We start from the raw sequence: 52,504 nt of genomic DNA on the forward strand, positions 1-52,504 counted from the left end.
CTGGTCATCGCCTTGCAGTCGGTTATTTCGCGTAATATTGATCCAAATGAAACAGCGGTAGTGACCATAGGCTCATTACATTCAGGCCATGCGGCGAATGTCATCCCGGAAACAGCGCGCCTTGAAATGAGCGTTCGCTCCTTCGATCCTCAAGTGCGCAAAATCCTTGAAAAACGTATCCGCACTCTGGTGGAAAATCATGCTGCCGGTTACGGCGCCCGCGCTGAAATTGAATATGTTTCCGGATATCCGGTGCTGGTAAATCATGACCAGGAAACGGCATTCGCTATGGAAGTGGCGAAAGAATTGCTGGGTGAAGAAAACGTGATCGATAATCTTCCGCCAATCTCTGGCAGTGAAGACTTTGCGTATTTCCTGCAACAGAAGCCCGGCTGCTTCCTGCGCCTGGGCAATGGAGACAGTGCGGTACTACACAATCCGGCCTACAACTTTAATGATGACAGCCTGAGCTTTGGTGCAGCCTACTGGACGCGCCTGGTCGAACGCTATTTAGCGGATTAACGGCAAAAACCGAACCAGCGCATGCCGAGGTGAAAGTGATTGGCATGCGCTGCATTGTATTCCGGCCCGATGGAATTGCCAAAATACGGGCAACTCTCTGAAAATAATGTCCGCACATACTCCCCTTCTGCACCAGACTGAGGCCATTGTTTCAGAACTGTCATACGGTGTCCGTCAGCCAGCGAGAAACCGGCAACGTCCAGCGCTTGCGCCGTGGCATGTTCGCTAAGTCTGGCATCGGGCTTGTTATAGACGTTCCGGCAGGCATAACTGCCCAAATGATGGATACGTACCAGCGGCGAACCGAGTTTCTGAATGGCCAGCGGTTTCGCCACCTGTACAACAAACATTGCGCTGCTTAGTGCAAGACGACAGCTCGCCAGATAGCTTGAACTCAATGAAACATCCCCAAATCCGCGAACCCGTACTGCATCAGTCAGCGGGCATTTCCCGCCCGTATTTCCGGCGTGGGTAAAATTAATCGCTCCCTCTTGCCGGGCACGTTCAAGCACAGCCAGACATTGCTGAGGATCGTTATCCAGCTTCCTTAATTTGTAGCGGGTGATGAAGTTTGGCGGGTCATTAATTGTCACCGGTGAGAAAGGATTATATTCCGACGGAACGTGACGGCTTATCCACGGGCCACTGCACCAGGCAACAATGATAATCACAATAACGCTTACCCAATATCGCATAGTGTTCCTTTAGCACCACCAGGCTTTAGCAGCACATTGATTTTTCACATGTAATATTTGAGTATAGCGGGTAAGTAAACAGTGTTCTGAAGGGGTTACAAGTCGGGAAATAAACTTACTTAGTTTTGACATAAATAGACATTGGGTTTGTTACTTTTATATCCGAAGACGATGTTTCTTCTCCTGTGTCCACTGTGAACTGTCCTTCATAGTGTGTAAGACCCTCGCATTACCCCTTTCAGCCCGCCCCGAGCGGGCTTTTTTTTGTGCCGTCTCAAGATCAAGCCATGTGTGACGCAGCAAAAGACATTAAGCTGCGTCACCCGATACGCTGAAAAGCTTACTTATGGGTAAAGTCGATCACCATCCGGCCTTTAATTTTGCCTTGTTCCATTTCATGGAATATCGCATTGATATCGCCCAGCGGACGCTTGGTGACTTTCGGCACCACTTTACCTTCAGCGGCAAACTGGAACGCTTCGGCAAGATCTTCACGGGTACCGACCAGTGAACCCACGACCTGAATGCCGTCAAGCACCAAACGAGGAATATTCAGGCTCATTGATTCCGGCGGTAAACCCACCGCAACAATACGCCCACCCGCTCGCATCGCATCAACTGCTGAGTTAAAAGCGGATTTCGCCGTTGCCGTTACCACCGCAGCATGAGCGCCACCGACTTTCTCCTGAATAATTTTTGCTGCATCGTCTTTTAGCATATTAATGGTCAGGTCTGCGCCCATATCGGCGGCAAACTCTAATTGCTGATCATTAACATCAATAGCAATCACTTTGGCATTGAAGACATTTTTCGCATATTGCAAAGCCAGATTACCTAAACCGCCCAGGCCATAAATAGCAATCCATTTACCCGGCTGAATGCCTGATACTTTTACGGCTTTATAAGTGGTCACGCCTGCGCAGGTCACGCTACTTGCAGCGGCAGACTCCAGACCGTCGGGAACTTTCACCGCATAATCGGCCGAGACAATACATTCTTCAGCCATGCCACCATCAATGGTATACCCTGCATTAATGACCTGTCGGCATAACGTTTCGTTACCGGTTGTACAATATTCGCAATGCCCGCAGCCTTTATAGAACCACGCGACGCTGGCACGATCGCCCACTTTCAGCGCAGTGACTCCAGGGCCAATTTTCTTTACAATGCCAATCCCTTCATGGCCGAGGATGACCCCGGTCTTGTCACCAAAATCACCGTTTTTGACATGCAAATCCGTATGACATACACCACAGCACTCCATCTCTAAAAGTGCCTCACCATGTTCAAGGTCGCGCAGAGTCTTCTCGACGACGCCCACTGAATGGTCTTGATTAACAACAGCAGCTTTCATTTTCCTTTCCTTAACGTTGTGGCGGAGCCTCAACGTTACAACGCTATTTGTCCGGCTGCAAATGAGAATCAAATGCTTTAACTGCAGAGTTCAGCATGAGAGCGGAAAGTTTTATTTCCATTGTGGATAGGCAAGAGGTTAGAAGCTATGAAGCAGCACAGGATAATGGGTTCAAGACAACATTAAGGCTACAGCAATCAGACTCGTTCTCCTCTGTTGCAAGAATAAGAAATAATCATGCCTTAAACCCGGTGAAATCAGAGGATTTTTTTCATTGAAGGAGAAGCGTGGAAGATGAAATCATTCCTTTCATAGAATGGAATTGCCTCTTTCCTTGCATCAAGAAAAACAAAATTCATCTCCCTGCTTTGAGCCTCACTAACAGCGAAATCAAGAAGCAATCTGCCTGTCCCTGATTGGCGTTCATTCTCATCAACAACCAGATCATCAATGTGCAGGTGAGAACCTCGTGCCAGCGTGTGTACAGGTCTTATACCCATCACACCAATAATCCTTTCTTCGAGGACAGCAGCAACAAGCTCATATCCGTTCAGAGTTTGAATTCTTACGCTTTTTAAAAATTCGCCTTTGGTGATGTTTCTTAGTTGAGCAATGATCGGGAATGCGCTTTCCCACTCTGAAGGAAGTAACTTTTTAATCTGAACAGTCATAAAATATCCAATTCAATAAGCCCAGCTATCATTTATAGGATTATTATTATTACATTGCAACAGGTGTTCAGTTGCACCCTGATAAGCACAGCCAGTAGTCACTTCAAATCCACTGAACCTAAGATTGCCCGAAAAATGTTCTAATTAGCCGGGGGTATATTTTAATTGAGATGTGATGGGGGTAAAACTGGAAAAAACTTCTTAGATGAAAGGTTAAAAAACACGCCCAGAAAGGAATATGCACTTATTGTTAAACCGGCTCTTTTTAAAAAAAGGGTGCACAACGCACCCTTTTAGCCACTCAAATTTGATTCTCGATACTACATCATTCTAAAAGATGCAGTTATTACCACGAACGGCAAATACCAGAACCACAATAGCAATGCTATAAATAAGAGCCCGCAAGCTGACGGTTTTCCGGCTTCGTTACTTTTAGATTTATGTTTTTTGATAAATAAACCTAACAGCAGTAAATCGATAACAACCAGTATTGCCAGCGGTACGTACGGAGCAAGGCTAAGAAAGCTACTGCTAAAGTGAAGCAGGAATCTTAATGACAGGAAAATTTTGTAAGCCAAAACAACTATCAGCAACAAGGACGTCCATTTGGCGTAGATAAAACCTTTGAAAAGTTTATCTAATGCGCCTGGTGTACCAGAATTTCTCCCGCCGGTATGCCCGTATGAGGATTTGTAATCTTGCTGGAGATTGTTAGGGGGAGGCGTATAGGATTGACTTTTATCATATGCTCCCATGTTGTCATGGCGATGAAAATCTCGTTCTTTTTCTTCACAGAACGGACAGTGATGGTTATCGATTTCCCGATAACAGGTTGGACAAGCACCCATGATTTTTCCTTGTTAGAAAAAACATCTCCCCACATTGTGGGGTCGTTCTCTCCCTTAACATCAGGGAGATATTATTTATTATTGTTATTCTTAATCTACAGATTTTGTCATTAGTTGTTCTGTAAGGCAACTGCAAAGTTGTTGGCTAACAAAATTAAATATCAATTTTATTTAAGTTCGCTTCCTGTGGCGCTCCTCTCCTGCTACTCATATCAAATAATTAAATCAAACATTTGCACTGTATTTACATACAGCTAAATTCACATCCTCAGAAAGGAAGATGTGATGAGTGTAAATAAGCTGTCTGCCGGCAAATGGTCGTGCGAATACGACCCGAGCGGGCGCGAGGGTAAGCAGTTTGTCTCCAGGTATGTATCAGTACGGGGCCGTCTGCCCGCACACAAGAAATGCAGTCCCCGGCGCGCCCTATGTTAAGGCTAACGCCTGATGATTTTAAAATCATTGAAAAGGTGCATTTGAATATATTGAGCGAGAGTTTTAAATAGATTCAACCAGTCAACACACTCGCTTTAAATATTTCCAACCATGAAACTGATGAAAGTATTTCATGGTTACACCTTAATATACAACATCATTTCTTTGTCGCTTTGCAATATAGAGATTTGCATCCGCTTTAGAAATCACCTCTTGTAATGAGGCATTGTCTTTATCATATTGAGATATGCCGATACTCACTGACAAAAATAGCCCCTCCAGCTTTATGCTCTTAACTGCCTCACGAATTCTGTTTGCGATTAAAAACGCATCAGATGCCCCGGTATTTTTAAGTGCAACGATAAATTCATCTCCCCCTACCCTGCCGGCAAAATCATTGCTGCGCAGGCATTTGAGTATTTTTTCTGCGCAAAGAGAAATTGCCAAATCACCTTTTTCGTGACCGAAAGAGTTATTTACTTCTCTTAAGTGATCAAGGTCTATGACTAATACGCTAAAAGGTAAGTTATTTTTTTTACATTTCGCCAGTTCGTAGGTAGCTTTCGCGTAAAATGCCTCTCTTCGCAGGCAACCTGTCAGCCCATCAGTAGAAGCAAATACATTCAGAACCCTGAGATATCCGCCTGCTATTAATGACAGCAAGTAACTAATGAGCATAGATAAAAAAATTATAATTAGCGCAGGCCAGGCATTTGATGAATTCAGTACAGATTTTAAAAAAGTAGGCTTTTCAATAATCGTTGATTTCCATATTTTAACACCTGCCAAGTTGTAGCTTTTATCATGCATAGGTAAAACTGAAATTAATGTGTTATCATCTGCAAATCTTCCAATGGCGAAACCACGATTAATACATACTCTCGTTAATACAACGGATATGTTGCGAGGCTGTATATTTTTGAGGGAATTTAAAAAGTCGCGAACCTTTGCATTACATTCCTGCGGGCTACCTGTATTAGAGAACAATAACGTTTTAACTTGCACCTCGGTGTAAGGTGAGGGGTGATGAGTATAGTTCTCAGTTGCAATGACTCCTCCTGAGTTATCAGGATCATAAAAACTCCCCATATTATGGATATTATTAACATTCCCTTTCCACTCCTGAACTTCCTGACTGTATAGCAAAGGGAAAATGATAAATGACGATATTACGCCACCAAAAAAAACAAACGAAACCGGTTTTGTAAGCAATGGAAGTAAGACCACCCACCTCCAACTTGAATAAATCATCATGTCCTCACTGGTGATCAAGATTTCGTTTCATAGCATGAAAATAATTATTTTTGACCTTAGAACTGTCAAAATAACATCACTGATGGTTCTGACAAAGATCTTTTAAGGCAAATTTTTGACGATCCGTTAACTAAGCTTACCACATGAATTTATTGATATTTTTTCGATCAACTTCAAGGGCGTTGTGCCTTTGACAGACAATCTGACTAAAGTTGTATGCCTGCCCGGACGGCAGTGGATTTGTAACTGCGCCGAATCAGGGGTGTTGCTGTCTGATGTGAGTTATGAGGCAATGGAAAATCACTAAAATAAGCCAAATACATCAGAAAAATTCCATTTCATCGTACGGGCTTTCTTTGCAGGAACGGAGCCGGCTTTCAAGATCACCACAATGAACCTCTAACTGATAGCCATCGGGATCGAGAAAGTAAATTGACTCCCCTTCACTCTTATTGCTTTTCCACTCTGTGACACCGGCATGCTGTATTTTCTCGCGAAATGAAGCCATGTCGCCTGTGGTGTAAAACCAAGAACATCCACATAGAAACGAAAACTGCGGGGCAAATGACTGACAGCAAGAGTAAGGTGATTCAATCCAAATACAAAAAAACTGAATACGATTCCCGTAGTGGAAATAAATGCTACTCATACCTATTTATCAATGGATTAATTAAAAACTCTTTAAAGTAAAGCCTTCCGTCACTTGTTTATACCTTCATTAAATATCAATCCGTTAGCGCCCTTTTCGAAATAGATTCGGGGAATTTTAGAGATCTTCCTTTCAAGTTGTGACCCTCAGTCATCAATACTAAACCTCTGAAAATCCTTTTTCCCCAACACATCTTATTGTTTGCCAAACCATACGGGCATAACGTATTGCCTCACTTTTTAAAATGGAATTTTTGAAAATGGCTATACCAGCTTATTTATGGCTTAAAGACGACGGCGGCGCACTGATTAAAGGCGGTGTGGATGTTATCGGGCGGGAATACAGCATTGAGGTTAAGGGCTTTCATCACAACCTGATGACGCCAACCGATGACCGTACAGGGAAAATTACGGGTACACGTATTCATTCCCCTATGATGCTGATAAAAGATTTTGACTGTTCAAGTCCATACATCTACAAAGCAGTGGCAACGGGTCAATGCCTTGCTTCGGCTGAAATCAAATGGTATCGGATCAATGATGCAGGTCAGGAAGTTGAGTATTTCAACATGCTGTTAGAAGGTGTGCGGATTGTCTCTATTTCCCCAGTAATGGGTCATTCAACCGATCCTAATGAAAACCATATGGAAACAGTAGAGCTGCGCTACGAGAAGATTACGTGGAAGCACAACGATGGCAATATCATCTATGCTGATTCATGGGATGACCGCCAGACTGCATAAGAAAAGGGGCTGAGGCCCCTTAGTCATATAGCCAGCGACCTGCTTTTGCTGATTCGATAATCATACCCAGCGTCAGCGTTTTAAATTGACGGTCTTGCCATTCCTTTTTGAGCTTAAACTGCCACCAATAAAACTCCGGCATGAAATAGTCATCTATGTTGAAATTGCTATGCTCAATGCCGTATCGCGTGAACAAATCAAACAACATTTCTTCCAGCTCTTCCTGAAAGAAATTGAAGTGCTCCTCAAATGTCCAATCCTTTTGTGCCGGCTTATCACGTTGGCCATATGTATTGGTGACGTAATCTAAGAGCTCTTGCTCGTCCGGTTTTAGCATTAGAAATATGCCCATTCTATACGATGCTCGGGCCTTGATATCAGGTTGTATTTTTCCCTGGTATCTTTCGCGACTAGGCTTACGATAATTATCGCCTGCGCGTAGCCAATAAAAGGCACCGCTCTACCCACTACTGCCCCTATTTTGCTTGTAACGCGAGTACGCCCCTTCACAATAGTTGAAAATTGGATCCCATATGGAAAGTGTGCGTTTTTAAATATTCTGCGAGCTAATTTTGACGCAATACTCGTGCGAGAAACCTTTGATCCCAGCACAACTCGTTTCTTAAGTATTGGTTGCCCAGCAAGAATCGTCGCCGCTGTTTCTACTGAAACACCAAGGTGGTCCGCCAAACTCTCAGCGAATATTAACCAAAATAGTTCTTCTTTAGATACGTTAGCATTTCCATGGTAGAAGTAAGTCCCGCCCAACTCTTCAGTAGTATCCACTCTCAATATCCTTTTGATTAGAAGGGTTTTAGAATAACCTCAGTTTCTTCAGCAGGCAATGAAATCAAATACACGGAATGTATGGGTAAAAGGCTTAAATCAGAGTGACGGTATATGCCTCAGATGCTACTAAACGCTCAGCTACTCCGATACCCGACCACTCGTAGGATTCGCCATTCTTCGTCAATAGCCACATCCCAGCGTAGGCGTCTCCATCGGCACGGGATGCATGCATGGTTATAGTTGCTGATACCCCCTGCTTTAAAACAGTTAGCGACGCGCTATGAATCGACACAAAGCCCGCCGGCGCTGATGTAATCCCGGAGTCCGACTCGAAAATATACGTTCCGGGCGCGGCAGTTAAACAATCGAGCGTGTTTCCCACTGACACAGTCGTTGGACCGGCCGGAGCACCCAATTTGAACCATGAGGATGGCTCTGAAACGCTTCGATCAGGAATGCATCTGTAGGCCGTTTTGCCAGAGGCGGTAATGTAATTTTGAATTAAACCATTTTCGTTGTAAGGCCAGCAGATAAGAATCCCAACTTCTTCGAAAGGGTACTGCTTCTCTTCAGTAGCTTCTGCAGGATCAGGCTGACAATACATCTCCATGCCGCCGTTGAATTGATCAATAGTTGACGTAGAAATGTCCCAAGACACAAGTGTTGAATCAGCAAACCCCATGCCGCGCGTCATTATTAGGTCTGAACTTAAAAACGCACCCTCTGAAAAACTGTCAATGAAGAAAACTCCATTTGCCGGATAATTTGCGTTTAACGCAAGCTTTCCGTGTTGCGAAATTGGGGTGCCTGTTGCTACATTTTGATCGTTTGTAATAAATGCCTGATTTTTTCCAATAGAAGGAAGAGAGTCGCCACTGTAAGTATCCCGCTTAACCGGCACGGTGAACTGTGAGCATGCTTTTCTGCGGGCGGTGTTCAATGAACTGAAACGACTGGGGGAATGGTCGCTGCCTAACCCTCTCGAGAATATCCGCGAGTTTGATCAGCCAGAACGTGAAATGGCATGGCTGACTCAGGAACAAATCCTGAGACTCATGTCGGCATGTGAACAGCATGGAAATGACGAATTAACGCTTATTGTTAAAGTCTGCCTTTCGACCGGCGCACGCTGGAACGAGGCGGCCAAAATCAAAAGCTCGCAAATCTCCCCGTATAAACTCACCTTCATCAATACCAAAGGGAAAAAGAACCGTACCGTTCCCCTCGCCCGCCCCCTCTATGACGAACTGATCGCCCGTAAAGGCGCGCCCTTCTCGCCCTGCTATAAACAGTTCTATCGGGTGATCAGGCTGGCCGGCATCGAGCTGCCAGAAGGACAGATGACGCACGTTCTGCGGCATACGTTTGCCAGTCATTTCATGATGGCCGGTGGCAACATCATCGTGCTGCAACGCATCCTCGGGCACTCAGATATTCGGGTCACGATGCGCTACGCGCACTTCGCTCCGGATCACCTGGAAGACGCTATTTACCTGAATCCACTGGCTCAAATGGATGGCGACAAAGTGGCGGCAGAAAGTCCAAATGAGTAGCATTGAAGGTAACAGAAAGTGGCATAAGTGATTGTTTTAACGATAAGTTATTGATTTAAGAAATGTTCAAAAAAAAGACCGAATACGATTCCTTTATCCGCAAAATTTAAATTTATTCTTTTAAAGTCAAATAGATAAACTCTTTCTTAAGCTAAAAACATCTTTAAATACCTTTCTATACCTCCTTTATTTTTCAGATAGTTAGCACCGTTTTCGTTTTAATTCGTGGGAATTACGTTTTCATCTACTTTCCAAAGTTGAAATATATCCCGACCAGCAAGTGATGATCCGCCTCAGCGAAGCCAAGACCCTCATCATTGATCTGAAAAAAAGAGTCCAGTACATCGAGGCCGGTATTGAAGGCGCTGATTCCACTTTTATCGACTGAGGTGATTTATGTTTGTTGAACTGATTTACATCAAAAGAAATATGGACGGTGTACCGAACGCAAATGCGCTGATCCTGGCTGAACTGAAGGTTAACGCTCAGCAGCATCAATACAGACGCCAGCAAGGCGCAGAAGGCGGTTCTGGCCGGAATAGTGAGGAGATGTTTGAGGATGCCAGTAACTGGCAGTCCTTCTGAAGACATAGATAATTCTCCGGCAAATGTGGAGTTTTTAATTGACCATTAGCACCATTGGGGCTATGGTTTATTTCATGAGGTAGCGGATAAGCCGCAGCCCAGCCCCGAAAGGATGAGCGAGATGACAAACGATATGACCACCGCAGAGCTTGAAAAAATCCACGCCGAAATCGCCAAATTAATGGCAGAGACGGCGAAGATTAACCGGGAAACAATGTGGTATCCGGTAGCTCTCGCAACAGGCTTGATTGGTGCGGTCGCGACGGTAACTACCATCATCGTGAAATTCATTTAACAAGGGCTCCGAAAGGGGCTTTTTAGCAGGTGCGCAATGAGACTGATAAACGAGTACACCCCACCAACCCCGGACGATCTGGAGAAGCTTAAAACTGATCTGGGCTATACTGGCGCGCAAATGGCTGACTTGGCTGGCGTTGCCAGTAACAGCCAGTGGCGGAAGTACACTGGCGGGGCTGAACCGCGCGCCATGTCTCCGCATATTCTTTTTTTTATGGCTGCGCAACTAACATTAACCGATGCAGAAACGCAGCGAGTGATAGAAAAAATGAAAGATATTGGAGCTAATATATTGTGAATAACCCCATTAAAAACAGTTAATAATGGTATCGGTTAAATGATAAAAAACGTAAATTTAGATATTCAGGCCTTACGCGCAGTTGCTGTATTTATGGTTATTGGTCAGCATTATAGGAATAGGCTCCCTACACCATTATGGTATCAGGAAATACTTAACCATGTGTCCTTCCTTGGAGGAGTGGACATTTTCTTTGCTATCTCTGGCTATCTAATGTGTGCCACATTATTCCGTGACGTATCTAATAACGGTAAAAAAATCACTACATTTTTATCATTTTTTAAAAGAAGATTTTTCCGTCTAATGCCAGCAGCCATATTCTGGGTCTTATTCACTATTTTTATCGCAACATTTTTTACAATTATAAAAACAAATATTTCAGATGTTGTATCTAGTGGTATAGCTGCACTGTTTGGATATGCAAACATATTTTGGTATGGATGTTTTTCTGGCGTATATGAATGTGGTAGCTACGATTTAAATGTTGTTAACTGGTCTTTATCTCTAGAATGGCAAATGTATTTAGTTCTTGCTGCGGCCGTTTTTTTACTTAATGCTAGGTATTTGGTTGCTTTTTTATTGCTTGCATTTCTTTCGCATTCTTTTATATCAGCTCATGATAATGTTTTGACAGGTGTGGCTTGGTGGTTCAGGCCGCAAGCATTTTCCCTTGGAGCTTTAACATTTGTTCTTGGAATTAAATGCAAACTACCCATTCCATTAAGATTGTTATCTCTAACCATGGCACTATTACTCCTAATTGTATCTCTGAACTTTAGCAATGAATACAAATACATCTCAATAGGCGTTTTCGGATGGCTTTGCTTCTTCACGACTATTTCAGAAAGAAAAATAATAACATCGAATAATAACATATTAGTCTTGATTGGAGAAAGATCGTACTCAATTTACCTTTGCCATATGCCAGCAATATATACAGTAAAACAAGTTGCTTACTCTATTGGGGCTCACTTGAATTTCACCATTGGCACTGCTACCACTCTAATACTAATGATTTTTATTACTTTTTTTTACTCTGAGGCTTCATATCGATTCATAGAACTAAAGTTCATTAAAAAGCGATATCTAGCAGATGGTAATCAACTTCGTTGAACATATGGGTTGCATGTAGCAACCCACCGAGCCGCGTATAGCTTCGTTACCCTAACTGACCTTTGAAGTTATGTAGCAGCCGCATGAGAGTTACTCATCTATAACGCTCTATGAAATAGTGAAAGCATCATCGTAATAAAAAAACCCATCACCTTTATTATAATACATTCCAGTTTGGCAGAGTATTCCATCTAATATTTCCATCAAATAATAACCTTCAATTTGAAATGTTTCATCAGCAACAATAGTGTTTACGACTAATATTGTTTCATTTGCTATAAGAGCATAACTCTTAATCATTATGCGTACTCCTCGATTATTATGCAGCCGTTAGCCCCTTTACCCGCACCGTATGAAGACTGACCAGCTGTACTTCCCGCACCTCCCCCGCCTGGGAAACCGCCAGCATCGCCACTTGATGAAGAGTGAGACAGCCCCCCGTACGATGAGAATGCAGCTCCTCCGGTGCCTCCAAATAGAACCCCGCTATACACCCCTTGCCCCGATTGCCCATTTGACGACAGAATTGTAGAAGATGGGGCTGTTGCGCCGGCGCCGCCACCCGATGGCGCACCGCCGATGCCACCAGGGCAAGTGAGATATGTACCAAATGATGACGCACCGCCTGATCCGCCTGCCGTGGATGAATTAGCACCGCCTGCAGTTCCGCCGCTTCCAACTGTGACAGGAATAGTTGTACCTGCTGGGATGCTTATCCATGACTCAGCATACGCCCCTGCACCGCCTGCGGCCCCCCCAGTCGCCGATGAACCTAAAACCCCTGCGCCACCCCCGCCGGCGCCCCAAACTTTAACTCTGACCTTGGTTGTCCCTGGTGTAGGTGTATATAGCGCACTTGAGAGAAAAGATTTTGGTGCTGAAAGCAAACGCCCAGGTGAAGAGGATAATAAACCAACCTTCAGGTTAGACAAGATCTGAGCAGGGTTACCATTATCAAGTACATCCACCAATGCGCTGTCAGAAATATACTGCGCCAATACATATGCCATTACTGTTGCTTGTCTAATTGCTTTGTTAATTTGCGCAGAGGAGGCTTTCCCAGAACTAAATCCTGAGGTTAATGCAGCCAATGCTTCATAATCAGATTGGGCAGTAACATTTGCACCGCCACCAATTGCAAAAGGCTTAAAGTTATTCGTAGACATTATAAATAAATCCCCCATGCGCCGTCATCAAATCCGGCGATATAGTCATTTTCCAGATCGAAACCAAAGAACTGAGCCCCAACCGATGGAGTAAGAATTTCGCCGGAATAAACTCCAGCGGCTTTTACTGTTAAATACCCTTGCCTTATTGCAGCAAGTAATTCTAATGAAACAGACTCTATTCCATCTGGAGCAAATACCCAGATGGAAACAGTCATGTCCTGGTTGTCGATGATTTGCATCTCTAAACCAGAACCTTTTAATGCGGTATCAAGAATAGCAGGCAATGTTTCATTCGTTCCGTCCCAATGGTTAATTGCTATTTTCGCTTTGAGAATGATTCGATAGGTATCATCGCTCAAGTTCGTAAATCCAGCGTCAGGATCGTATGGCCCCTGCCATACCCCCTGATCGAATCCCAAACCATCCGTGTCAAAGGAAAAGTAAATGCCCGATATCGGTTGGCTAACTATCCGCGTTCTGCCAATCCACTTACCGAGGATGTCCAACTGGACACCAATCGCCTCATCAATATCAAATCCCGTGATAAGGGCATTCATTGCGTTAGCAATATCGGTCAGGGGTCGGGTAATCAGGTCTATGTGATCAACAAAAAGTGGCTTTTGACTGTGGTAGTTAGTGATGAGGTCGGTATATTTACTCATGGCGTCACCGTAATGCTGATGTTATTTACATCACACGTCGCCGACTCGCTGTAACCAATAATTATATTTGCAGCAGCAACCGAACCGGTACTTTTGCCAATCTGCAAGCTGGTGATGTCGTAATATCGGCTTTCCCCGCCGCTCACTACCCCTAGATTTGCAGGTGAATAAACCCGGCTCAAAAGAACGTCATCGCCGATGGTCAGCGCATTTATATACGCGGCGATGGCTGTTTTGATATCAGCTCCGATTTGCGAGGTGTACCCCGTAAATGCCTGAAGAGAAATAGCGATATAAACGGGTACTGGTACCGGGCGGTTAAACCCAATTACGTGAGGATTCCCGTATTTATCAGCGACGGTTATTTGCGTGGTGCCATTCGGAGTAACACCCTGCCCTTTTTTCAGCTGTATGGTTGTCGCAATTTCTGTCGCATCACCGCCGTCAATCACGGCTGTAATCGAATGTGGAGGCAAACCGTTGGCATCCACTGCGCCCGTGTCGTTCTCGTAAAGTTTATGGCGGGTAACCCCTGAGATATTGGCAATCGCACCATCCAGAGCATCGAACGGCGTCACCGACGACAGCGCCACACTTTGCGCCTGACGGATACGCAGCGCCGCGTCAGTTTCAGCAGCTGAGCCAACGGTGGCCGCATTGGGGTTCGTGACCGAGACCCATCCGCGTGTCGGTGTGTTAATGAACGTGACAGTGCCCGCCAGTGCGGCAACAGCGCCAGCAGTGGCACAGGTTGCTGTCACCAGTACAGTCCCGTCAGTACCGATCACCACCGAAGCAGGCAGCGTCCAGATAATGCTGTTCGCGTCTCTGGCTGAACCGTTCGTAATTTCCAAACCGATGGTGCCGGTGATCAGCAGGTCTACCGTTGAGTTGTTCGCCGGGTCGCGATAAATCCCATTAATTTTCACGTTGCTGGACAGCCCGTTACCGATCCCGGTAGCCGGAGATTGACCGTTATAGACGGCAATGGCCGTGTTGTTCGCATCGTGAATGCCCAGTGCATAGAGAGCGATCATCTGCCCATCTTTACTGTCCGGATCTAAATAGGCGTCGGTGCCGTAAATCTGCTGAAAGTAGCCGGTTAATGTGGTGAGAATGGTCTGGTAATCAGGCGCGCTGATCCCCTGAGCTGTTACCGTTGCCGATAACCCCAGTGTGTCAAGATTGAGAGCCATTATGCCTCGCTTGTTACTGTGGCAGTCCCGTAGATGGTGTCGATGGTCGCCGTAAAGGTAACGCGCCGCGTGGTGCTGTTTACGGACGTATCAAAGGAAATAATTGAGCTGACACCCTGCGTCTGCAGAATGTGCTGGCGGATAGCCAGGTTATAAACCTCGGGGCTTTGCTTTCCGAGAACGGACTGGATATAAGGCGTTCCGGCGGTCACATCGAGGAACCACTGACCGCGCCAGAGATTGAACTTCGTTCTAACTGCCTGCGCCACCGCCTCCGGAGAATTTATTAGAAAGGTGTTATCACCTTGCCCGAATGTGTAATCACCGTCAGTGCCTTCGCGTCGATATCTCATACCGGTTTTCCTGTTTGCCCGCTCCCCGTCTGCACACCGCTGTGAACATGATTCTGCAAGCTCTTACCGCCAGCGGTCACATCATTGGTTACGGTGATTGGCCCCAGCATCGTTGCGCTGCCGCCGCTTTCACCCATGCCTTGGCTGAGTGTTCCGTTTATCGTTACCGCACCATTGAGGACGATTGTCGGTGAAGTGATTACTGTACCCCCCTGCGCGTTGGCGGTCAGTTTGCCCGGAGTGTTAACAGTAATGTCGTGCCCGGCGGCAACCTCGATAAATGCAGCCCCATCATCGGTACGCAACTGTGCGCCGCTGGTGCTGATGCCACTGATTTTTTTAACCTGTGACTGCGGACCGATGATAACAAAGGCGTCAGAGGTATCATGCTGGCGCTCATCTACCGCGTCACCGGTGCCGCCGCTCTGGTACCAGAAATCTATGCAGCGGTCAGAAAAAATCACCAGGCATTCATCTCCGGCCTTAACCGGAAACGTCAGTGTGACACCGCCGCCGCGAGGGAACACAACCGGCAGGTCAACCAGCAACGTGATGCCCTCTGCGAATTCAGCACCAGTTTCATCCGGTACCGATCCGTTAACTGCAGGCTGCACAGTACAGGTCACCGTATCAGGGTCGAACGATTGGATGATGCCCGGAACGGCTACGCGCAAAGAGCTGCTGAGCTGTTCGCTCATGGCTTTCAAAGCTTGTGAAAGGTCACCACTTAAATCATGGGAAGGAATTGGCATGAAAAAACTCCATAAAAAAACCCGCACGCGGCGGGTTATATTGGTCTTTAATGCAAAAAACCCGCACGCGGCGGGTTTTTAAAGCTCTGAAAACTTCCTAGCGTAACCAGCCAGCTCTCTCATCTTCGGATACTCTCTTGCTGTTTCGTGTGCATAAGGAGTAAAAACAGCAATCAATGTGTAGTGATTTTCATCAAGAAGATTTCTTGCGTAGACTAATGCGGTATTATTGGTTCTTTCCCACTGGATCGCTCGTTTATCAGTTAGATCAACCCATCTTGGCAACGGGCCAAAAACGTGGGTGCCGATTTCGAAGTGGATATGCCTTAGCTCTGCATCTCGGATATCTTCGGGATCGTCATAAAGAGTATCGCGGCCAAAATAATCTGGTAACTCGCCAGTGGATTTGTATCGGATAAAATCCGCCAACAGCCGCGATTCTAAATCTGGGTATTTTTGGAAAACAGCTTTAAGATAAAGGTTGTAGCTATCTTTATTGTAATCAGCATTAACACCCAAACCTAAATCCTCAATGAATATCGCCAGAATAAAACGCTTTGGTACCGTGCTCAGCTAATTCTCTTAAAGCTTCTCTATTGATATCACTAACAAAAATATCCACAGGTACCGTCATTTGAGATATCAGATGGTTTAGATCATAAATGGCAGATTTAGCTTTAGCAACAGTAAACATTATTGGCTTCACTTCAACCTTACGAGCATCAGAAACGCGCTGGTAAACCGATTTTACAGTTCCATCAATTGCTTTCAGCTGCTGCTCAATCAGATCGATATGACCTTCCTCTTTCAAAGAATGAATTATAACCAAAGCTTCTTTTCGCTCAGCCGTAGCTAAGGAACGGTAAGATGTTCTGAATGCTGATGTCAGCTCTGTAAGAAAGCCGAGAGCATCCTCAATCGTCTCGATTGTTAGTTTTTTAGTGTAGCCGCCAGCCACCGAGCAGTACTCAGGTGCACATGGCAATTTGCTTGCGTCAACGGCAGGAATAGCGACAACTTGCTGCATTAGCAGCCCTATCACTCCTGCGGTTGTGAAAGTATCAATGATTGGCATTTTTCCACTAGATTTAATTTTTTGCATAATGTCCTCCGTGTACTTCTGGAGTACTTCTGACAAAAAGGCCGAGGTTAACTCCCCGACATATCCGCATGATGTGCGATACACGATGCATGATGTGCGATACACGTTGTACGGCACAATATAGGAGGCACAAGATGTTATTAAGTTCGCCTTTGGCGTCCTCAATACACGGTCATGACCTCGTCACAAGTACTAGTCTATTACCTATATGGTAACGCTGCAACTTTCCGGTTGCATTTGGATGATGTAAAACACATCTAAAACTCTCTCATAAACGAGCAAACTTGCCGCGTACCACCACACCTTTCTGAAATGCGCCTCGCTACGTGCTTTCTGTTGCGCTTAAAGGGCATTTAAAAACGCTTCATTTTTGCATGAGACGCAAAATTAATCGAAAAGTGCACGGAATGAGCACAAGAAGCTCACGCTTTCCTTGCTAAGACAGCATGACAGAATCAATGGTGAGGGTAAGTTAATCCAGAAGTGGGGCGGCTAACACAACAGTAAAGTTCACTTCACCTTCACGCAGTCAAACGTGCCATAAGTTCGCGGTGCATCCATACTGGCTTGTAGTATCTGCGCATTCAGGAATGCTTTCCCGTTGCGCTTGATGTACTCCAGCCCATACAACTGACCGTCTTTCGAGGACTCAACGACCCATTCCATTTTAATGTTGTTGTAGTCGTCCTTCTGCTTGAGGAAAGTAACTTTCTGGGTTTTAGGCTTATCGCCATTGATGCGTGACCATCCGTCGTTCGCCGGGCTGGTTCCTAAATAAAATGGTCCACACTGAGAATCTGCATAAGCCAAACCAGGCAGCAGAAAAATCAGCGAGGCCAAAATATTTTTGTTCATCGGTCAGTACGTCCTGTTCAGCGCAGAATTGGTTTGAAGGTCAGCAGAACCTCGCGCCACGCACATCATATCCATGTACCAGGCCTGCCCTCTCGTATCACCAGTATAAGATATCGACTGAACAATATACACACCATCTGTGGCAATACTGGTCGGAGGGATACTGGCAACGCCGGTCACTACCAGATTACCGTTATCGTTGATTTCCGTGATCCGACCGCCGGACATCTGAATATCATTCGATGACAGAGAGGCGCGGTAAACCGATGTTTGATCCAACTCAATCAGGCCATGAACCCGGATATTCGGGTTTATCAGGCAACGCACGTTCACGCCGCCGCCCATAGTCTGCTGTGGCATCCCGATCAGACCGGTTTGGCTGTTCAGCACGATAGCCTCATGGATGTATTTATCGTTGGCGACCATCTGCACCTGACCATCGACGATCTGCCAGGTGGCTTTGCACTGGTTCGCAATGTTGTCCATGACGTTGTGGGCCATGGTAAACATCGAACGCCCGCGCGGGTAAACCGTTGTCGGGAATTCCGGCGTTAGCCCAGACGTGACGCCGAACGGCGCAAAATGCGACATAGTGAGGTCATACAGGTCTTTCACCGTGTAACCTTTCGCCAGCGTCGTATTCATCACGGCGCCCATCAGCGCGCGGTGCCCGTCGATGGCCTGAATGATGATAAACGTGTCCGTTGGATTATCGCGGCCAGTCAGTGAAAACCGGATTTCACCGTTGTAGATTTCGCCAAAGTTCTGGCCGTTGGTCTGGCCTACCTGCGAAGAATCGACGGTTGTTGGCTTGCCTACCTGGCTGGCATCTACTGCCGAGGCAATGCCGTCATAACCGGCGATGATTTTTATCTTTGAAAATTCAGCGCCAAGGATCCGGCTGTTTGTGTTCTGCGAGAGGTTGTAAATTTTGACGGTGGCCACGCGGGAAAACTTGATGTTAAACCACTCAATGTCGAACGTGACTTTGAAGTCCGACAAGCTGATCCCCTTGCCGTTATCGTCGAGCAACTGTATTTCAAAGTGACGCTGCCAGTTCTGGCTCATGATTATCCCTTAACTTTGTACGATATAAAGATGGCTGCCGTTCCCAAGGTCGATTTTTGTCGGGTATTCCTGCGTGGAGTCGTCGCACCCGACGTAAAGAGAGAAGCCAAACCCCATAAAGGAATATTGCGCCAGCAGGTCAACGCCGGTTACCAGAGGAATGCCGGCGATCATCGGGTTGCCGCCGCTATCCTGCATATCCATGACCCAGCCAGCTGCATCACGCCATAGCAGACGTATTTTGTAGGTGGTGTCTACCAGGCTGATATTGAATTGCTGGTTGTCCGGCGACAGGGGAATTTCACTGATGGTGATCGTCATAATCCGAACGCTCCCTTCGCGCCGTCAAACAAGGTCAGCAATAGCGACGTGTTGGCCGTCTTCACTGATTTCGTGCCAGTGTTCTGCACGGAAGACGTACTGACGCCATCCTGCATGTCAGCCTTATCAGCCACGCTGATACTTTGCGTCTGCGAGATAATGACCTCACGGAGCGTGAGCACGCACATCAGCACGTTCTCGCTGGCTCGGTCAGTTGTTACATCGATGGCGCGGATCAGCATATTGCTGTACTGCCGTTTACCGGTTGTCACATCGAACGGCACGCGGCTGGCCTGCAGGTCGAGAATTTGCTGATAAATCTCTTTCGGACTGGTGTCCAGAGAGATACCGATTGCGGAAGTGTCTGCAAAATCCAGCAGCGAACCACCGCCAGAGAAGCCCATTTCCATGGTGACTTCCGCCGGGCGTTTGTAAGAATGGTCAGACACCGGCGCGCCGATTTCTACCGGGTGCTCTGTAATTTCCAGAGCGTCCTGATGCTTCTCGGAAACCACCACGTCAGGGATGATCAGGCCAATTTTCCGCGACCGTTGGTTGAATAATACGGATAGGACGTCCATTAACGCGGCCCTCTCGATACCTGCTGCGCAAGGCGTGAATTAACACCGGTTTGCCGGTCAGCCACTTCCATACCGGCGCGGGTTGGATCACTAACGCCATGAATATAGATGTTGGTTTCCTGACTGACCGTCTGGTTGCCTGGCATATTGCTGAGCACTTTCGGCACGTACTCCCGGGTTTCCTTTGGCAATAGAGCCATACCGTACTTTTGCACGTTGCCGATCCCATAGTTGTAGGAGGCAAGCGTTTTCTCCAAATCACCGCCGTTCATCTTCATCAGCTGTGCGAGGTATTTTGCCGCAGCCTGTGCAGACTTGACCGGGTCAAAAGCTTCGTTTTCCCGCAACCCCAAATCTTTGGACGTGCCCGGCATCAGTTGAAATAACCCCTGAGCTTGCCCGTACTTAGTTTTTGGTCCGAGAGCGTTGGGATCACCACTGGACTCGGTGATGGCCACACTTTTCAGTAAACCATCTGGCAGGTGATAAAGAGATTCCAGCTTATCCAGTGTGGGGCTTAACCACCCCAACAACGCCGAGCCACTGGCCGATGCTTGTGGCCGCTTCACCGATTGAGCGAACTGAGCAGGGTCACTGTCACCAGGCGTACCGCTGAAGAAGTTCTGCATGTCCTCTGTATCTTTGTCGGACATGATGTGAGCTTTTCGAAGGAGTCGCCAGAACGGGCTGTTTGCCAGCTTGCGGCCGAAGTCCTCAAAGAATCCGTTGAACTTGAGGTTCACATAGTTAATGGCGTCATTAATGGCTTTCGACCAGTCACCTTTCATGAAATCAGAAAGGCCCTTCAGCGTTCCTTTCCAGGTGAGAGTACCGGTATTGAGGTCATTCAGTTTATCGGTAAACCAGTCGAGCGCTTTTTTGGCTGACTCTATGCCGGGCTGCCATTGCTCCCAGTCAATCAGGCTTTTACTGCCTTCCTTCCATGACTTGTAATCGTCATAGAGAAGACCCAGAGAGATAATCAGCGTGGTAATAATGCCGATCGGTGAAGTCATGAAGGCGGTATTTAGAAGACGCCACGCCAACATCAGCGCGCCGAACGTGCCGATAAGCTGCTGAGTCCCCTTATCGAGTTTGTTCCACCACTCCCGGATATCCCCCGCGGCCTGAATCAGCCGGAATACAACGCGCCCGATAGTGTCCGCCAGCCATAACAGCCCGCGCACGCCGCGCGTAATGGTGTCTTCAATTTTCGGAAAATTATCGAGGATTTGTTTTCTCAGGCTATCGATCGATCCAGCCAGTCCATTAGCGAGATTGGACCCGATTTTATCCCGCGCCATGCCTGCCATCGCGCTGAAATCACGCAGTGATGTCATGAAACGGTTAGAGCCGACAGCGGCCTGATCGGCGTTATACCCAATGGTTTTCGCCATTGCCGAATATTCAGCGCTGAACGTACCCATACCGCGACGCATCGCCATCAGCGTGTTTTCATCAATGCCCAACATCTGAGCATACTGATTGGCGCGGTAATACGGCATTTTGCTAAGTTGCTGGCCAACGCCGGTAAACACGGCTGACATGTCTCGCATGTTGCCGCTGGCGTCCCGCGTCTGCACGCCCAGGCGGTTCAGGAATCCTTCCGCACCCGGATTATTACGCATAAAACGCGCCAGGCTTTCCAGCGAACCGCGCGCGGCTTCTGCGTTGGAACCTGTCTGTGATGCCGCATAACCCAGCGCTCTTATCCCTGCGACGCTGGCGCCGGTTCGCTGTGATGCCCAGTAAAGGTCATCCAGACCGGCGGCAATTTTGGTGGTAAACAGCAACACGGTCCCGGCAGCTGCTTCAACGACCGTACCCAATTTCAGCACGTTCGCCGTCACGCCAGCGACCACAGTTTCAAACTTTCTCGCCCCGACATCATCGACATCAAATCCCAGGGAGATCAGGAAATCTTTCAACGTTTCAGCGTTCATTATCCGCTCTCCACCTGGCTATCCGCGCCTCGTTATCGTTTTCCATTTTCAGGAAATCATTCATCATTGCGATATCGTACAGATCAATCGCGCCCGATTTCAGGTCCTTCATGTCGAGATGAAAAACCTTAACCGGGCGCAGAATGTAATCCATATCTTCAGGCAATGAGTTGAGTGCTACCCCTCCACCGCCTCCTCTGGCGTCGGCGTCGTAGGGAGTTCTCGCAAAAAATTTCCCAGCGAGTCGCCCACCACACGACCAACGATTTGCAGCATATCGACCATGTCCATATCATCGAACGCCAGTTGATCACCCTGCATCACCGGCACCCAGCCTTTCATGTGCTTGCGCGCCGCCACAGCCAGGCAGGGGAAGATCACCGCGTTGGCGTCTTCATCGCTCAAATCAGAAAGAGACTGAGCAATTTTCGGCAGCACCCTTTCCATGATGCTGGCCGAATCCTTTTTTTCCGCCAGCGCTTTAATGGTCTGAAAATCTGAGAGCATCCCGGAGAGCACCGGCAGTAATTTGCGTGAGACTTTGAACTGGTCAAACACGCTCAGTTTGGCAATGCGGTAGGCATTGCCTTTGATTTCAAATTCCATCGGTTAAAACTCCCCGAGAAGTTCATCGATTTTACCGCAGTCAAACACCCAGGTGACGGTACCAGCTACTTTCGGGTTTGCGTGATCGGGCTGCTTCTGGAACGCCACTGAACGCGCAGTAACCAGATCGCCGGATGCTTTGTTGCGAACAACAATCACATTATTCCCCCATGCGGCAGAAGACAGGCTCTGTGCGTTGTACATCAACGACAGTTTTTTATTCACCGGTGATGTTTTCAACAAAACCACGCTGATCGTGCCGCTTTTACCTGCATGCAGGCTGTGCATCACTTCGCCATCAGCACCCGTTGTCATGGTGTTTTTGGCTTCAGCCATCGTTACGGTGATACCTTCATCGGCATTCGCCGAGCCGTAGCCCAGATCAACAATGCCGGTCACGCCAGACAAGGACGCCGAAACGTCCAAAAAGCTATAGGTTGACATGCTCTCTCCTTAGCGGTTTACGGTGATTGCAACAGAGGCGTAATGAACTGCGCCAGCCAACTTACCAGCCACCTGAATCGGCATGGCCTGGCGTTTTTCACGGTCCTCCTGCAACTGGTTATCAACGCTGTCGGCGTACATGTAATAGCCTTTGGTCAGATAGTCGTTGGTGCTGAGCTGGCCGATCGGACCGCCAGTCCATTTGCCGGGCGCAAACAGGCCATTATCCACCGCCTGAGACAATGCCAGTTCGATGGCCGCCATACGGGTGGTGGTACCGGCATCAGTCTGCGGGATTTTGGTCGGGGAGGTATACAGTGTGTTGTAGTCCGTCGTCTGCACCGTATTTTGCAGCCAGTCAAGGCCGTGGCGCTCGTCAAAGAAGTCGCCGTTTGCCATCACGCCCTGCTCAAGAATTGCCGTATCGTTGTCATACAGGACGTAAACGTTACAGTTTTTCGCCTCCAGCGCAGTAGCCTGAGACGCGGTAAGCGTTTCGTACGTGATGCCCGGCTCCTGTTTGAATTTCAGAGTAATGGTTGTGTTGCTGCCGTTGAAATCTACGGTGAAAGCACGACCGAACGCAGACAGCGCCGCGTAACGACTGGATGATGAATACTGGGTAAAGGTGCGCCCGAAACCGCCGGTCTTCAGCAGATAGGCGATATCCGTCGTGGATGTCGCATCCATTACTTCTGCATCTTGCGTGGTGTTGGCAAGGATGCGGGAAACCGTGGCGGCCTGAAGCGCTGACGCTACGCTGACCATATCCGTATTCGATAGGTCAACGGTATCGGCAAGATGTAACCCATACCAGGAGTTATAATCCAGCATTGCGTTGACGGCCTGCAGTACTGTTTCAACCGTACCCACTTCGCCGCTTTCAAGGGTTTTCACCCAGCGCCCGACATACACCTGAGTAGGTTGCGGAGATTGCGAGAACCAAACAACAGCGGCTTTGTATTCTTCGCTGGTAACACCAAAATCAGTGCCGATATCAGCAGGATCCTCATACAAACGAATGCGCTCTGAGATTGGAATGACAGTGGATGTGCCGAGGATCAGCATGGAGCCAAAATTGCGCCCCTGCGCTGCCTTGGCGGATAAAGTCACGGTCACATTAGCGATGCGACTGACGGATAATCCAGGCATGAGAGTTAATCTCCGGTGGTGATTGGGTTGTCTGTTTCGATTACAGTTTTGATGTCGTACGTGCGGATAACTTTTCGGCGTAGCTGCACGCTGAGGTCATATCGGCGCACCCACTGGTTATTAATGAGTTCGGGAAGATTCAACACGCGGCCACACTGCATAAAGCTCATGCCAGCCCGGTTCAGTTCGTCGTTATTCTGAGAAACGAAAATGCCAGTTCTAAACTGCTTTGCGGTTGCCATACCCTGAGGGCCATAAAAACACGTCAGGATTTCTACGGTTTCATGTGACCACTGTTCCGCGCCGGCATCAGTTTGAACATAAGCGGGATTTTCATCATCAGGGATAGTGGTGATACCGAAAGCACACCAGGTGATACCGTTCTTCGGTATCTGGGTTTGCGGGTCCGTCCAGCGCGGGTAAACCAGATTTTTATTCAGGCCGGTCAGCCCCCGGATCCAACGACTGATTTCCCGTTCAAGCTCCTGGTCATATGCTGGCGCATCGCCAATCGGCGTCAGGTATCCGGCAGTTGTAGAGTCGTTACTCAATTGGCGTCCCTCCGTCAAAGTCCATCAGCTCACAGTGCGCCTGAACAAATCCGGCACCGTACGCCGTGTAGGGATCAACGAAGGTCACCCGATATTCACGCCCGCGATAAGTCACGCTATCCGCATCAAGACCGGGCTGCCCCTGCGTCAGCCTGAACTGAGTAATGATGAGAATGGCACCGTTGATATTCTGTCCGGCAGCCATGCGTTTGGCTTCCAGAGAGCGATCAACGGTAACAACGCCGATGAATGGCATGTCAGTGGGTGTGTTTACCGGGAAATTATCTTCGTCGGTCGTCTGGGTATTGCGATGGCACACCAGCGTGTCATCTGCAAAATCCGGATCCATGAGCAATTCAGATACATCAAGAAGAGGCATTTTTATCCCTCACAATATAAGTGATGGAGCGGAGCAATTCCCCGGTGTCGTAAAGCGGTTTTTCTCCCACGCGCCCGCGCGCCCACCGATTCCTTTTGGTGGACTCCGCCAGCGGGGTGAGTTTATCGCCAGCCTGAATAATGCCTTTCGCCCCATCAGACGCGATGATCCCTGCTCGGTTAAGGGAAACATCAGCCGCCTGCGCATCCCCTGAAAGTATCGCGGATGCCGCCTGCTTAAACTGACTGACAATCTCATTACGCTTTTCATCAATCCCCAAATCCAGAAACGGGCGCGGCGGCAACGTGACTGCATGCGCTTTGACGGTATGGATAGTGGAAAAATTACTTTTCTTGGCCTTAACAAACTGGCCATTATTTGCGAATGAACCATCAGGGTTTACCTTTCGGTTTATCGTGACGCTGTGCTCAGGGATTTCAATCGTGCCGCCGTACGAATGCAGATAACCAAGCTCGGCGTTGTTGATGCTATCGCCTTCGCCTCGCGCTGCGCGGTCAGATGGAATGCCCACCAGCACATCCTTGTTGCCGATGGATTTCAGCGCATCAAGCACTGACTGCGCATTATCTTCTCTGATGATCAGCCCGCTTTTCATCACGGCACCCCTAACTGAACGCCACCCGCGCCGAACAGCATTAAGTACTCCCAAAATTCCGAACCATAACGACTGTTATTCCAGAACCCGGCATTCGGGTCCATGGTCATGCTGGCGTCATAGCTCATGGACACTTTGTCCACTGATTTGGAAGTCAATGCGCCGCTATTGGCGCCACCGGCCCCACCGACAGCCGTCGAACGGTTATCAATGGCATCAAGATATAAATAATGCGCAACGAACAGCCCGCAGAAATATGGAAATAAATCTGTGCCTGTTACGGTTTCATTAAGCAATCTGTCAGCTATTGCAAGCCGGGCTGAAATGCGGATGTCGGGGTATTTGGCGGTGTCGGCGAATTGCGGGAAAAGCGCCCTGAAATCACTTGGCGTCGGAAGACTTTGATTTACCGCCATTGTTTTCACCACTCGATAATGAAGCCACCTGCGCAGTAAGCTCGGTCAACTGACCTTCCAGCTCGGTGATCCTGGTTTCGCGCTCGGTCAACTGACCTTCCAGCTCGGTGATGCGGGAATCAGTTTCGATTGTCGGCGCCTCTCCATCTGGAGAAATGTGCGCTTTTACGAACCAGTGTTCCGCGACATCATCATCGACATCATGAAAGCCAGGCTCAAAGGTCACCGGTTCCCCGGAACCGTCATTGAACAAAAACGATTTTAAAACGTAAATTTTCTTCATCACTGCCTCACAAAGAGCCCCGCGAAGGGGCTTTTGGTTAAATTCAGGAATCCAGACCTAAATTTAAATCCCGTCCATATAGGCCAGAGTTTCGGTATAGACCGGCTCAACGGCACCCAGCTTCCCGTAGTAGGTGACCAACTGATACAGGCCACGGTATTGGACCGGGACGCTCATCAGCGGAACCATTGGGAAGCGAACGAATTTTTTATCATTCGTATACGCAACCATGCGGTCGGTAGCGCCGGTACCAATGCCTTTCGCCCATTTCACAGGACGGATATTCAGCGGGCGCCCGTTCTGGTGGTAAGCGATGGTGTTGGTTTCCAGATAGGTCAGCAGTGACTGATTACCCGCAGTTGACACGATGGTGCTCGCCAGCAGTGCATACTGCTCCGGTGGGATCAGCAGGTCAGTTGGCACCATGGAATACGCGGAGTTCGCCCACGCCAGGCTCAATACGGTGTTGATTGCAACGCGCATTTCATCAGGGGTTGAAGTGGCAAAGGTTTTCGCCGCGTTTGTCGCGGTGATTTGCGACAGGTTGAGCAGGCCTTTAATATTCAGGCCGGTATCACCGATATAAACCTGCTCGTCGGTGTCCATGTTCCATTTGAGCTGCATGCCCTCGTATTTCTGAGAGTCAATCGGGCGCCCAACCTGTGCAGCAGCCTGCAGTTCAGGCAGAGTCCAGCCGAGTTCCATACCCCAGAGCGTCAGCGGGAAGCCCTGTTTGGAAATATCGACATTCACACCGGCAATCGCTGTTGCCGTTTTGCTCAGCCAGTTTTTACCGTTGGATGCCGGAGAACCGGACGCGGAGAAACCAGACTGGGTGAATGAACTGATTTCATCAGCGATTGAAACGTCTTCACGCAGTTGGATGTCGCGGCCCCACGTAAAGGAGACCAGCGGCATATTGAGCGTTTGATCAAGACGTTCAAGCTCATGAATTAAAAAGGCACCAGTACCGTCTACTGTCGCCTGATCGAAGGTTTGCATTACCATGTCCGCTTTCCTTAAAGGTTGAAGGCGATTTCAATGTTGCCGCTGGTGTCACCAGGGCCGGTAAAGTACGCATTGCTGATCAACACCGTATTGGTGCTGTCAGCCGCCGCAACGAAAGTGCCGATTGCAGAGGTAGCAACACGCATATACACAGCGCCGCCCAGCGTAACGCTGCTGGCATCACCGCCGATATTGACGTTGACATAGCCGCGCTTGAGATTGTCACCGGTGAAGTTCTTGCCGGAGCCAATCTGCTGCACGACATCAGGCTGCGATGCGGTAGGGAACGGGCGAACAAAAATACCCGCAAGCACTGCCGCCGTATCGCCGGACGCGATAGGAACAAATTTACCGCCTGAGTATTTACCGCCCACGCCATAAGCAGTGAACAGATTGGTTGAATCCAGAATAACTGGCTCAATCGTGAGATCCTGAGGGCGTGAGATAGCGCCGGCAATGCCCGCAGGCATCCGTTTTAAATATGCAGTCATTGGGGTTTAACCTCGTTTTGCCCAGAAATCCTGGTTGGCTTGGTTCAGGCCAGCAATGGTGGAACGCGTTGCGTCACCCATTGCGCGGGCGCTGTCGGTGGTTTTGGTGTTGCGGGTTTTGGCAATTTCAGAAACTGCATTGAACGCCATATCAACAGTGCGTTTAGGCATTTTTGAAATGTCAGCATCGCCCACAACAGAACGTACGATTTTCTGATCTGCAGAGGCCAGAACGGTACGTTTGAACGGGGTGATTTTGGCCTTCTCAGGCAACTGAATACCCGGTTGGATGAGGTCGGCGCGATAAGCTGCGTCGCCGGTAATTTTTTCTTCCTTCTCTTCTTTTTCTTCCTTGTCCTCGTCCCCCATTTTTTCTTCGGTGCCGGTTCCTTCCAGCTTATCCAAACGTGCCATGAGTGCCTTCGCCCAGGCTGGAACGTCTTCACCTTCATCACCAGTAGAACCTGGCAATTGCGGTCCCGGTAATGGTTGTTGCGGTGCGAGGTGGATATTCACTACCCCGCCCGGAGTGGTTGAATTGGTAACATCGTCATCACCCGTCATGGTGTCTGGCGGGTTGTCGATGAGTTCTGCCATAGTGGCCGCGTCATTGGTTTTCTTGGCTTTGACAAGCCGTTCAAACCAGCTTTTCTTTGTAGTTGGCATACTATCTCCGAGTGCACAACGGGATCCGGCCCGCCCGTTAGGGACGAGTGCCAGGTGATTACCGGTGATGTCAAACTGATTGGCAACACCGGGGGAAATTTGCTTGTAATCGGCATCGTAGCCACAACTGACCTCATCAGAGCCCCGCTGAATTGCTTCAATGCCGGTTTTGTCTTTAACGATGACATCGGCGATCAGAAGGTCGCTGTTATCACCTTCACCGCGCCGGACGTTTTGCAGATGGCCGACGGCTAAAGCTCGCCAGTTGTCAGGGGAAACGAAAATAATATTCCCGGCGAAATCTGTCGGATGACCGACGGTTACCCCCATACCTTCAAACGAAGCGATAGTCTTTTCGCTAAAAACCTCTTCCGGTGTCCGGTGAACGGTAATCAGTCCGTCAGCACCCGGCTCGAGTTCCGGTAATTCTTCGGCACCATAAACCTGCGTGCCGATACGTGCGATGGGGACGTCTTTGCAAAGCAGCGAGCCATCGGAAAGCATGAATCGCGTGTTGCCTAAGCGCGTTTTGAAGAAATATTTCATTTTTCACCTGCTGGATCGCGGGCATAAAAAAAGCCGCATAAGCGACTTGTTAATTTTCGGGGATCACGACTTCGGCATAACATCGGCAATTCGGCAGTGCGCCAGCGTGCCCCGTCATACCGTCGAGCGTTGGAGGTGCATCCCATCTGACGAATTTACCTTCCATCATCTGATGTGAATGCCTTACATCGCCATCATCAGCGGTGCGCCAGATATAACCATCTGAACCAACGTATTGTGCTCTTGCCTGCGTGAGCGCAGAGTTTGCCCGGCCCACTTCCGTGCGGGCGATTAATTTTGCGCGGGATTCAGCGACATCCCCGCTGCGCATAATTTCCTCAGCCAGTTCAGTAGATCGCCCGCCACTGGAAACAAGCTCAATAGCCCTGTTCTGAATGTCGTAAACCCTGTCAGCGGCCTCAAGTGGCAGGCTCTTGATGTACTTAACCTGCTCCCTGACCAGTGATTGCATGACGTGGCCGGTCGGGGTGTTATTGATGACGTTTCGCAGCTCCTGGCTGATGAGCTGGCTGCGCTGGCGCCATACCTTCTCATCCTGCCGGTTCACCGCCGTGACCATATTGGTAGCCACAGTTTCAGCCCATCCGTCGATAATCTCGCTGTACTGATCAAGCTGGTCCATGATTTCCAGTACGGAGTCATTTGAACCATCGTAACCACCGTGGATGATTTTCCCCACTTCGCGCGCTATCGCCCGTAGGCTTGTCTGGTACCGGCTTTCTATCGCCTTCGGATGTGCCGCCAGCTCTGATGTCTTTTGCTGTTGGCGGCGGGGCGTCTTCGGCATTATTTATATCCTCATCAGTGATAGAAGCGCCAATGCCCGTCACATCTGCAAGCTCACGGATATCGTTCATCGCAGCTTTGACCGGAAGTAAATTACGGTCATTAAGCGTCGCGATTGCGGTCGCCATGTTGGTGGCCACGGTAGACCGGTCAACGTCGCTCATCTGCCACAGTGGGTTGAACTCGAAGGTGAAGTCATCCGGGATCGCCTCGCCGAATTGCGAGCGGTGAATGATGTCGAACAGCATACGCACCGGCTGCCGCAGGCGGCGTTCCTGCTGAGTACCGACCGAATCGTAATAATTCGCAAGGTCAGCATCGCCGTTTGAGAATCCTTTTGGAGACTGTCCGAACAGGCGCGCCAGCGGGATACCGGTTGCTCCTGAAATTTCCTCCTTGAACTCAGCCAGCAGATCAGCCAGGCCTGCAAACGAATAAGAATGGGTTTCGAATTCATCTTCACCGTCAATCAGGGTTAACCCCTCATTGGTCTGGAATTGCCGCACCATTTCCATATTTTTGGTGAGCGCCTCAAATGGCTTGCCGCCCATCGCAATAATCTCGCGGAGCTTTTTGATTTTCATGGTGCGCAGGTGGGCTTTGTACGCCAACTGGGCAGCGCCTACGCTGGTGCTGTCGTAGGATGTAAGACGGTCAAAAATACGTTCAACGATGGACATTCCCCAACCGTTTTCGGTCATTGCCTGCTGATATGGCAACGTTACACCATCGAAACGAATCAGGCGGCTGTGATGAACTTTCCACGCTGGTAATCCCTGAGCTGTTGTCACAATGTCGTAAAACTCAGGTTTACCCAGATCCGGACCGAGCGTCTTAATGAGGCGTCCAAAGTTCGGGTTTAACATCCAGCGGTCGAGAACGAGCAGTCCTTTAAAGCTGTCCTTACCGACCTTTTTCATATCCAGTGGCGTCAGCGGGGCCTGGCCGTCAATCAGGATTAGCGCCACTGCGCCACCGTAAAGACGTGACCATTTCAGGGTGTCGTTCAGAGAATCCCAGATGCGCAACTGTTCGAATTCTGCCTCGAGTATCCCCCGGCGTTTCGGATCAATCTCAGACGTGATGCGCGCACCTTTTTTCGTCATGTCGTCGGCGATTGCATCCACTGCTGCGCCGATGATCCATGATGAACGATATGCCCATTCAATCAGCAGGCGGTTACGGCTGGTGAAGTTGGCACGGTAAGTTGACGCCGAATGCTGGTTCTGCTGCTGCATCCCTACTTTGGCGATGAAATTGTCATACGAGTCAGCAGTGGCAATTTTTTTAGCGCGCGGTGCCATTACTGGCCTCCTAACATGTTCCAGATGTCCATCGTCGTATCCATTGGCGCGTAGTTGATCATCACGGAATCAGACAGGTTTGGCGACTTGGTGCCATCTGGCTGCTTATCCACGATAATTTTTCCGACACCGTTGATTGAATACGTTGGCTGCGAAAGTTCGATGATTAATTTGTCGAGATTTTTGATATCCCCGCTGATGGAAATAATCTCATCGGGGTTGTAGTCCATTTTCTCTTCGACAGCGCGGTATACGTTGCGGAAGAGTTTGCGCAGGTGCCACCAGCTTTGAGCCTTGGCGTTGGCAAAGAAATCTTTGTTGATGCGGGCGGGCTGCCCGTTGTCTCCGGGTACCGCTTCGGCCTCCGGATCAAATACTGAGGCGCTACCCCGGAACGGCGTCGCTAGAATGTACCTTGCGCCCTCTGCTTTGCGTATCTCGTTTATTGCTCGAGCATCGCCGCGAACGCCAGCGCCCAGCCCGTCTTCATCGAAACGAAACTCTTCAAGTCCGTGCTTATCACACAGGCCAAAGGCTTTTTCAGATGATTTGTAGATGTCGCTGCCAACGCCGGACCACTCTTCAACCTCGTTGAGCAGGAATCCATACCGGGCAGAGAATGCGTTTTTATCCCGACCTTCGTCGGCCACGTCCATTGCACCCAGGCGTTTACCTGTTGGCTGAATGCCGAGTTTGATGTGCGCGTTAATTGCAGCCCTAATCCATTCGTTCGGTATCAGCACACCTTCTGCAGATGCGGAATAGTTCAGGTCAAGTTCCTGAGCGACGACAACCGGGTTATCAATTTTCGCGCACTCTTTCGCGTACCAGGCTTCATCCTTGCGTGGGTCGCTGCGCCAGTGAAACGTAAATACCGGTATGCGTCCGCCGTGACGTTTCTGTGCAAATGGGTTTGCCATGCCGTTGACCGATGAGAGATCTATGCGGCATCTGGTGGTTTGCGACAGTGAGGCTTCAATGAGTAGTGGCCGCTGAAGAAATGCTGCCTCATCGACAAAATAAAGCGTGGTACGGTCACCACGCCCGATGTTATCGCCTGCCTCACCTTTCAAGACTGCACCAGTGGTTGGGAATTCAACGCGCATATACGGCGCGTGCTTCTTCGCGCTCCAGCCACCACGAAACTCAACTGGGAGCATTTCGACAAACTTGCGCGCTTTCCAGAAAAGCGCTTTTGGGTCGCCGGTGCTGTCTACGTATTCCTCTTTGCGGGAACCGAAGCCGATCACCATTTCTTTGTTGAAAAGACACAGTGCGCAGGCCAGTCCGATTGATGTCCAGCTAAGCCCCATCTCACGGCTCTTTTCGGTAATGCCGTTTTCCTGTTGGCTGCGCCGGTCCATTATCCAGCCGATCCACTCTTCCTGTTTTGGGAACAGCAAAAAGGGAACAGAAACCGGCATCCCGAAATCAAGGTTGCGCGGGTCGGTAGTCATACCCCAGTCGATAATGAACTGTGCCGGATTGTCACGGTAGAACGCCTTCAGCGCTGGCAACATTTCGGGCTGCTGGCGAATACGCTGTAGCCGCTCCATGCGCCATTCGAATACCTGACCGTAGTCCGGTTTTTTGAAATCAAACGGGAACGGGATAGGCATAGGAAATTGCTCGAATAAAGAGAGTATTTAACATAATGGACGTTAACCGCCCCTCGCGGATGGTGCTCGCGGAGAATGACGGCTCAGGGCGTTATTTGTCGGGGTTATCAGCGAGAAACGGACGAAATCCGCCTGCATAAACAGTGCATAAAAGGCACCTCAAAATGCATAGAGATTTTATGCAGCGAAGTGCCTGTTTTGCATTGTTACCCCATTAACTTGCGGTAGGCGTCGGCAGCTTCATCAGTCGTTGGGTTGGTGAGAGAGCCGCCTGGATCATCAGGGATATTTTTCCCTAACTGGAGTTTTAGCTTCCCGACTTCAAGTTCGACCTTTTCAGTAGTCACCTCACGATAAGTCGTATCTGCCCGCCCTTTACCCATCACGACCAGCGTGTGCTCTATCGACTCAATTCGAACCGTATTCCGCATCATTGCGTTCTCGGCGGCGCGGATTTTCTCAAGCAGGATTTTCACCTGATCTTTTTCGGCGTCTTCGAGTTGCGATATCCAGCGCCCGATATTTTCTGATGCCACCAGGTTGGCAGCACGCAGACGAAATAATTCATCGTCAAGCGTCAACGCTTTGGCGTCTTCTATCACCTCGTCACTCAGCAGCAGGCGGCGGGCGTAACCACCGTGTTTGAGTGCTGCCTGATTTCCTGCGCCGAATGGAGGGTGATTTGTAACGACCCTCCTCGGCTTTGATTCGGGTTTCGTATTTTCCGGAGCGTCGCTCTCTCTCCGTGAGGGCTTTTTTGAATTATCAGAACTGGCGGGGTTTTTCGTGGTACGCACTTCTTTTTTTTGCGTACCGTCTTTGCGTACCTGCGTACTCTTTTGCGTACCTTTTTTTTCGCCGCGTACCCATCCGTGTTTTTTGGCGCGCTTTCTTATCGCCCCTTCGGTGATGCCGTAAATAGCAGCCAAATCACGAAGGGAAAGTTGTCCGGCGCAGAAATCACGTTCAAGGCCGCTTTCCTCGGGATTTGTCATACCCCCTCCGGAGTTTATTTAACGAACGTCACTTTAGTGGTTATCAGTCGGCGAATAAGTCTGGCCGCTTCACGCTCCATATCAGCGATGGTTTCTGACGTTGCAACCTTGCCGCGATATTTACGCTCAATTTCTGCCAGGACAGCATTTACGTCAGCGTTGCGGGGTTCGATGATTTGTACGTTGAGGCGTGCCATTTAAAAATCCTTGTAGCTGATTGTGGGCATTATCGATGGCTCTCATTGAAAGCCACCTGTAATGCTACTTAGAGCAGGAATTTATTTTTCAGTGCCACCAGATCAGCTTCTGCATCTTTGCCAAGAACTTCGATACCGTGCTCGATGAATGCGACCACTTTATCGAAATCTGCTTTCATAGTTTCCAGCGGGGATAAAGCAACAGGTGCGACGCTCGCTGTTTGTTCGGGGTCTGCTACTTCAATGACTGGCGCTGGAACTGCGACGAAGTGAACCTGAATGCTAACCGTTGTGCCGTCAGCAGCAGTTGCCGTTAACGTTGATGCGCCAACAGTGGAGCTGACCAGGCCAACAGTAATCTGGCCGTTTGCGTCGGTCAGTGCGCTGGTAGGTGTGACGGTTGCGCCGTTGTCCGCAGTAAAGTTCACTACGGCACCGGGCTGAATTGCATCGGCATTATCGGTCAACGTGGCCTGAACAGTATTTGCAGCCGCGCCGTCGGCCAGCTGGCTGGTGATAATCGAAACGAGTGCTAATTTCACAATGTTTTCCTTCGGTTGGGATTCAGCCGGTTCGGCTGGGTGTAAATAGATGCTTTTCAGCCATGCAAAAAAACGCTTAATCATTTCTGTCTGGCCTCTTCTGCCTGTTTAATACCGTCGAGCTGGTTATTTAGCTGATCAATCGCCGTAAGTAGCGGGTCAATCCAGTAAACAGCCTGCCCATAGGTCAATCTGCAGCCGGTGGAAGCGGTGGCGCTACTTTTTGCAGCAGGCTGGCCGGTATCGGTGTGCATTGCGCTGGCACGTAAACTGTTCGTGTATTCGAGCAGCCGGTCAGCAACAGCAGAATCAACACACTTGCTGCTGGCAGGATCGCGTTTAATAATCGTCCGGTATTCAATTTCTCTCTCCTGGCTTTTACCAACGATTTGCACTGCGTATAGCTGTGCAGCGCCAGCAATCTGATTTGAGCGCTGAAAATTAAATGCCTGGGTTGAAATGGTTTCTGACTGAAGGGCGTTATCTGACTGAAGCTGGGTGACCTGACCTTTCGCTTCTACGGATTTACCGTAAAAATGAAATGCCAGAAATATCATCAGCGCGATAAATCCGGCCGCTAACGCCGTGGCAGCGACGCGAAAATAATTAACCATCGAGCCCCCAACACGTCAGTTCGCTTTCCTGATCACGGCGTATCACCTGACCAAGGCAATTATTTGCCCGGACATTGCAGTCTTTCCCGCCGTCGTGTACCCAGCGCTTTATCTCAGCGCATGCCCCGAGCCGGTCACCGGCGTTCAGCTTCCGGTAGAAAGTTGAAGTGAAGCATTTCGCCGGACCAATATTCCACGGGCAGAATGATGCGATCCCAACTTTTTGCGGTTCAGTCAGGGGGACGTAAACATTTTTGCCGACCCAAGCCAGTGCTTTGGCCTGTTCCACTTTATCGATAGCATCACATTGGGTCAGCGTAAGGCGCATCCCTCTATAAACAGGTTTTCCGTTCACTGCAGTGACACCGCCGCAAATAGTCCATTTTCCACCTTGATCCTGATAAGCAATCAGGCTGGTTCCTTCTTTTTCTTTCTGAAACTGAGCCATCATGACGGGAGCTGAGGCACCAGCGGCAATCAGCGCCAGCATGGCAGCGCTGAGTTTTGTTTTCAGGTTTGCCATAGTCAGTCCTCGTCACGCCGCACCATATTATGTTTTCTGTCCCAAACCTTAAAAATGATGTTGCAGAGGCATGTAATAAAGGCGAACAGCAAAGTGCCGAGTACGCCTATGGCTGCCCATTGATCTGGAGTGTGTGAGTTAAGGAATTCATTGAACCAGTAGGCCGCGCCGCCGAGCGATGTTCCATAAGAAACGGCTGACGTAACCGCGCTCGTTTTATCCATCTTCATGGTCTCCCCCTCCGGTCATCCGGTTGGGTGCATAGTTATTGGGAAATAAAAAAGGCCACCCGAAGGCAGCCTTAAAGGAGAGGTAAACGACTTTTTAATTAACCAGAATCTCTAACCGTTTTCCGAGGGCGGCGAGCGCCGCCTCAGTAGTATCAATCTTTGTATTATGCCCAAGTGTCACGATCCGCTGAACCTCCTGAGGCTTCAGATTCATTCGCCGGGCTAACTCTGCGTTTGAGGTTCCAGTCTCGAGCATTGCATTAAGCAAAAGAACTTTTGCCCAGATGCTGGCCGGTACTGTCACGAAGTCATCACCGGATTCACCAGGAAGTGGCACCGGTTGGTTATCTTCGAAGTAAAATTCAAACGCAGTAACCAGAGCGTCACGCGCCATTTCTAACGCCTCTTCTCTGGTATCACCCTGCGTTAACGCTTCCGGTATATCGGGGAAACTCACGAAGTACCCGTCGCCGTCTTTCTCTAATTTAACTGGATATCGCATATTTAATACGATGAATCTTTGCGAGTAACCAGCCCCGAAGGGCCGGTTTGTTAATTTAGACCTAACTGCTTGAGTATGGCCTTTCGCAGTGGTTCTTTTATCTCAGAGCTGGGATGCCTTGGCATTACGCTTCGCTTCCCGTTAAATCTCAGTTTCAAGTGGTTAGTACCGTTTGAAACTTCGACCCCCTGCGACTCAAGCCACCGCCTGAACTCGCTCTGCTTCACCGCCTCCTCCTGTTTGTTTAACTTGAGATAATTATAAACATTTTTGTTTATAGGTACAAGCTAAATTATAAACATTTTTGTTTATTTTCAGAGGTTGCGAACTCTTGCCACAAATAGGTGTAACCATTCTGTGGTCTCTCCGTTTACTGTTGCATTTTTCTATACATCAGAAACGCAAAAACCCGCGCATTGGCGGGTTCAAATAACTTTTGTAATTAAAGATGTAGTCCCTGCCCCACCCGGCGCTTATCTCCGGCACTCTTAATGGCTTAGCTCTTGAAGGGGCCAAATCATAATCTCAGATTAATCCCGGTGACATTTAACAATTTTTGCGAAATTAACCATTTTCAGACCAACAAAGTACAACATTGTGATCCAGACCCAATAATCAGCGACCATTGCAGCACCGATGAAACAGACAAGGCACCCCGTTGGAATAATAGATTTCTCTAACTAATAATGCCGAACAGCTTTGCCCACTCTTCTATCTGGGATCGATATATAAACTGAATAGACGGCGGTGAGTAAAGGCCTTCGCCTTCTACAACTTGTGCAAGGCAAGGAAATTCTTTGGGTGCCCGCCTCAGCATTTCTCTTTCAAGCTCGTCCTCGTTCGCATCGAAAAGCGAAGGAAATTCCTCATCCAAATGAAGATAGCCTTTATGCATCCATTCGCGATACTCAAATTCGTTAGTTAGTAACTTCATGCCGATGGTCTCATATGATGTTTTATATAAGATAGCAGGCATTCAACAAATGAAAGAAGATGCAAATCCATATTCCATAATGACAAAAACCCGCGCATTGGCGGGTTCATATAATTTTGGCAACATATCAAATTAGACTTAAATATCGCTCAATTTGTTCGGTTTTGCAAGAACTACTCTATAACTTCTTCGAAAATGAGTGTTTCTTTACTTTTCAGCACTCGAATCAGCGAATCATTATCGAGCTCGGAAACCGCCTCCTTCAGCCCTTGCCAATGCTGGCTGTATACTTCGCACCAGGTTGACCGTGAAACGGTCATTAGAGTTGCCAGTGCGGATCCCGCGTATTCCTTATAAGACTCATTTTTGTTCTTTGCGGCCACATCCTGAACCGCCAGCCAGACGAGGGAAATCAGGCGTTTTTTGGTTTTGGTCAGCAGTCCGGGTGGAAGGTTTTTCTGATACGCCATCCATATGGCTTCACAGATATTTTTCTGGTGTTCAAATTTGAGGTCAAAACCGTAGCAGTAGCGGATCCATGAGCTTTGGTAAACCGGCAACGTGTTCACCGCGCGGCGCCAGGCGCATGAGGCAAACTCGAATTCCTTCATTGGTGGGGCTGGCCGGATGCGGCTGCGCGTTTCAAGCGCGTATGTCGGTGCGCGTTCTGAACGAACCTGCTTATTTCCTTCCAGTTGCACTTTATGGATGTGCTGGCGCGGGTAGTGATTTTTATCAGCCGGAGGATGCTCGCTGAAAGCCTCGAGCTGCCCTTTCGTTCCGCCAGAGAGATCCATTAATGCTGTGGTCAGTTCGATTCGCGCATATTGCAGCAGTTGCCTATTCATTTAATGATCCCCTCATCTCTCAAAATCTGCTGTGTGCGCATCACGCCTTCAGCGTGCCAGAGGCGCAAGGTATCGTAATCCCATTCTGATTTTGTCCGTCCATCGCAGATGTCGTGGCATGCGCTACACGCCCATGCGGCCTGTTCATCATGTGGCTTGCAGCCGGTACCGCACGTTCCCGCCAGGCGGTAATGCGCCAGCACCGTGGTTTCGGGGTTTCCATTACACACACCGGGGATCCTGATTTGACAATCTCGGCCGCGAGCCGCTTTGGTTAATTCGCTCATGCTGCGTAGCTCATTAGCTGGCTTGCAGCGTTCTCGGCGGCTTCGGGGCTACTGAAGGTTTTATTGAGGATCCACATCCAGAGGGTATTCAGCGTGGCTTTGTACAGTTCAGCAAATTCGGTCTCGTCCATTTTTGCGAATGAAATTGAGAGGGGTTCTTTCGCAGTAACGCCGTTCGGCATCACCAGTTCTGTGTAATACCCAGATTCGATAGTGGTCCAGCGTCGGAATGCGTCAAACGACTTGATCAACGTCACCCGGTCCGCACGGTGGGCGCGCACTTTGTTGAGATATCCGATCGCCAGCGAATTAAGCGTTTCGCCATGCCCGGCGAATTCGGCCAGATGGTTAACGTAACCGCGTATGAGGGATTTCTCTTCCGGCGATATCGCGCCCCCGGTTGGCGTCCAGTATTCGAAGCCCAAATTGAGGAGGGAGAAGTAAAGGCGGTGGAATTTCGGGTTACGTGATTTTTTAAACTCAGATGTGATCACATCGCCGAGCTTGATTTTTGAATGCACGAAATCTCTGGTACCCGGGTTTGCGGGTATCAGAGTGTCGTTCGATGCTTTTATAAATGCTAATTGCGCCATTTCTCACCTCTTCGCGAGTAATGGCACAGCAGAAAACGGGGTGTCAGTTGTTCAGGCTGACTATAGGATTATATCGTGACTGATTGATTTTGGTTAATCATTTTCAGGAGGAATTACCTTGTATCCTGCAAATGCGGCAATCTCTAAAAACGCCTGCAGTGATTGGACGTGCTGATCGTCCCTCAGGATTTCTGCATTAGCTATATCACCGCTGGTCATCTGAAGGAGCACCCTTCCGCTTTCCGGTAGAGTGAATTTTACTCCATTGATTATTAAATGATTTATCATTGCTACCTCTTTTCGTAGACGTTCCAGGTCCCGAGGTAACCACATCCGCGCAGGATTTAACCAACGCTGATCGGCTTTCTGTGTGTCAGGGCCATCATCTATGCTGTATATAAACACAGTAATTTTTAATGGCAGAATTTTCAAGTTCATTCGTGTACTCACCTGGACGAGCCCCATCCATTGAAAAATTTTTTTTTGAGATAGATTGAGTGGTGGGGCTGACTTAGTGAATTATCTTGCCTTTCACTGCTGACTAATTTTCAACAATTTCTTACATAAATAATCCATTTTTATTAACATAGATTTGCCTCATTCTTAGGATCAAGGGTGAGGGCAACTGCTAAGAAAATGACGGAAAAAACAAGAGAATTAACGCAAAAATAATAGATTATAAGAATATATGTTAAAGTCATAAGCACTCTTACAACGTCTTTATTAATTGAATATTGAAAAAACTAGGATGATATATGGACATTTGGGATAAAAATAAGTTGTTGATTTTTATACTATTCGTTATACCTGGGTTTCTAAGTATGAAGATTTACAGTGTCCTTCACCCTAATGCCCGTTTAGATACCTCCAAAGCTTTGATGGATGTGGTTTCTTATAGCTGCATCAATTATGCCTTCTGGATAGTGCCAATATATTTCATCGAATCTAACCATTACTTTTCTTCAGCCAGTTTCTCGTACTACCTCTTCTATATATTCGTTCTCTTTATAAGCCCTATTGTTCTAACCGTTTTTTTTGTATGGATGCGTTCATGGCGGTGGTTGAGCAAGAAATTACCCCATCCCACAGGAAGAGCTTGGGACTATTATTTTGGTTTGAGAAAGCCATGTTGGATCATCGTGACGCTAAGCAACGGAAAAAAAATTGGCGGAAAATACAGTGGATTATCATTTTCTTCTAGCGCACCTGAGCCAGAACAAATTTATCTTGAGGAAAATTGGGTAATTAATGATGATGGAGGTCTAGAAAGAGTACGGCTTGATACTGGAGGTATCTTAATCCTATCGAAAGACATTGAAAGTATTGAGTTTTTTGAATTGAAACCATAATTTCCGAGGAAACACCATGACTGACAATAAAAAAAGTATTGCGCAAGATGGTTACCAACCAATAAACGAAGGCTATCAGCCGAAAGTTGACTCAGCTACAAAAAAAGATTTTGCAACGAATGGTTACCAGCCACCAAAACAAGTACAGCAGCCATCATCTCCACCGAAGAAACCTTAAAAGTAGTTAATCGATTTCCAAAATAAGGTGATTTTTTATGAGTGATAGTAAAAAAAATTTCAAAGAAGATGGCTACCAGCCTTTAGAAAAAGGTTACCAGCCGAGAAACGACTTTGTTAAGCCAAACAAAACACCGGTCCAACCTACTTCACAAAACACCCCCCCACCAAAGAAACCATGATCGGATATAGCCCCTCCAAGGGGCTATTCCAACTGACAACAATATTTTGGTGAATTCATGCCATGCTGATGGTTATACAATCAATTTAACTATTTGTTCTCCATTTTTATTTCATGTATTCATTACATCTCATGAAAGTTCTGAAGTCCTATCGGCAACTTATTTTTTGCTTCTGCACAGTTAACACTTTCAAACTTTAATACGTTCGCACCCACCAGTGCTCTTGCCTCAGTCGGGCACACTGAATTTCCACATCGTGCGACCTGGTCTTTCTGGGAAATTGATTCTCCGTCTGGGCCACGATCAATGATGTAATCTGGCGGAAATCCCTGAGCGTTATAGAGCTCTCGCGGTGTCAGCATGCGCATGCCAATATCGACGATCTGATAATCAACACCTTCAACAGTAACAAGGCCAAACCGGTCATTCGTTGTGACTGTATGAAGCGACTCGTCGAGGCTGATCCCGTCTTTCTCATTGCCGTAATATTTCAAAAGGAAAGCGCGAACTTCACCAATGTGCAGGCCGCCGGCTGTAATGGTCGGTGCTGGCTCGGTAACCGGTTGACCGTCTTTGCAAGTGCCGCGCAACTTAATCAGATTTGATGTGACCAGAGCATGATGATCGGTGGTTGTGACTGTATGCGCAGGTGCATCCATCGCAGCGCCAGCACCGGTGTAATTTCCGCCGAAGTGTTTCGCGAGAAATGCAGCGCATACCTGGCTTTTGCCACCCCCGCCCGCCGTTATCGTGCCATTTGGCTCATCGACTGCATGACCGATGCTGTTACCGAATTGACGGGTGATTATTGGAGCAACAAGAAGGTGCTCTGCTTTGCTGGTTACAGTGGTCAGTGGCTTGCCAGTTTCATAAGCCATACGATTTCCACCAAATCCGGTCTGACCGATACGCGCAATAATCGGTGTAACTAAGGCCGAGTGATTTTCTTTCATCAATGTATGGAATGGTGCGTCAACTTTGCGTGGTTTTCCCTGATATGCAGAACCTCCAGCACCTACGATAAACGGCGTCGGATTGTCGATCACGAAACGCTGAATGCCGCGCGCAATACGTTTCAGAGTGTTTTCTGCCAGCGGTTTTTTGCGCTCGAAAATGCTCGGACACGGGATTGACCAGTCGATGCATTCAGCAGCTGTGCGCCAAGGTTTCAGATTTCCCGCCGCGAACTCAGCAGATTTCGGATCGCCATATTCGGCCTCAGGCCAAATCACAGAGTGACCATCAGCGCGGGCAATGACGTACAGGCGTTTCCTGATAGTTGGAGCCCCCGACATATATGCCTTGCGCTCACGGTAATCGACGTTATACCCCAACCCGCCAATCAGCCGCGCAGCTTCGGGGCCATCAGTATCAATTTTTAAAAATTCACAGCACTCCGTGAGCGCGGGGTGATCGGCCCGAATGCCTGCGCCCAGCATGCTGATGAATGCCTGAAATGTTTCACCCTTGCGTTCAGGGTCAGGGAAGGCTTTTCCATCACGATAAATAAGCGGTCCCCATGTTTTGAATTCTTCGACGTTTTCCAGCATCAAGACTTTGGGGCGCGTAGCAAGTGCCCAACGGATAACAACCCATGCAAGCCCGCGCACCTCTTTTTTTACTGGTGTGCTGCCTTTTGCTTTTGAAAAATGGCGGCAATCTGGAGAAAACCAGCCAAGGAGCACGGGCAGGCCGCCGGTAGACACGACAGGATCCACACTGAAAATATCCTCAGGGTAGTGAAGCGTCTCAGGATGGTTCATCTTGTGCATAGCCATGGCCGCTTTGTTGTGGTTCATGGCTATGTGTGGCGCGTAACCTAATGCCTGTTTTATTCCTTCGCAGCTCCCGCCTCCGCCAGCAAAACCGACGACCACTAACCCATCTTGGATATCTGGGTGCGCATCAATGATCGCCTGGCGCCGTGCCCATTGATGCGCGGTTTTTTGAATATCCGACGGCTTAAACCGGTTTAAAAACATCCGGTTCATTTTTGCCAATAGGATTTGCTGCTGTTCGCTTGTCATCGGATAAACAGGGAAAACAGACGAGGCGCAATGCATAACTTCAGTCGGCCAGATCATCGGCGTTCTCCCTGCTCTGCATTTTTCTGACCGGTAACCTGCTCCCAGGCTTTATCCATAAACTCCCGACTGAAATCCATTTCAGGTGCTTGAACGAAAGCGATGTAAGCCTCTTCCTGACAGTTGGTGCAGTAGCCAGAACGGATGGCGCAGCCGCAGTTTTCACAGTGTTTGCTCATAAAGTCTCCTGCGCGGAACGCGGCCAAACTAAGCGAACTTTATCGGGGCTGAGTTTGTGCGGCGCCTCGCTGGCACGGCACAAAATGAAAGCCGAACCGAATTGTTCAGCCTCCTCTTGCGCATCCAGAAGCGTCAACGCCAGTTCCAGTGCCTGAAGATAATTTTCCTGCGACATCGTTATGTCGCCGTTGGCGGCTTTACCTTTCAGAAATTCGAGCAGTTCCTGTGCTTTCTCAAGGGTTAGCTTTTTCATGCTTTGCTCTCCGCTGCCAGGTGACGCATGATTTCGGATTCAGTCGGGAGCGGGGACGCAGCGCACTTCATGTAAAGGGATTTGCGGGAAGGTGTTCCGCGCTTGAGCAGGTGATTAACTGAGTCTTCTGACATGCAGAGCGCTCGAGCAATTTCCCTGTCTGTTTTTCCTGACAGGTGGAGCTGATAAATACCCATAGTGACGCGTTTTCCGTATGAAATTCGGTTACCGATTTTCACAACGACACCGCTCGCTTTTGCGGACTCAGTGACCGGTACCGGTTTTACTGGAGGGGTGGCAGTTACCCGACTACGGGCCCGCGCAGCGCAGTTCCAGCGGTCGATGATGGTTGCGGTGTAATCACAACCATCATCCTGCAGAGGGCGAACCTCTCGGATATAATTATTTGTTTCAGGGGTGGTTCTCATTGGTCATTCCTCGCTCTTTGATTTTGACTTCTCTAACATCTGGCGGCCGGCTGGCGTTTGCAGCAGCAGGCGTTCCATTTCTTCATCCAGCCCGTCTGCCTCGTCGTCTGGCTCAAACTCACTCGACATAGCGTTTCCCTGCTGCCATCTGCATGGCCGGTGTCGGGCCTGCTGGCGTCTTTGGTGCGGCAATCTGTCGGCGGATGGGCGGTACCGAAAAGCCCGCGGCTAATTTTTTCTCCCAGCGAGCCAGCTTCACACCGGCCAGACGGTCCATTTCGGGCTGTGTCAGTCGGCGCTCTACGCCCTCTCGACGCATCTCGACGCAGATGTGATACAGAATTGGGTGGCGCCATGGGAACTGCTCGGACGTGCCGTAACGCCATGACTCGGATTTCCAGCGCTTGTATTCGGCGATAACATCGCTAACCGTAAGCCCGACCAGACCGCCGCCGACCTCGGCAACCAGCGCGATAAACTCGGCAAAGTCTGGCGGCCACGTACTGCCAGCCTCACAGCGCTCAATGCAGGCGTTACAGACTCGAGTGATCTGGTCACTCGTCATGGCCCCAATCTGTTTCTCCCAGAGGTCCGAGGGACGATTGCCATTCTTGGCTATCCACCGGGTGCTGTAGATTTTGATCATGAGTTCCCACAGGCGCCACGCCGGTGTGTCCACGCTCTCTGGCCCACTGTTCGCGACCAGCTCGTAATTGCCGCTCGGCAATGGATTCGCCGTTGTTGCCGATGGTGCTTGCGATGTTTTTTGCATGGTTCAATCCCCCAGGGTTTACCTGCCAGTCGTTTTCAAAGGCACGCTCTTTGCCGTAAAACCGCTGTGCCTGCATCACGTATTCGGTACCGGCCTGACCGCGCATCTCGCAGTACTGCCGATATCTCCGCGTCCCTTCGAGCATTGCCTCCTCGCTCACCCCTTCAAGCTTTCTGGCCTTCCAGCAGGAGTGGGCTTTGTTTTTCGGATTTGCACCCTCGCGTTTTGGGTACTCATGCCAGAGGGTTTCGAATTCCTCAGGGTAAGAACCCGCTGCGTTTTTCTTCGTTGGGGGCTGGGTTTTTCCAGCACCCGACAAAAGGGTTTTATCTTTTAGTTCTTTATCTTCTTCTACCTCTTCCTCTGGTAACGCGTTTCGATACGCACCTGTAACGCTACCTGCGTTACATTCAGCGTTACTATTGCGTTTCTTATCGCGCATTTTTGTAACGCGACTATTTGTAAGTGCCCGTTTTTTCGATGTTTCTCCGTTGTGCCGTTCGTGGTTAGGGAAAAACAACCTCCCGCCCTCTTCTGCCAGCCAACCCACATCGATAAGCGCATTTGCAAAACCTGACACGCAAGTGACGCGATCAAGTACCGAACGTGTAACGCTCGCAGCGTTACCTTTTGCGTTACCGTCTATCGTTTGTTGGTCGGCCCAAGCCCAGACACGGATCATCTTTCCGAGAACAGCATCAGGGTCGATATTCAAAATCTCAGCCATTTGGAAAATCTCCGGCTTATCCGGCGTAATGACTTCAATCTTTATCCAACTACTTGCCATGCTTACCAGCCTTGCCTTGCGGCAACTTGCTCAAATGCCCGGTGCTGACGCTCCAGTGATAACTGTCTTTCTGCGCGCTCGGCTGCAAACTTGCGAACCAGCAGGCGCAGATATGTTTTGGTGATCGGCATGTCGTCGTACCGGAACTGGCCGTTAGAAAAGCGTAAAGTTTTCATCTGCGCCCCCTGCCCTGATTACGTTTGATATCCGGCGCGCCCTTGATCCGCTTTGTGGACTTCAGGAACGTTTTGGCGTGGGCAATGCTGCTGATTACCGTCGCGTTAGCTGAATCGCAATAGTGATCAGCGCCGCGCATTGCCAGCGTCAGGGCAATACCTTTCTCGACGCCTTCACGCACGAAATGCGCGTTAATCTGCTGCTGGATCTGTTCTCTTGAAAATTTGGCCATTGGTCATTCCTCGCTGTTAATGCAATAAACCGCGCGCGCTCTGTTGCAGCGACGCGTAAGCCCTCTCCCAGGCTTCACAATCGGAATCAAAATCAGATAACGGTGCACGCAGAAGGACTGAGGTGATCAGCTTCTGGTTCGCCTTCATTGCCAGCGTCGCCAGATACTCGACTGAGTTACCGGCAATCAGGCTGGCGCGCAGTTCTGCAGGCAGCGCGGCAAGAATGGCCGGTAACAACAGCTCTACGTTCTGGACGGCGCGGGGACGATCGCTATCCAGCCAGCGAAAGATCTGCTGCTTGTTGTTGTGCAACGCGGCGTAATCAACAGTGCCGTCGCTGTGCTCGACGATTTGCAGGATTGGTGAATGCAGACCGAGATCGAAATACGCTTTCGTTATTTTTATCGCGACCTGGCTTTGTGAGACTTCACTCGCCCAGTTGCGCAGCGCGTCTCGGATGTGGTTGTGCTTGATTTCCATAAATCAGACCTCGCCGACCTGATGAGTTAATTTGTTGTTTTCGGGATTAAAATCCGGCCAGATGTTTTCCCAATCTTTTGGGCGGAGATCCGCCCTCGTTACTACTCCCCCGGTAACACCTTCAATAACCAGACATCTTGAAGGTGGAACCGGGGAAGCCCCAGACGCCATCTGGGAAAGGTAGGATTTGGAAACGCCGAGTTTTTCGGCTAATTCCTTGGCCCCACCACGCTTAAGGTTGGATATGTATTGTTTGAGCTGCATAGATCCTCCAATGAATTCGACTTGAGTTTATTAAATACTAAACCAACAAGTCAAGTGTTTGCTTGTTTAGTTTTTACTAATCAAAATGGTGACATGGACATAAAAGAGATTCGGCGGTTACGCCTACGTGATTGGTTTTCTGATAAGACCCTGCCTGAGCGGGAGAAAAGCTATTTGTCCCAATTAATCAACGGTAAAGGCTCTTTTGGTGAAAAGGCCGCCCGCAGAATCGAGGCGGATTACGGCATGCCTGTTGGTTATTTGGATAAGAATTATGAGAATGGGGAAGATGGGCAACCATTAAAGCCGGATATAGTTCTTGATGAGCAAGAAGAAAAATTGATCATGCTTTTCCGCGAGTTCCCCGCATCAGAAAAAAATCAAATGATTGAGTTGTTCATTAAGAAGAACAAAGAATTCAATAAGTTATTTGAGGAGTTGCTCCAAACTCGTGGTAAAAACTCAAATCCAAAACACTGATTTAACCCACTGAAATCTCATAATTTCCACAGAACCGGCCCAGTGCCGGTTTTTTTGTGCCTAAATTTTATTGGAAAAAATGTTTATCAAACACTTTACTTTTGGTTTAGTGAATAATAAACTTCATTCCATCGACGGCACAGCAGCCTCGGGGTAACAGTTCTGACGGCGTGAAAGAACGCGAGGTATGACCGATGGCAGTTTCACTTAGTGGGGACACGAAGATGAAAGAATTAGCTTCTATTTTAGATGGCGCGATCTGCGTGCTACTGAATGAACAAACTGGTGAATACTCTCTTTTTGTTCACGGTGATGAGTTTTACACCGTTTCTGAAAAATCAAAAATGCGGAATATCCTGCGCCAGAGCTACCAATTTGGCGAGGGGATGTGTGAGAGATACCAGCGCGCTTGTGTCGAGCTAGAGGCAAGATTTTAAGTGTCTTTGCCGTTGCCCTGCGAATCAGGGCACAACATGCAAGAGCATTGATGGAGGCGAAGTATAAAGCCTGCGAAGTTAGTGCTCTTTCAGTTGTGGTGAATGCGCAGGCTGATGCGCGGCGGAACTCAACCCCGTGCGGGTAACTGGCACAACCAGCCCGAAAGCCGGAAAGAAAGCAGCACCGGCCACCGCAACCGCGAGTTGATCCAGCGCGTTATCTGGTCAGTGTCTGTATGCACACTCATGCAGTGACAGCCGGGAAAGACGCGCAAGTCCAGACGATATCTGAGTGACTTAAAAAACAGATGGGAGCCAGTGGAAGCCTGGCAACTAATTTAATTGAGCAGCTGGGCTGACAACGTACTGTCGCTAAAACTGCTTTGTGCCTATGAGTCAGCTAACGAGGCAACGCGAACTCACCGCGTAATGAGGCATAACCCGCAATGCGAGACTGTGAGTGTCGCCTGACCGGATCCTGAAGTGAGGGGTCTGAGCAAAGTGATAAGGGTGACGGCTGGGAGAGACCAGCATACAACGGTGTGAATCATTCTTGTCTCTGGTCCACTTTTCGCGAGTGGTGGGGACAGGTAGCCACACAAGCCGCAACGCGAAGCGGCCCGAGTGGAGTTAAGCGTGGAGAACCGGACTGAGAAGTGAGAGCTCAGGGGGATGATTCACACCGTTGTGGTGGAGAAGGATTGAAGGGTTTTTCTCGTGAAAAGAACGGTCGTAAAAACGACGCCGGAGCGTAACCGGCGAAAAGCCACCACAACAATCTAATCACACCGGAGGATATATGAGCTATCGCGGCAAGGCATTCGTATTGGCTACTATTGTCTGCGTTTTATTCTGGTCGCCGTAATCGGACTGCCGTTATCTATTTAAAACTTCCGCTACTGGGGTTTTAATCATGCAAATAAAAATAATTTTAACCCGTTCTGAAATGCAAGAATCTGAACTTGATGAGGATGATTTAAAAGAAGCGATTAAAGACCTCATTGATTCTGGGATTTATTTTAGTGAGGTTTATGTCGATTTTGAAATATCAGGAATCAGGCAGGCGTAATAACAATATTTAAGCAGGCTTTAAAATGGCGTGAATTGCAGCGTGAAAAAGCGCAACTGCGAAGATCAGCACCGCAGCATGCCACCTTAAAGCCTACTTAAAATCAGTGGGCAGTAATCACAATCTCAACCAGCGAGGAATGACCAATGATTATCGAAGCACGTATTACCGGAAATGAACTCATTGCAGGAATCACAGAACTGTCGGAGAAAGACAGCGTTATCGGTTATTTAATTGAGCCAAATAAACGCCAGGATTCAACCTCAATCGTAACACCTGATGGCAAAACACTCGGTGAGTACTGTTGTTCAGGTCATGCGGTGAAAGCGGCGTTTATCCATGCCCACGATCTGAAGGTTGACCAGGCAGAGGAAAGTTCCACGAAGTACTCGGTAGCTGATTTATTGCTGGCATCACTTCTGAGTAGCATGACGCGGCATTAATTTTCAGGCCGGTTTATCCGGCCGTATTGAGATGAGTCCCACCAACGCCCCAAAAGTAGGGCTCATCCCAATACAGACGTAAAAAAGCCCGCACTTGGCGGGCCGTTCTACCGGCTTAACGTCCCAGCGACGGCGAGTTCAGCGACCAAACCGAACTCAGCGAGGTATGACCAATGGCTTCCACCACTGGACGCCGTGATTATAGTGCGTAATGAGGTAACTATGCAAACCAAACTGCCGTTAACGGCTACGCGAATGATATTTATCATGGCTTATAAAGAAAAATGGAATGATGATTATTCAATTCTATTCTCAGGCACTGATATATCTTCAATAGGCAGTGAATATACTTTACTGGGCTCAAAGGAAGTTACTTTAGATGTCCCGCAAATAGATTTAGATAATGGGGAGGTGGCAAATCTTAGCAAATTGAAAAGCCAAATTCTTGCTGATGCTCATTTGAAGGTTAAAGACATCGACGAGAAAATAAAGTCATTAAAGTTTATCGATAATAAGTAAGCGAGGTTAGACCAATGTCAATTTATATATGTGCCTTTTATCCAAAAAAATCAGCCATCGCGAATGGCGCTGTGCCAATTGCAATTTGCATTGATGCGAAAAGTGCAAAGCTTGCAGAAATGAAAACTGTCACACTGCTTGAAGAATCAGTGCCTGGTGGAAGTGATAATTTTTTCAAACCAAAAGTTTGCGAACTGACCGCCGATATTAACAGCCGCCCTTCTGTCGGTGAATTTGATAATACGTGGCTCGAAACTAATATCTGGAATGAAGAAACCAAAACCTTCGATAGCATTCCCATTCTTGATATGGATGACCTGACAGATCCGCTGGCCAGCGCAAAGGTGATTTTTGACCTGCCTATACGCGAGCGTATTGCCTACATCATGATGTACGGCGCAGTTCCCGCCGAACTGGACGCTGAGCAGCTCTCTAACGCTGTCGATATTCTGGCGGATGATGAAACGCCGGAAGAAACCCGCGCCATCATTGATGGTCTGTCTGTTGTTCCGGCTATCAAAGCTATGTATCCGGAAAAAGTGGTAACCCTGATTGATACCATGCACGCACAGCTACCACCTTTCGATAACGCTGAAGACGTGGCAACGTTCGCTGAAAAATGGGTTGCTAAGCCTGAGGAACGTAACCCGGTTAAAACCAGCGCTGAACTGCCGCGCACGTATGACACGCTGGATCTTGAAGTCGCTCTGCATGTACTGGGCGTCAATCCTGATGAAGCGCAAGCGTCAGACATACGCAAGGCAAAATACCTGAAAGATGATCGTGACCCGGCGTGGCGTGGCTGGGCAACATCGCTGCGTGTTGTTCCGGGGATCCTCGACATTCCTCGCGGTGAACTCTGGACGCTCATGGCCGATGGCCATAAAAACCTGAAGCTTATTGAAGATGCCGACGCGCGTCGCGATTACGTGAGCAGCAAACTCCACGGACACCCGTTGTTACCTGATTATCAGCCAACCTCTACAAAGGTCCAAAATCTTGGTGGTGGCCAGTTCTCCATTGAAGATCTGGCCGGTACTGGCGCCTCAAATGAAGTCGAAAAAACGGAAGTGGTCGAAGAACGGCTTACCGAGCTGCAGGCCCATATTCGGGATCTGGTGACAGGGAAAACCGATGTCGCTTCTCCAGATGAAATGGCGAAACTGCTGACTGAGAAAAGGCTGGGTGCGCGTTTGCTGGTGAATAAGCTCGCTAAGGATTACGAATTTTCAGGCAATGCATTCAGTTTCCTTAAAGTGAACGAAATTCATCATCTGACACTTGATGTCGTTGAGTCGTGGATCCCTGACCAGTCCGACCGCATCGCCTTTATTACTGAGCGAGTGAAATTTTACATTGATGACCGCACCAATAAAGGCACGGTTGAAAAACCGGCAGAAACCGCAACAATCGCCCCGAAAACTGAAACAGTTCAGGAAAAAACCGCATCAGAAACGGCAAAACCTGCATTGCCTGAAAATACCGTGGCCGCTCCTCAGGATGATTTCAGGCAACGCGCAGCTGCGCTGGAAAGCGGTCTGTTGGAGAAATCAGAAGCAGTGCTTGAAAATCTCCATATCTGGAAACAGGTTCAGAGCACTGACCCGCGCTATACCAAACCACTGGCGGGCTCAGGGTTCGCTGGCACCAGCATTAACTCTGAATACATGATCATGCGGGCTACTGAAATCTTTGGCCCTGTTGGTACTGGCTGGGGGTATGAAATTGTTGAAGATCGCATGATTAGCGGCGCCCCTCTGTCCGAAGCCATTTATGAGGACAAGAAATTCATTCGGAATGCCCTGCTACGTGATGCCGACGGGACCCTCATATTCGAACTGAATCACGTGCTCCGGATTAACTTCTGGTACGCCATTGAGGGCGATGTGCGCGGAGAGGTAACGGCATTTGGCTCTACTCCTTACATGTACAAATCCCAAAACAAAGGGATCATCGCTGACGGCGAGGTTCACAAAAAAAGCCTCACCGATGCAATCAAAAAAGCACTGTCTGTTCTCGGGTTCTCTGCAGACGTGTGGCTGGGATGGCACGATATGCCTGATTATCTGGCTGAAAACGCCATCGAATACAGCATCAAAAATGCCAGTGATAAGGCAGAAGACACAGTGCGCCTGCGCAAAGAACTCGATGAGAAATTTGCCGCTAACACCGAAACCATGAAAAGCGCGGTTACTGCCAACGAGGTAACAAAAATCGCCTCATCCCTTAACCGCACTATCGGGGTTCACTTGAAAAACGCCAAAGCCGTCAACGATACGGAACATGCGCGTTATCTCGAAACGCGCCTGCGCCGCCTGGAAGAAATCAAAACCGAATGTCTGAAAAAATTCACTGAGCAAGGGGAAAAAGCATGAGCACGCGCACCATTGATTTAGCCATCGAAATGAAAAAGCTTCAGGCGCTGGCGGAAGACGGCGAACTTACTCCTGAAATGATCGCTGATACCCTTGAAGGGCTTGAAGGCATGCTTGGTGACAAGCTGGACGCGACAATGTCCGTCGTCCGCGATTTCCTTGGTAACGTTGAAAAATGCGACTCGGAGGCCAAACGCCTGGCTGAACGTAAAAAGATGTGGACCAATCAGGCAGAGCTACTCAAGAAATATATGCTCGACTGCATGGTCACCGCCGGTAGTGACAGTGTTAAAACGGCAACCAACACATTCAGCGCGCGCAAAGGTTCATTACGCCTCGTTGTTGATGACGAAGAATCACTGCCAGACGACTTCGTAGAATCGTACACGCAAATCGTAAACAAGGTTAAAAGCGACGAACTCAAAAAAGCCCTGCAGGCTGGCACCGAGATTAAAGGCGCACACCTTGAAACCGGCCCTCGCTCCCTGGCCGTTCGCTAACATTGATTTCTGAAAATCAAAACCGCACCGGTCAGCGTGGCAATATGCTGACCGGTCAACCTAATGAGGTATGACCAATGGCTAAGTTTCTGACCTTAGAAGAATGGAGCGATGCGACTTACGAAAGCAATAAGCCGTCCATTCAGACGCTTTGGCGCTGGGCGCGAGACGGCTACATTTATCCGGCCCCGGAGAAGCATGGGCGGCAGTACCGTGTACAGCCAACTGCCATCTACATCAACCCGAAAGATGTGAGGTTGGGTAAGAAAATTAAAGATGCGCAAAGCAGCTCCCCGGCGCGCAGCGCGTTCATGGAGAAAGTAAAAAATGACGCGGCGAAGCACAAAGTATGATG

General features: G+C 48.7%; 78 protein-coding genes and 2 pseudogenes (2 of these 80 running past the window's edge). 19 read left to right on the forward strand and 61 right to left on the reverse strand.

What is annotated here, in order from left to right:
• On the forward strand, positions 1-522 hold the final stretch of the coding sequence (locus tag J1781_RS25145) for a M20 aminoacylase family protein (protein ID WP_217234341.1). The gene continues 657 nt to the left of window position 1, outside the view; only the last 522 of its 1,179 coding nucleotides appear in the window; the start codon falls outside the window, past its left edge; it ends in the stop codon at positions 520-522.
• On the opposite strand, the gene J1781_RS25150 is transcribed toward J1781_RS25145, so the two are convergent.
• The 6 genes and pseudogenes from J1781_RS25150 to J1781_RS25175 form a co-directional block, all read right to left on the reverse strand.
• Positions 519-1,217, reverse strand: a complete 699-nt coding sequence (locus J1781_RS25150; RefSeq protein ID WP_217234342.1) for an extensin-like domain-containing protein — start codon at positions 1,215-1,217, stop codon at positions 519-521. The genes J1781_RS25145 and J1781_RS25150 overlap by 4 nt on opposite strands.
• Positions 1,218-1,557: 340 nt before the next feature.
• Positions 1,558-2,571 (reverse strand): alcohol dehydrogenase AdhP, encoded by a 1,014-nt coding sequence (gene adhP, locus J1781_RS25155; protein WP_129951758.1) that lies wholly within the window; start codon positions 2,569-2,571, stop codon positions 1,558-1,560.
• A gap of 257 nt (positions 2,572-2,828) precedes the next feature.
• Positions 2,829-3,242 carry a GNAT family N-acetyltransferase gene (locus J1781_RS25160; protein WP_129990460.1) on the reverse strand — a complete coding sequence of 138 codons (414 nt, stop codon included), beginning with the start codon at positions 3,240-3,242 and terminating at the stop codon, positions 2,829-2,831.
• 320 nt (positions 3,243-3,562) lie between these two features.
• Positions 3,563-4,090, reverse strand: a complete 528-nt coding sequence (locus tag J1781_RS25165) for a hypothetical protein (protein ID WP_129951760.1) — start codon at positions 4,088-4,090, stop codon at positions 3,563-3,565.
• A 579-nt stretch (positions 4,091-4,669) separates the two neighbouring features.
• Positions 4,670-5,779 (reverse strand): GGDEF domain-containing protein, encoded by a 1,110-nt coding sequence (locus J1781_RS25170; RefSeq protein ID WP_238483618.1) that lies wholly within the window; start codon positions 5,777-5,779, stop codon positions 4,670-4,672.
• Positions 5,780-6,101: 322 nt separating this feature from the next.
• Positions 6,102-6,400: pseudogene (locus J1781_RS25175) on the reverse strand (VOC family protein).
• Positions 6,401-6,687: 287 nt separating this feature from the next.
• Between J1781_RS25175 and J1781_RS25180 the strand changes: the two are divergent.
• Positions 6,688-7,170, forward strand: a complete 483-nt coding sequence (locus J1781_RS25180) for an Hcp family type VI secretion system effector (RefSeq protein WP_112289744.1) — start codon at positions 6,688-6,690, stop codon at positions 7,168-7,170.
• 19 nt (positions 7,171-7,189) lie between these two features.
• On the opposite strand, the gene J1781_RS25185 is transcribed toward J1781_RS25180, so the two are convergent.
• The 3 genes from J1781_RS25185 to J1781_RS25195 all read right to left on the reverse strand — a co-directional run bounded on the left by J1781_RS25185 (position 7,190) and on the right by J1781_RS25195 (position 8,899).
• Positions 7,190-7,507 (reverse strand): DUF1493 family protein, encoded by a 318-nt coding sequence (locus tag J1781_RS25185; protein ID WP_217218726.1) that lies wholly within the window; start codon positions 7,505-7,507, stop codon positions 7,190-7,192.
• A complete protein-coding gene (locus J1781_RS25190) occupies positions 7,507-7,956 on the reverse strand; it encodes an STM2901 family protein (protein WP_217234343.1) in 450 nt (149 codons plus the stop codon). The genes J1781_RS25185 and J1781_RS25190 overlap by 1 nt, the downstream gene beginning before the upstream one ends.
• Positions 7,957-8,050: 94 nt before the next feature.
• Positions 8,051-8,899 (reverse strand): pyocin knob domain-containing protein, encoded by an 849-nt coding sequence (locus J1781_RS25195; protein ID WP_217234344.1) that lies wholly within the window; start codon positions 8,897-8,899, stop codon positions 8,051-8,053.
• Between J1781_RS25195 and J1781_RS25200 the strand changes: the two are divergent.
• The 5 genes and pseudogenes from J1781_RS25200 to J1781_RS25220 form a co-directional block, all read left to right on the forward strand.
• Positions 8,859-9,512, forward strand: a pseudogene (locus tag J1781_RS25200) (phage integrase); the annotation flags it as partial. The gene J1781_RS25195 and the pseudogene J1781_RS25200 overlap by 41 nt on opposite strands.
• 396 nt (positions 9,513-9,908) lie before the next feature.
• Positions 9,909-10,097 carry a DinI family protein gene (locus J1781_RS25205; RefSeq protein ID WP_238483619.1) on the forward strand — a complete coding sequence of 63 codons (189 nt, stop codon included), beginning with the start codon at positions 9,909-9,911 and terminating at the stop codon, positions 10,095-10,097.
• Between the two features lie 121 nt (positions 10,098-10,218).
• On the forward strand, positions 10,219-10,392 hold the full coding sequence (locus J1781_RS25210; RefSeq protein ID WP_165385186.1) for a hypothetical protein: 174 nt from the start codon (positions 10,219-10,221) through the stop codon (positions 10,390-10,392).
• Positions 10,393-10,428: 36 nt separating this feature from the next.
• Positions 10,429-10,692, forward strand: coding sequence for an XRE family transcriptional regulator (locus J1781_RS25215; RefSeq protein WP_129951765.1), 264 nt, complete (start codon positions 10,429-10,431; stop codon positions 10,690-10,692).
• Positions 10,693-10,731: 39 nt separating this feature from the next.
• Entirely contained in the window at positions 10,732-11,805 is a 1,074-nt protein-coding gene (locus tag J1781_RS25220; protein ID WP_217234345.1) for an acyltransferase family protein, read from the forward strand.
• Positions 11,806-11,913: 108 nt separating this feature from the next.
• On the opposite strand, the gene J1781_RS25225 is transcribed toward J1781_RS25220, so the two are convergent.
• The 41 genes from J1781_RS25225 to J1781_RS26290 all read right to left on the reverse strand — a co-directional run bounded on the left by J1781_RS25225 (position 11,914) and on the right by J1781_RS26290 (position 39,398).
• On the reverse strand, positions 11,914-12,105 hold the full coding sequence (locus tag J1781_RS25225; RefSeq protein ID WP_217234346.1) for a hypothetical protein: 192 nt from the start codon (positions 12,103-12,105) through the stop codon (positions 11,914-11,916).
• Entirely contained in the window at positions 12,105-12,971 is an 867-nt protein-coding gene (locus J1781_RS25230; protein WP_217234347.1) for a glycine-rich domain-containing protein, read from the reverse strand. Before J1781_RS25230 ends, J1781_RS25225 begins: the two co-directional genes overlap by 1 nt.
• Positions 12,971-13,636: a DUF2612 domain-containing protein gene (locus J1781_RS25235; RefSeq protein WP_217234348.1), complete on the reverse strand. Its 666-nt coding sequence runs from the start codon at positions 13,634-13,636 to the stop codon at positions 12,971-12,973. Before J1781_RS25235 ends, J1781_RS25230 begins: the two co-directional genes overlap by 1 nt.
• Entirely contained in the window at positions 13,633-14,832 is a 1,200-nt protein-coding gene (locus J1781_RS25240) for a baseplate J/gp47 family protein (RefSeq protein WP_217234349.1), read from the reverse strand. The genes J1781_RS25235 and J1781_RS25240 overlap by 4 nt, the downstream gene beginning before the upstream one ends.
• The gene (locus J1781_RS25245; protein ID WP_217234350.1) at positions 14,832-15,185 is read right to left on the reverse strand and encodes a contractile injection system sheath initiator; all 354 of its coding nucleotides are present in this window, start codon (positions 15,183-15,185) and stop codon (positions 14,832-14,834) included. The genes J1781_RS25240 and J1781_RS25245 overlap by 1 nt, the downstream gene beginning before the upstream one ends.
• On the reverse strand, positions 15,182-15,937 hold the full coding sequence (locus tag J1781_RS25250) for a Gp138 family membrane-puncturing spike protein (RefSeq protein ID WP_217234351.1): 756 nt from the start codon (positions 15,935-15,937) through the stop codon (positions 15,182-15,184). Before J1781_RS25250 ends, J1781_RS25245 begins: the two co-directional genes overlap by 4 nt.
• 78 nt (positions 15,938-16,015) lie before the next feature.
• Entirely contained in the window at positions 16,016-16,456 is a 441-nt protein-coding gene (locus tag J1781_RS25255) for a type II toxin-antitoxin system YafO family toxin (RefSeq protein WP_217234352.1), read from the reverse strand.
• Between the two features lie 10 nt (positions 16,457-16,466).
• Positions 16,467-17,039, reverse strand: a complete 573-nt coding sequence (locus J1781_RS25260; protein WP_217234353.1) for a hypothetical protein — start codon at positions 17,037-17,039, stop codon at positions 16,467-16,469.
• Positions 17,040-17,549: 510 nt separating this feature from the next.
• Entirely contained in the window at positions 17,550-17,894 is a 345-nt protein-coding gene (locus J1781_RS25265) for an STY1065/STY2022 family phage-derived protein (RefSeq protein ID WP_217234354.1), read from the reverse strand.
• A 3-nt stretch (positions 17,895-17,897) separates the two neighbouring features.
• A complete protein-coding gene (locus J1781_RS25270) occupies positions 17,898-18,962 on the reverse strand; it encodes a hypothetical protein (protein ID WP_217234355.1) in 1,065 nt (354 codons plus the stop codon).
• Between the two features lie 9 nt (positions 18,963-18,971).
• Positions 18,972-19,277 (reverse strand): phage baseplate plug family protein, encoded by a 306-nt coding sequence (locus tag J1781_RS25275; RefSeq protein ID WP_217234424.1) that lies wholly within the window; start codon positions 19,275-19,277, stop codon positions 18,972-18,974.
• 2 nt (positions 19,278-19,279) lie between these two features.
• Positions 19,280-19,864, reverse strand: a complete 585-nt coding sequence (locus J1781_RS25280) for a phage baseplate protein (RefSeq protein WP_217234356.1) — start codon at positions 19,862-19,864, stop codon at positions 19,280-19,282.
• Positions 19,864-21,807: a lytic transglycosylase domain-containing protein gene (locus J1781_RS25285; protein ID WP_217234357.1), complete on the reverse strand. Its 1,944-nt coding sequence runs from the start codon at positions 21,805-21,807 to the stop codon at positions 19,864-19,866. Before J1781_RS25285 ends, J1781_RS25280 begins: the two co-directional genes overlap by 1 nt.
• Positions 21,797-21,949 (reverse strand): DUF6889 family protein, encoded by a 153-nt coding sequence (locus J1781_RS25290; RefSeq protein WP_408004168.1) that lies wholly within the window; start codon positions 21,947-21,949, stop codon positions 21,797-21,799. The genes J1781_RS25285 and J1781_RS25290 overlap by 11 nt, the downstream gene beginning before the upstream one ends.
• A 35-nt stretch (positions 21,950-21,984) precedes the next feature.
• Positions 21,985-22,413 (reverse strand): phage tail assembly chaperone, encoded by a 429-nt coding sequence (locus tag J1781_RS25295; RefSeq protein WP_217234358.1) that lies wholly within the window; start codon positions 22,411-22,413, stop codon positions 21,985-21,987.
• Positions 22,414-22,416: 3 nt separating this feature from the next.
• Entirely contained in the window at positions 22,417-22,857 is a 441-nt protein-coding gene (locus J1781_RS25300; RefSeq protein ID WP_217234359.1) for a DUF3277 family protein, read from the reverse strand.
• Between the two features lie 9 nt (positions 22,858-22,866).
• Complete coding sequence (locus J1781_RS25305; RefSeq protein WP_217234360.1) at positions 22,867-24,009, reverse strand: DUF3383 family protein; 1,143 nt, start codon at positions 24,007-24,009, stop codon at positions 22,867-22,869.
• Between the two features lie 5 nt (positions 24,010-24,014).
• Positions 24,015-24,560: a phage neck terminator protein gene (locus J1781_RS25310; RefSeq protein WP_217234361.1), complete on the reverse strand. Its 546-nt coding sequence runs from the start codon at positions 24,558-24,560 to the stop codon at positions 24,015-24,017.
• Entirely contained in the window at positions 24,553-24,939 is a 387-nt protein-coding gene (locus J1781_RS25315; protein WP_217234362.1) for a head-tail adaptor, read from the reverse strand. The genes J1781_RS25310 and J1781_RS25315 overlap by 8 nt, the downstream gene beginning before the upstream one ends.
• A complete protein-coding gene (locus J1781_RS25320) occupies positions 24,926-25,555 on the reverse strand; it encodes a hypothetical protein (RefSeq protein WP_217234363.1) in 630 nt (209 codons plus the stop codon). The genes J1781_RS25315 and J1781_RS25320 overlap by 14 nt, the downstream gene beginning before the upstream one ends.
• On the reverse strand, positions 25,555-25,971 hold the full coding sequence (locus J1781_RS25325; RefSeq protein WP_217234364.1) for a DUF4054 domain-containing protein: 417 nt from the start codon (positions 25,969-25,971) through the stop codon (positions 25,555-25,557). Before J1781_RS25325 ends, J1781_RS25320 begins: the two co-directional genes overlap by 1 nt.
• A complete protein-coding gene (locus J1781_RS25330; protein WP_217234365.1) occupies positions 25,937-26,254 on the reverse strand; it encodes an STY1053 family phage-associated protein in 318 nt (105 codons plus the stop codon). Before J1781_RS25330 ends, J1781_RS25325 begins: the two co-directional genes overlap by 35 nt.
• Positions 26,255-26,317: 63 nt before the next feature.
• Positions 26,318-27,256 carry a DUF2184 domain-containing protein gene (locus J1781_RS25335; protein ID WP_408004169.1) on the reverse strand — a complete coding sequence of 313 codons (939 nt, stop codon included), beginning with the start codon at positions 27,254-27,256 and terminating at the stop codon, positions 26,318-26,320.
• A 17-nt stretch (positions 27,257-27,273) separates the two neighbouring features.
• Positions 27,274-27,753, reverse strand: coding sequence for a structural cement protein Gp24 (locus J1781_RS25340; RefSeq protein WP_217234367.1), 480 nt, complete (start codon positions 27,751-27,753; stop codon positions 27,274-27,276).
• A 6-nt stretch (positions 27,754-27,759) separates the two neighbouring features.
• Positions 27,760-28,965, reverse strand: a complete 1,206-nt coding sequence (locus tag J1781_RS25345; protein ID WP_217234368.1) for a DUF2213 domain-containing protein — start codon at positions 28,963-28,965, stop codon at positions 27,760-27,762.
• Between the two features lie 49 nt (positions 28,966-29,014).
• Positions 29,015-29,665 carry a phage head morphogenesis protein gene (locus tag J1781_RS25350; RefSeq protein ID WP_217234369.1) on the reverse strand — a complete coding sequence of 217 codons (651 nt, stop codon included), beginning with the start codon at positions 29,663-29,665 and terminating at the stop codon, positions 29,015-29,017.
• On the reverse strand, positions 29,625-31,076 hold the full coding sequence (locus J1781_RS25355; protein ID WP_217234370.1) for a DUF1073 domain-containing protein: 1,452 nt from the start codon (positions 31,074-31,076) through the stop codon (positions 29,625-29,627). Before J1781_RS25355 ends, J1781_RS25350 begins: the two co-directional genes overlap by 41 nt.
• A complete protein-coding gene (locus tag J1781_RS25360) occupies positions 31,076-32,695 on the reverse strand; it encodes a TerL protein (RefSeq protein WP_217234371.1) in 1,620 nt (539 codons plus the stop codon). Before J1781_RS25360 ends, J1781_RS25355 begins: the two co-directional genes overlap by 1 nt.
• A gap of 206 nt (positions 32,696-32,901) precedes the next feature.
• On the reverse strand, positions 32,902-33,690 hold the full coding sequence (locus tag J1781_RS25365) for a hypothetical protein (protein WP_217234372.1): 789 nt from the start codon (positions 33,688-33,690) through the stop codon (positions 32,902-32,904).
• A gap of 14 nt (positions 33,691-33,704) precedes the next feature.
• Complete coding sequence (locus J1781_RS25370; protein WP_013578245.1) at positions 33,705-33,887, reverse strand: hypothetical protein; 183 nt, start codon at positions 33,885-33,887, stop codon at positions 33,705-33,707.
• Between the two features lie 68 nt (positions 33,888-33,955).
• A complete protein-coding gene (locus J1781_RS25375; protein WP_331252992.1) occupies positions 33,956-34,429 on the reverse strand; it encodes an Ig-like domain-containing protein in 474 nt (157 codons plus the stop codon).
• A gap of 80 nt (positions 34,430-34,509) precedes the next feature.
• The gene (locus J1781_RS25380) at positions 34,510-35,043 is read right to left on the reverse strand and encodes a hypothetical protein (RefSeq protein WP_217234373.1); all 534 of its coding nucleotides are present in this window, start codon (positions 35,041-35,043) and stop codon (positions 34,510-34,512) included.
• Positions 35,036-35,566 carry a lysozyme gene (locus J1781_RS25385; protein ID WP_217234374.1) on the reverse strand — a complete coding sequence of 177 codons (531 nt, stop codon included), beginning with the start codon at positions 35,564-35,566 and terminating at the stop codon, positions 35,036-35,038. Before J1781_RS25385 ends, J1781_RS25380 begins: the two co-directional genes overlap by 8 nt.
• Before the next feature lie 2 nt (positions 35,567-35,568).
• Positions 35,569-35,796, reverse strand: coding sequence for a phage holin (locus J1781_RS25390; protein ID WP_129991850.1), 228 nt, complete (start codon positions 35,794-35,796; stop codon positions 35,569-35,571).
• 94 nt (positions 35,797-35,890) lie between these two features.
• A complete protein-coding gene (locus tag J1781_RS25395; RefSeq protein WP_217234375.1) occupies positions 35,891-36,298 on the reverse strand; it encodes a type II toxin-antitoxin system HicB family antitoxin in 408 nt (135 codons plus the stop codon).
• A gap of 50 nt (positions 36,299-36,348) precedes the next feature.
• Positions 36,349-36,525: a type II toxin-antitoxin system HicA family toxin gene (locus tag J1781_RS25400; RefSeq protein WP_129991852.1), complete on the reverse strand. Its 177-nt coding sequence runs from the start codon at positions 36,523-36,525 to the stop codon at positions 36,349-36,351.
• Between the two features lie 449 nt (positions 36,526-36,974).
• Entirely contained in the window at positions 36,975-37,232 is a 258-nt protein-coding gene (locus tag J1781_RS25405) for a hypothetical protein (RefSeq protein ID WP_217234376.1), read from the reverse strand.
• A gap of 173 nt (positions 37,233-37,405) precedes the next feature.
• Complete coding sequence (locus J1781_RS25410) at positions 37,406-38,080, reverse strand: bacteriophage antitermination protein Q (protein ID WP_217139201.1); 675 nt, start codon at positions 38,078-38,080, stop codon at positions 37,406-37,408.
• Positions 38,077-38,367, reverse strand: a complete 291-nt coding sequence (locus tag J1781_RS25415) for a DUF1364 domain-containing protein (RefSeq protein ID WP_217234377.1) — start codon at positions 38,365-38,367, stop codon at positions 38,077-38,079. The genes J1781_RS25410 and J1781_RS25415 overlap by 4 nt, the downstream gene beginning before the upstream one ends.
• Positions 38,364-38,960 carry a DUF1367 family protein gene (locus tag J1781_RS25420; protein ID WP_217234378.1) on the reverse strand — a complete coding sequence of 199 codons (597 nt, stop codon included), beginning with the start codon at positions 38,958-38,960 and terminating at the stop codon, positions 38,364-38,366. The genes J1781_RS25415 and J1781_RS25420 overlap by 4 nt, the downstream gene beginning before the upstream one ends.
• 93 nt (positions 38,961-39,053) lie before the next feature.
• Complete coding sequence (locus J1781_RS26290; protein ID WP_238483622.1) at positions 39,054-39,398, reverse strand: hypothetical protein; 345 nt, start codon at positions 39,396-39,398, stop codon at positions 39,054-39,056.
• A gap of 317 nt (positions 39,399-39,715) precedes the next feature.
• Here J1781_RS26290 and J1781_RS25430 point away from each other — a divergent pair, with 317 nt between their 5' ends.
• From J1781_RS25430 to J1781_RS25440, 3 genes are read left to right on the forward strand one after another with little or no spacing between them, the layout of a single operon-like run.
• On the forward strand, positions 39,716-40,309 hold the full coding sequence (locus tag J1781_RS25430; protein ID WP_217234379.1) for a DUF6338 family protein: 594 nt from the start codon (positions 39,716-39,718) through the stop codon (positions 40,307-40,309).
• A gap of 16 nt (positions 40,310-40,325) precedes the next feature.
• On the forward strand, positions 40,326-40,487 hold the full coding sequence (locus J1781_RS25435; protein WP_217234380.1) for a hypothetical protein: 162 nt from the start codon (positions 40,326-40,328) through the stop codon (positions 40,485-40,487).
• A gap of 37 nt (positions 40,488-40,524) precedes the next feature.
• The gene (locus J1781_RS25440; protein WP_217234381.1) at positions 40,525-40,668 is read left to right on the forward strand and encodes a hypothetical protein; all 144 of its coding nucleotides are present in this window, start codon (positions 40,525-40,527) and stop codon (positions 40,666-40,668) included.
• A 122-nt stretch (positions 40,669-40,790) separates the two neighbouring features.
• On the opposite strand, the gene J1781_RS25445 is transcribed toward J1781_RS25440, so the two are convergent.
• The 11 genes from J1781_RS25445 to J1781_RS25490 are packed head-to-tail and all read right to left on the reverse strand — an operon-like array spanning position 40,791 to position 46,326.
• Positions 40,791-42,752: a DNA cytosine methyltransferase gene (locus tag J1781_RS25445; protein ID WP_217234382.1), complete on the reverse strand. Its 1,962-nt coding sequence runs from the start codon at positions 42,750-42,752 to the stop codon at positions 40,791-40,793.
• On the reverse strand, positions 42,749-42,931 hold the full coding sequence (locus tag J1781_RS25450; protein ID WP_217234383.1) for a hypothetical protein: 183 nt from the start codon (positions 42,929-42,931) through the stop codon (positions 42,749-42,751). The genes J1781_RS25445 and J1781_RS25450 overlap by 4 nt, the downstream gene beginning before the upstream one ends.
• Entirely contained in the window at positions 42,928-43,185 is a 258-nt protein-coding gene (locus tag J1781_RS25455) for a hypothetical protein (protein WP_217234384.1), read from the reverse strand. Before J1781_RS25455 ends, J1781_RS25450 begins: the two co-directional genes overlap by 4 nt.
• The gene (locus tag J1781_RS25460; RefSeq protein WP_217234385.1) at positions 43,182-43,613 is read right to left on the reverse strand and encodes a helix-turn-helix transcriptional regulator; all 432 of its coding nucleotides are present in this window, start codon (positions 43,611-43,613) and stop codon (positions 43,182-43,184) included. Before J1781_RS25460 ends, J1781_RS25455 begins: the two co-directional genes overlap by 4 nt.
• A 3-nt stretch (positions 43,614-43,616) precedes the next feature.
• Entirely contained in the window at positions 43,617-43,742 is a 126-nt protein-coding gene (locus J1781_RS26380; protein WP_269154578.1) for a hypothetical protein, read from the reverse strand.
• Entirely contained in the window at positions 43,732-44,178 is a 447-nt protein-coding gene (locus tag J1781_RS25465) for a replication protein P (RefSeq protein ID WP_217234386.1), read from the reverse strand. Before J1781_RS25465 ends, J1781_RS26380 begins: the two co-directional genes overlap by 11 nt.
• Positions 44,168-45,172, reverse strand: a complete 1,005-nt coding sequence (locus J1781_RS25470; RefSeq protein ID WP_217234387.1) for a hypothetical protein — start codon at positions 45,170-45,172, stop codon at positions 44,168-44,170. Before J1781_RS25470 ends, J1781_RS25465 begins: the two co-directional genes overlap by 11 nt.
• Before the next feature lie 2 nt (positions 45,173-45,174).
• A complete protein-coding gene (locus J1781_RS25475; protein WP_217234388.1) occupies positions 45,175-45,348 on the reverse strand; it encodes a hypothetical protein in 174 nt (57 codons plus the stop codon).
• Positions 45,345-45,581 carry a cell envelope biogenesis protein OmpA gene (locus J1781_RS25480; RefSeq protein ID WP_217234389.1) on the reverse strand — a complete coding sequence of 79 codons (237 nt, stop codon included), beginning with the start codon at positions 45,579-45,581 and terminating at the stop codon, positions 45,345-45,347. Before J1781_RS25480 ends, J1781_RS25475 begins: the two co-directional genes overlap by 4 nt.
• A gap of 16 nt (positions 45,582-45,597) precedes the next feature.
• Positions 45,598-46,062, reverse strand: coding sequence for a toxin YdaT family protein (locus J1781_RS25485; RefSeq protein ID WP_217234390.1), 465 nt, complete (start codon positions 46,060-46,062; stop codon positions 45,598-45,600).
• 3 nt (positions 46,063-46,065) lie between these two features.
• Positions 46,066-46,326, reverse strand: coding sequence for a transcriptional regulator (locus J1781_RS25490; RefSeq protein ID WP_217234391.1), 261 nt, complete (start codon positions 46,324-46,326; stop codon positions 46,066-46,068).
• A gap of 21 nt (positions 46,327-46,347) precedes the next feature.
• Between J1781_RS25490 and J1781_RS25495 the strand changes: the two genes are divergently transcribed.
• From J1781_RS25495 to J1781_RS25535, 9 genes are all read left to right on the forward strand, one after another.
• Entirely contained in the window at positions 46,348-46,806 is a 459-nt protein-coding gene (locus tag J1781_RS25495) for a hypothetical protein (protein WP_217234392.1), read from the forward strand.
• 194 nt (positions 46,807-47,000) lie between these two features.
• Positions 47,001-47,243: a hypothetical protein gene (locus J1781_RS25500; RefSeq protein WP_217234393.1), complete on the forward strand. Its 243-nt coding sequence runs from the start codon at positions 47,001-47,003 to the stop codon at positions 47,241-47,243.
• Between the two features lie 913 nt (positions 47,244-48,156).
• A complete protein-coding gene (locus tag J1781_RS25505) occupies positions 48,157-48,312 on the forward strand; it encodes a hypothetical protein (protein ID WP_217234394.1) in 156 nt (51 codons plus the stop codon).
• A 146-nt stretch (positions 48,313-48,458) separates the two neighbouring features.
• Positions 48,459-48,755: a hypothetical protein gene (locus tag J1781_RS25510; protein WP_217234395.1), complete on the forward strand. Its 297-nt coding sequence runs from the start codon at positions 48,459-48,461 to the stop codon at positions 48,753-48,755.
• Between the two features lie 222 nt (positions 48,756-48,977).
• Positions 48,978-49,274, forward strand: coding sequence for a hypothetical protein (locus tag J1781_RS25515; RefSeq protein ID WP_217234396.1), 297 nt, complete (start codon positions 48,978-48,980; stop codon positions 49,272-49,274).
• 119 nt (positions 49,275-49,393) lie between these two features.
• Positions 49,394-51,649, forward strand: coding sequence for a phage-associated endonuclease (locus J1781_RS25520; protein WP_238483623.1), 2,256 nt, complete (start codon positions 49,394-49,396; stop codon positions 51,647-51,649).
• The gene (locus J1781_RS25525; protein WP_217234398.1) at positions 51,646-52,149 is read left to right on the forward strand and encodes a siphovirus Gp157 family protein; all 504 of its coding nucleotides are present in this window, start codon (positions 51,646-51,648) and stop codon (positions 52,147-52,149) included. The genes J1781_RS25520 and J1781_RS25525 overlap by 4 nt, the downstream gene beginning before the upstream one ends.
• Before the next feature lie 77 nt (positions 52,150-52,226).
• A complete protein-coding gene (locus J1781_RS25530; protein WP_217219023.1) occupies positions 52,227-52,502 on the forward strand; it encodes an excisionase in 276 nt (91 codons plus the stop codon).
• Positions 52,477-52,504 carry the 5' end (the start) of a tyrosine-type recombinase/integrase gene (locus J1781_RS25535; RefSeq protein WP_217234399.1) on the forward strand. It continues 1,055 nt past the right edge of the window, so the window shows 28 of its 1,083 coding nt (coding positions 1-28); it begins with the start codon at positions 52,477-52,479; the stop codon falls past the right edge of the window. The genes J1781_RS25530 and J1781_RS25535 overlap by 26 nt, the downstream gene beginning before the upstream one ends.

It is taken from the genome of Rahnella perminowiae, from assembly GCF_019049695.1.
GTDB classification, from domain to species: domain Bacteria; phylum Pseudomonadota; class Gammaproteobacteria; order Enterobacterales; family Enterobacteriaceae; genus Rahnella; species Rahnella perminowiae.

Excerpts from the sequence above, each read along its gene's own strand:
- J1781_RS25455 (WP_217234384.1), bottom strand. The coding sequence starts at position 43,185 with ATGAAAAAGCTAACCCTTGAGAAAGCACAGGAACTGCTCGAATTTCTG.
- J1781_RS25435 (WP_217234380.1), top strand. The coding sequence starts at position 40,326 with ATGACTGACAATAAAAAAAGTATTGCGCAAGATGGTTACCAACCAATA.
- J1781_RS25370 (WP_013578245.1), bottom strand. The coding sequence starts at position 33,887 with ATGGCACGCCTCAACGTACAAATCATCGAACCCCGCAACGCTGACGTA.
- J1781_RS25210 (WP_165385186.1), top strand. The coding sequence starts at position 10,219 with ATGACAAACGATATGACCACCGCAGAGCTTGAAAAAATCCACGCCGAA.
- J1781_RS25365 (WP_217234372.1), bottom strand. The coding sequence starts at position 33,690 with ATGACAAATCCCGAGGAAAGCGGCCTTGAACGTGATTTCTGCGCCGGA.
- J1781_RS25475 (WP_217234388.1), bottom strand. The coding sequence starts at position 45,348 with ATGAAAACTTTACGCTTTTCTAACGGCCAGTTCCGGTACGACGACATG.
- J1781_RS25355 (WP_217234370.1), bottom strand. The coding sequence starts at position 31,076 with ATGGCACCGCGCGCTAAAAAAATTGCCACTGCTGACTCGTATGACAAT.
- J1781_RS25285 (WP_217234357.1), bottom strand. The coding sequence starts at position 21,807 with ATGAACGCTGAAACGTTGAAAGATTTCCTGATCTCCCTGGGATTTGAT.
- J1781_RS25270 (WP_217234355.1), bottom strand. The coding sequence starts at position 18,962 with ATGAGCCAGAACTGGCAGCGTCACTTTGAAATACAGTTGCTCGACGAT.
- J1781_RS26290 (WP_238483622.1), bottom strand. The coding sequence starts at position 39,398 with ATGAACTTGAAAATTCTGCCATTAAAAATTACTGTGTTTATATACAGC.
- J1781_RS25165 (WP_129951760.1), bottom strand. The coding sequence starts at position 4,090 with ATGGGTGCTTGTCCAACCTGTTATCGGGAAATCGATAACCATCACTGT.
- J1781_RS25250 (WP_217234351.1), bottom strand. The coding sequence starts at position 15,937 with ATGCCAATTCCTTCCCATGATTTAAGTGGTGACCTTTCACAAGCTTTG.
- J1781_RS25340 (WP_217234367.1), bottom strand. The coding sequence starts at position 27,753 with ATGACTGCATATTTAAAACGGATGCCTGCGGGCATTGCCGGCGCTATC.
- J1781_RS25505 (WP_217234394.1), top strand. The coding sequence starts at position 48,157 with ATGCAAATAAAAATAATTTTAACCCGTTCTGAAATGCAAGAATCTGAA.
- J1781_RS25315 (WP_217234362.1), bottom strand. The coding sequence starts at position 24,939 with ATGCCTCTTCTTGATGTATCTGAATTGCTCATGGATCCGGATTTTGCA.
- J1781_RS25240 (WP_217234349.1), bottom strand. The coding sequence starts at position 14,832 with ATGGCTCTCAATCTTGACACACTGGGGTTATCGGCAACGGTAACAGCT.
- J1781_RS25395 (WP_217234375.1), bottom strand. The coding sequence starts at position 36,298 with ATGCGATATCCAGTTAAATTAGAGAAAGACGGCGACGGGTACTTCGTG.
- J1781_RS25260 (WP_217234353.1), bottom strand. The coding sequence starts at position 17,039 with ATGCAAAAAATTAAATCTAGTGGAAAAATGCCAATCATTGATACTTTC.
- J1781_RS25390 (WP_129991850.1), bottom strand. The coding sequence starts at position 35,796 with ATGAAGATGGATAAAACGAGCGCGGTTACGTCAGCCGTTTCTTATGGA.
- J1781_RS25380 (WP_217234373.1), bottom strand. The coding sequence starts at position 35,043 with ATGGTTAATTATTTTCGCGTCGCTGCCACGGCGTTAGCGGCCGGATTT.
- J1781_RS25160 (WP_129990460.1), bottom strand. The coding sequence starts at position 3,242 with ATGACTGTTCAGATTAAAAAGTTACTTCCTTCAGAGTGGGAAAGCGCA.
- J1781_RS25460 (WP_217234385.1), bottom strand. The coding sequence starts at position 43,613 with ATGAGAACCACCCCTGAAACAAATAATTATATCCGAGAGGTTCGCCCT.
- J1781_RS25500 (WP_217234393.1), top strand. The coding sequence starts at position 47,001 with ATGGCAGTTTCACTTAGTGGGGACACGAAGATGAAAGAATTAGCTTCT.
- J1781_RS25245 (WP_217234350.1), bottom strand. The coding sequence starts at position 15,185 with ATGAGATATCGACGCGAAGGCACTGACGGTGATTACACATTCGGGCAA.
- J1781_RS25225 (WP_217234346.1), bottom strand. The coding sequence starts at position 12,105 with ATGATTAAGAGTTATGCTCTTATAGCAAATGAAACAATATTAGTCGTA.
- J1781_RS25490 (WP_217234391.1), bottom strand. The coding sequence starts at position 46,326 with ATGCAGCTCAAACAATACATATCCAACCTTAAGCGTGGTGGGGCCAAG.
- J1781_RS25300 (WP_217234359.1), bottom strand. The coding sequence starts at position 22,857 with ATGTCAACCTATAGCTTTTTGGACGTTTCGGCGTCCTTGTCTGGCGTG.
- J1781_RS25510 (WP_217234395.1), top strand. The coding sequence starts at position 48,459 with ATGATTATCGAAGCACGTATTACCGGAAATGAACTCATTGCAGGAATC.
- J1781_RS25485 (WP_217234390.1), bottom strand. The coding sequence starts at position 46,062 with ATGGAAATCAAGCACAACCACATCCGAGACGCGCTGCGCAACTGGGCG.
- J1781_RS25335 (WP_408004169.1), bottom strand. The coding sequence starts at position 27,256 with ATGCAAACCTTCGATCAGGCGACAGTAGACGGTACTGGTGCCTTTTTA.
- J1781_RS25360 (WP_217234371.1), bottom strand. The coding sequence starts at position 32,695 with ATGCCTATCCCGTTCCCGTTTGATTTCAAAAAACCGGACTACGGTCAG.
- J1781_RS25215 (WP_129951765.1), top strand. The coding sequence starts at position 10,429 with ATGAGACTGATAAACGAGTACACCCCACCAACCCCGGACGATCTGGAG.
- J1781_RS25520 (WP_238483623.1), top strand. The coding sequence starts at position 49,394 with ATGAAAACTGTCACACTGCTTGAAGAATCAGTGCCTGGTGGAAGTGAT.
- J1781_RS25220 (WP_217234345.1), top strand. The coding sequence starts at position 10,732 with ATGATAAAAAACGTAAATTTAGATATTCAGGCCTTACGCGCAGTTGCT.
- J1781_RS25205 (WP_238483619.1), top strand. The coding sequence starts at position 9,909 with ATGTTTGTTGAACTGATTTACATCAAAAGAAATATGGACGGTGTACCG.
- J1781_RS25480 (WP_217234389.1), bottom strand. The coding sequence starts at position 45,581 with ATGGCCAAATTTTCAAGAGAACAGATCCAGCAGCAGATTAACGCGCAT.
- J1781_RS25265 (WP_217234354.1), bottom strand. The coding sequence starts at position 17,894 with ATGAACAAAAATATTTTGGCCTCGCTGATTTTTCTGCTGCCTGGTTTG.
- J1781_RS25405 (WP_217234376.1), bottom strand. The coding sequence starts at position 37,232 with ATGAAGTTACTAACTAACGAATTTGAGTATCGCGAATGGATGCATAAA.
- J1781_RS25465 (WP_217234386.1), bottom strand. The coding sequence starts at position 44,178 with ATGACGAGTGACCAGATCACTCGAGTCTGTAACGCCTGCATTGAGCGC.
- J1781_RS25325 (WP_217234364.1), bottom strand. The coding sequence starts at position 25,971 with ATGGCGGTAAATCAAAGTCTTCCGACGCCAAGTGATTTCAGGGCGCTT.
- J1781_RS25430 (WP_217234379.1), top strand. The coding sequence starts at position 39,716 with ATGGACATTTGGGATAAAAATAAGTTGTTGATTTTTATACTATTCGTT.
- J1781_RS25440 (WP_217234381.1), top strand. The coding sequence starts at position 40,525 with ATGAGTGATAGTAAAAAAAATTTCAAAGAAGATGGCTACCAGCCTTTA.
- J1781_RS25280 (WP_217234356.1), bottom strand. The coding sequence starts at position 19,864 with ATGGACGTCCTATCCGTATTATTCAACCAACGGTCGCGGAAAATTGGC.
- J1781_RS25410 (WP_217139201.1), bottom strand. The coding sequence starts at position 38,080 with ATGAATAGGCAACTGCTGCAATATGCGCGAATCGAACTGACCACAGCA.
- J1781_RS25235 (WP_217234348.1), bottom strand. The coding sequence starts at position 13,636 with ATGAGTAAATATACCGACCTCATCACTAACTACCACAGTCAAAAGCCA.
- J1781_RS26380 (WP_269154578.1), bottom strand. The coding sequence starts at position 43,742 with ATGTCGAGTGAGTTTGAGCCAGACGACGAGGCAGACGGGCTGGATGAA.
- J1781_RS25230 (WP_217234347.1), bottom strand. The coding sequence starts at position 12,971 with ATGTCTACGAATAACTTTAAGCCTTTTGCAATTGGTGGCGGTGCAAAT.
- J1781_RS25295 (WP_217234358.1), bottom strand. The coding sequence starts at position 22,413 with ATGGAATTTGAAATCAAAGGCAATGCCTACCGCATTGCCAAACTGAGC.
- J1781_RS25525 (WP_217234398.1), top strand. The coding sequence starts at position 51,646 with ATGAGCACGCGCACCATTGATTTAGCCATCGAAATGAAAAAGCTTCAG.
- J1781_RS25515 (WP_217234396.1), top strand. The coding sequence starts at position 48,978 with ATGCAAACCAAACTGCCGTTAACGGCTACGCGAATGATATTTATCATG.
- J1781_RS25170 (WP_238483618.1), bottom strand. The coding sequence starts at position 5,779 with ATGATGATTTATTCAAGTTGGAGGTGGGTGGTCTTACTTCCATTGCTT.
- J1781_RS25445 (WP_217234382.1), bottom strand. The coding sequence starts at position 42,752 with ATGATCTGGCCGACTGAAGTTATGCATTGCGCCTCGTCTGTTTTCCCT.
- J1781_RS25415 (WP_217234377.1), bottom strand. The coding sequence starts at position 38,367 with ATGAGCGAATTAACCAAAGCGGCTCGCGGCCGAGATTGTCAAATCAGG.
- J1781_RS25185 (WP_217218726.1), bottom strand. The coding sequence starts at position 7,507 with ATGCTAAAACCGGACGAGCAAGAGCTCTTAGATTACGTCACCAATACA.
- J1781_RS25345 (WP_217234368.1), bottom strand. The coding sequence starts at position 28,965 with ATGAAATATTTCTTCAAAACGCGCTTAGGCAACACGCGATTCATGCTT.
- J1781_RS25385 (WP_217234374.1), bottom strand. The coding sequence starts at position 35,566 with ATGGCAAACCTGAAAACAAAACTCAGCGCTGCCATGCTGGCGCTGATT.
- J1781_RS25450 (WP_217234383.1), bottom strand. The coding sequence starts at position 42,931 with ATGAGCAAACACTGTGAAAACTGCGGCTGCGCCATCCGTTCTGGCTAC.
- adhP (WP_129951758.1), bottom strand. The coding sequence starts at position 2,571 with ATGAAAGCTGCTGTTGTTAATCAAGACCATTCAGTGGGCGTCGTCGAG.
- J1781_RS25420 (WP_217234378.1), bottom strand. The coding sequence starts at position 38,960 with ATGGCGCAATTAGCATTTATAAAAGCATCGAACGACACTCTGATACCC.
- J1781_RS25320 (WP_217234363.1), bottom strand. The coding sequence starts at position 25,555 with ATGAAAAGCGGGCTGATCATCAGAGAAGATAATGCGCAGTCAGTGCTT.
- J1781_RS25470 (WP_217234387.1), bottom strand. The coding sequence starts at position 45,172 with ATGGCAAGTAGTTGGATAAAGATTGAAGTCATTACGCCGGATAAGCCG.
- J1781_RS25330 (WP_217234365.1), bottom strand. The coding sequence starts at position 26,254 with ATGAAGAAAATTTACGTTTTAAAATCGTTTTTGTTCAATGACGGTTCC.
- J1781_RS25180 (WP_112289744.1), top strand. The coding sequence starts at position 6,688 with ATGGCTATACCAGCTTATTTATGGCTTAAAGACGACGGCGGCGCACTG.
- J1781_RS25530 (WP_217219023.1), top strand. The coding sequence starts at position 52,227 with ATGGCTAAGTTTCTGACCTTAGAAGAATGGAGCGATGCGACTTACGAA.
- J1781_RS25150 (WP_217234342.1), bottom strand. The coding sequence starts at position 1,217 with ATGCGATATTGGGTAAGCGTTATTGTGATTATCATTGTTGCCTGGTGC.
- J1781_RS25305 (WP_217234360.1), bottom strand. The coding sequence starts at position 24,009 with ATGCCTGGATTATCCGTCAGTCGCATCGCTAATGTGACCGTGACTTTA.